This is a genomic window from Veillonella sp. CHU594 (assembly GCF_003992265.1).
Taxonomy (GTDB): Bacteria; Bacillota; Negativicutes; order Veillonellales; family Veillonellaceae; genus F0422.
Window position 1 is genome coordinate 57,672 of record NZ_RQVB01000003.1, and the last position, 57,671, is coordinate 115,342.

The 57,671-nt window shown below is 37.2% G+C and carries 58 protein-coding genes and 1 riboswitch (2 of these 59 cut by a window edge); of the genes, 53 read left to right on the forward strand and 5 right to left on the reverse strand.

Going from position 1 to position 57,671, the window contains the following annotated elements:
* The 3 genes in view from dprA to trmFO are tightly spaced (at most 13 nt apart) and all read left to right on the forward strand, a layout consistent with a single transcriptional unit that may run on beyond the window.
* Nucleotides 1-80: the end of a DNA-processing protein DprA gene (gene dprA / locus EO111_RS01990; protein WP_127010390.1), read on the forward strand. Its footprint begins 1,024 nt before the window's first position; the window shows 80 of its 1,104 coding nt (coding positions 1,025-1,104); the start codon falls outside the window, past its left edge; its stop codon occupies nucleotides 78-80.
* 13 nt (nucleotides 81-93) lie between these two features.
* Complete coding sequence (gene topA / locus EO111_RS01995; RefSeq protein WP_371413117.1) at nucleotides 94-2,343, forward strand: type I DNA topoisomerase; 2,250 nt, start codon at nucleotides 94-96, stop codon at nucleotides 2,341-2,343.
* Nucleotides 2,340-3,659 carry a methylenetetrahydrofolate--tRNA-(uracil(54)-C(5))-methyltransferase (FADH(2)-oxidizing) TrmFO gene (gene trmFO, locus EO111_RS02000; protein ID WP_127010392.1) on the forward strand — a complete coding sequence of 440 codons (1,320 nt, stop codon included), beginning with the start codon at nucleotides 2,340-2,342 and terminating at the stop codon, nucleotides 3,657-3,659. The genes topA and trmFO overlap by 4 nt, the downstream gene beginning before the upstream one ends.
* 184 nt (nucleotides 3,660-3,843) lie before the next feature.
* Here the strand turns inward: trmFO and lgt are convergent, their stop codons facing one another.
* Nucleotides 3,844-4,656, reverse strand: a complete 813-nt coding sequence (gene lgt, locus EO111_RS02005; RefSeq protein ID WP_127010394.1) for a prolipoprotein diacylglyceryl transferase — start codon at nucleotides 4,654-4,656, stop codon at nucleotides 3,844-3,846.
* 138 nt (nucleotides 4,657-4,794) lie between these two features.
* On the opposite strand from lgt, the gene EO111_RS02010 reads away from it, so the two are divergent.
* The 3 genes from EO111_RS02010 to EO111_RS02020 are packed head-to-tail and all read left to right on the forward strand — an operon-like array spanning nucleotide 4,795 to nucleotide 9,234.
* Nucleotides 4,795-6,222, forward strand: coding sequence for a glycosyl hydrolase family 18 protein (locus EO111_RS02010; RefSeq protein WP_127010396.1), 1,428 nt, complete (start codon nucleotides 4,795-4,797; stop codon nucleotides 6,220-6,222).
* Nucleotides 6,223-6,273: 51 nt separating this feature from the next.
* Entirely contained in the window at nucleotides 6,274-8,742 is a 2,469-nt protein-coding gene (gene leuS / locus EO111_RS02015; RefSeq protein ID WP_126940267.1) for a leucine--tRNA ligase, read from the forward strand.
* A gap of 12 nt (nucleotides 8,743-8,754) precedes the next feature.
* Nucleotides 8,755-9,234 carry a dCMP deaminase family protein gene (locus tag EO111_RS02020; RefSeq protein WP_009354146.1) on the forward strand — a complete coding sequence of 160 codons (480 nt, stop codon included), beginning with the start codon at nucleotides 8,755-8,757 and terminating at the stop codon, nucleotides 9,232-9,234.
* 141 nt (nucleotides 9,235-9,375) lie between these two features.
* Here EO111_RS02020 and EO111_RS02025 read toward each other — a convergent pair whose 3' ends face one another.
* Nucleotides 9,376-9,870: an S-adenosylmethionine decarboxylase family protein gene (locus EO111_RS02025; protein WP_062402869.1), complete on the reverse strand. Its 495-nt coding sequence runs from the start codon at nucleotides 9,868-9,870 to the stop codon at nucleotides 9,376-9,378.
* Nucleotides 9,871-10,095: 225 nt separating this feature from the next.
* Between EO111_RS02025 and EO111_RS02030 the strand changes: the two genes are divergently transcribed.
* From EO111_RS02030 to EO111_RS02090, 13 genes are all read left to right on the forward strand, one after another.
* Nucleotides 10,096-12,912, forward strand: coding sequence for an FAD-binding and (Fe-S)-binding domain-containing protein (locus EO111_RS02030; RefSeq protein ID WP_127010398.1), 2,817 nt, complete (start codon nucleotides 10,096-10,098; stop codon nucleotides 12,910-12,912).
* Between the two features lie 133 nt (nucleotides 12,913-13,045).
* Nucleotides 13,046-13,176: riboswitch (FMN riboswitch) on the forward strand.
* Nucleotides 13,177-13,271: 95 nt separating this feature from the next.
* Nucleotides 13,272-14,402 (forward strand): bifunctional diaminohydroxyphosphoribosylaminopyrimidine deaminase/5-amino-6-(5-phosphoribosylamino)uracil reductase RibD, encoded by a 1,131-nt coding sequence (ribD, locus tag EO111_RS02035; protein ID WP_164727602.1) that lies wholly within the window; start codon nucleotides 13,272-13,274, stop codon nucleotides 14,400-14,402.
* Complete coding sequence (locus tag EO111_RS02040; RefSeq protein WP_009353516.1) at nucleotides 14,383-15,036, forward strand: riboflavin synthase; 654 nt, start codon at nucleotides 14,383-14,385, stop codon at nucleotides 15,034-15,036. Before ribD ends, EO111_RS02040 begins: the two co-directional genes overlap by 20 nt.
* A gap of 14 nt (nucleotides 15,037-15,050) precedes the next feature.
* Nucleotides 15,051-16,247: a bifunctional 3,4-dihydroxy-2-butanone-4-phosphate synthase/GTP cyclohydrolase II gene (locus EO111_RS02045; RefSeq protein ID WP_127010402.1), complete on the forward strand. Its 1,197-nt coding sequence runs from the start codon at nucleotides 15,051-15,053 to the stop codon at nucleotides 16,245-16,247.
* A gap of 70 nt (nucleotides 16,248-16,317) precedes the next feature.
* Entirely contained in the window at nucleotides 16,318-16,782 is a 465-nt protein-coding gene (gene ribE, locus EO111_RS02050) for a 6,7-dimethyl-8-ribityllumazine synthase (protein WP_127010404.1), read from the forward strand.
* Nucleotides 16,783-16,796: 14 nt separating this feature from the next.
* Nucleotides 16,797-17,669, forward strand: coding sequence for an Hsp33 family molecular chaperone HslO (gene hslO / locus EO111_RS02055; RefSeq protein ID WP_127010405.1), 873 nt, complete (start codon nucleotides 16,797-16,799; stop codon nucleotides 17,667-17,669).
* Nucleotides 17,670-17,697: 28 nt separating this feature from the next.
* Nucleotides 17,698-18,750, forward strand: coding sequence for an S-methyl-5-thioribose-1-phosphate isomerase (mtnA, locus tag EO111_RS02060; protein ID WP_062402860.1), 1,053 nt, complete (start codon nucleotides 17,698-17,700; stop codon nucleotides 18,748-18,750).
* Between the two features lie 9 nt (nucleotides 18,751-18,759).
* Nucleotides 18,760-20,037, forward strand: a complete 1,278-nt coding sequence (locus tag EO111_RS02065; protein ID WP_127010407.1) for an amidohydrolase — start codon at nucleotides 18,760-18,762, stop codon at nucleotides 20,035-20,037.
* Between the two features lie 291 nt (nucleotides 20,038-20,328).
* Nucleotides 20,329-21,279: an ABC transporter substrate-binding protein gene (locus tag EO111_RS02070; protein WP_127010409.1), complete on the forward strand. Its 951-nt coding sequence runs from the start codon at nucleotides 20,329-20,331 to the stop codon at nucleotides 21,277-21,279.
* Nucleotides 21,280-21,299: 20 nt separating this feature from the next.
* Complete coding sequence (locus EO111_RS02075; protein WP_127010411.1) at nucleotides 21,300-23,447, forward strand: TonB-dependent siderophore receptor; 2,148 nt, start codon at nucleotides 21,300-21,302, stop codon at nucleotides 23,445-23,447.
* 124 nt (nucleotides 23,448-23,571) lie between these two features.
* Nucleotides 23,572-23,751 carry a 30S ribosomal protein S21 gene (gene rpsU, locus EO111_RS02080; protein ID WP_009353131.1) on the forward strand — a complete coding sequence of 60 codons (180 nt, stop codon included), beginning with the start codon at nucleotides 23,572-23,574 and terminating at the stop codon, nucleotides 23,749-23,751.
* A gap of 20 nt (nucleotides 23,752-23,771) precedes the next feature.
* Nucleotides 23,772-24,224: a GatB/YqeY domain-containing protein gene (locus EO111_RS02085; protein ID WP_062402848.1), complete on the forward strand. Its 453-nt coding sequence runs from the start codon at nucleotides 23,772-23,774 to the stop codon at nucleotides 24,222-24,224.
* Between the two features lie 119 nt (nucleotides 24,225-24,343).
* Nucleotides 24,344-26,239 (forward strand): glutamine synthetase, encoded by a 1,896-nt coding sequence (locus tag EO111_RS02090; RefSeq protein WP_127010413.1) that lies wholly within the window; start codon nucleotides 24,344-24,346, stop codon nucleotides 26,237-26,239.
* 63 nt (nucleotides 26,240-26,302) lie between these two features.
* On the opposite strand, the gene EO111_RS02095 is transcribed toward EO111_RS02090, so the two are convergent.
* Both EO111_RS02095 and tpx read right to left on the reverse strand, forming a co-directional pair.
* Complete coding sequence (locus tag EO111_RS02095) at nucleotides 26,303-26,722, reverse strand: phosphate-starvation-inducible protein PsiE (protein WP_240642212.1); 420 nt, start codon at nucleotides 26,720-26,722, stop codon at nucleotides 26,303-26,305.
* A 69-nt stretch (nucleotides 26,723-26,791) separates the two neighbouring features.
* On the reverse strand, nucleotides 26,792-27,307 hold the full coding sequence (gene tpx / locus EO111_RS02100; RefSeq protein WP_126940278.1) for a thiol peroxidase: 516 nt from the start codon (nucleotides 27,305-27,307) through the stop codon (nucleotides 26,792-26,794).
* A 124-nt stretch (nucleotides 27,308-27,431) separates the two neighbouring features.
* Between tpx and EO111_RS02105 the strand changes: the two genes are divergently transcribed.
* The 10 genes from EO111_RS02105 to EO111_RS02150 all read left to right on the forward strand — a co-directional run bounded on the left by EO111_RS02105 (nucleotide 27,432) and on the right by EO111_RS02150 (nucleotide 37,847).
* Nucleotides 27,432-29,168 (forward strand): ABC transporter ATP-binding protein, encoded by a 1,737-nt coding sequence (locus EO111_RS02105; protein ID WP_127010415.1) that lies wholly within the window; start codon nucleotides 27,432-27,434, stop codon nucleotides 29,166-29,168.
* A complete protein-coding gene (locus tag EO111_RS02110) occupies nucleotides 29,158-30,891 on the forward strand; it encodes an ABC transporter ATP-binding protein (RefSeq protein ID WP_127010417.1) in 1,734 nt (577 codons plus the stop codon). The genes EO111_RS02105 and EO111_RS02110 overlap by 11 nt, the downstream gene beginning before the upstream one ends.
* Nucleotides 30,892-30,903: 12 nt before the next feature.
* The gene (locus EO111_RS02115; RefSeq protein ID WP_127010419.1) at nucleotides 30,904-31,710 is read left to right on the forward strand and encodes an RNA methyltransferase; all 807 of its coding nucleotides are present in this window, start codon (nucleotides 30,904-30,906) and stop codon (nucleotides 31,708-31,710) included.
* 59 nt (nucleotides 31,711-31,769) lie between these two features.
* Entirely contained in the window at nucleotides 31,770-32,636 is an 867-nt protein-coding gene (locus EO111_RS02120) for a ChbG/HpnK family deacetylase (protein ID WP_127010420.1), read from the forward strand.
* Nucleotides 32,633-33,631: a lysylphosphatidylglycerol synthase transmembrane domain-containing protein gene (locus tag EO111_RS02125; RefSeq protein WP_009353790.1), complete on the forward strand. Its 999-nt coding sequence runs from the start codon at nucleotides 32,633-32,635 to the stop codon at nucleotides 33,629-33,631. Before EO111_RS02120 ends, EO111_RS02125 begins: the two co-directional genes overlap by 4 nt.
* A gap of 2 nt (nucleotides 33,632-33,633) precedes the next feature.
* Nucleotides 33,634-34,086 carry an ACT domain-containing protein gene (locus EO111_RS02130; protein WP_062402832.1) on the forward strand — a complete coding sequence of 151 codons (453 nt, stop codon included), beginning with the start codon at nucleotides 33,634-33,636 and terminating at the stop codon, nucleotides 34,084-34,086.
* Nucleotides 34,087-34,104: 18 nt separating this feature from the next.
* Nucleotides 34,105-35,397 carry a homoserine dehydrogenase gene (locus EO111_RS02135; protein ID WP_127010422.1) on the forward strand — a complete coding sequence of 431 codons (1,293 nt, stop codon included), beginning with the start codon at nucleotides 34,105-34,107 and terminating at the stop codon, nucleotides 35,395-35,397.
* Nucleotides 35,398-35,407: 10 nt separating this feature from the next.
* Entirely contained in the window at nucleotides 35,408-36,337 is a 930-nt protein-coding gene (gene thrB, locus EO111_RS02140) for a homoserine kinase (RefSeq protein ID WP_127010424.1), read from the forward strand.
* Nucleotides 36,338-36,415: 78 nt separating this feature from the next.
* On the forward strand, nucleotides 36,416-37,279 hold the full coding sequence (htpX, locus tag EO111_RS02145; RefSeq protein WP_062402826.1) for a zinc metalloprotease HtpX: 864 nt from the start codon (nucleotides 36,416-36,418) through the stop codon (nucleotides 37,277-37,279).
* A gap of 64 nt (nucleotides 37,280-37,343) precedes the next feature.
* Nucleotides 37,344-37,847 (forward strand): cob(I)yrinic acid a,c-diamide adenosyltransferase, encoded by a 504-nt coding sequence (locus EO111_RS02150; protein ID WP_009353784.1) that lies wholly within the window; start codon nucleotides 37,344-37,346, stop codon nucleotides 37,845-37,847.
* Nucleotides 37,848-37,959: 112 nt separating this feature from the next.
* Here the strand turns inward: EO111_RS02150 and EO111_RS02155 are convergent, their stop codons facing one another.
* On the reverse strand, nucleotides 37,960-38,310 hold the full coding sequence (locus EO111_RS02155; protein WP_009353780.1) for a hypothetical protein: 351 nt from the start codon (nucleotides 38,308-38,310) through the stop codon (nucleotides 37,960-37,962).
* 71 nt (nucleotides 38,311-38,381) lie between these two features.
* Here EO111_RS02155 and cobU point away from each other — a divergent pair, with 71 nt between their 5' ends.
* From cobU to EO111_RS02275, 24 genes are all read left to right on the forward strand, one after another.
* The gene (gene cobU / locus EO111_RS02160; protein ID WP_062402824.1) at nucleotides 38,382-38,969 is read left to right on the forward strand and encodes a bifunctional adenosylcobinamide kinase/adenosylcobinamide-phosphate guanylyltransferase; all 588 of its coding nucleotides are present in this window, start codon (nucleotides 38,382-38,384) and stop codon (nucleotides 38,967-38,969) included.
* Nucleotides 38,962-40,482: a cobyric acid synthase gene (locus tag EO111_RS02165; protein WP_127010426.1), complete on the forward strand. Its 1,521-nt coding sequence runs from the start codon at nucleotides 38,962-38,964 to the stop codon at nucleotides 40,480-40,482. Before cobU ends, EO111_RS02165 begins: the two co-directional genes overlap by 8 nt.
* Nucleotides 40,482-41,459, forward strand: a complete 978-nt coding sequence (cbiB, locus tag EO111_RS02170; RefSeq protein WP_127010428.1) for an adenosylcobinamide-phosphate synthase CbiB — start codon at nucleotides 40,482-40,484, stop codon at nucleotides 41,457-41,459. The genes EO111_RS02165 and cbiB overlap by 1 nt, the downstream gene beginning before the upstream one ends.
* Nucleotides 41,460-41,468: 9 nt before the next feature.
* The gene (gene cobS / locus EO111_RS02175) at nucleotides 41,469-42,206 is read left to right on the forward strand and encodes an adenosylcobinamide-GDP ribazoletransferase (RefSeq protein WP_127010430.1); all 738 of its coding nucleotides are present in this window, start codon (nucleotides 41,469-41,471) and stop codon (nucleotides 42,204-42,206) included.
* 19 nt (nucleotides 42,207-42,225) lie between these two features.
* Nucleotides 42,226-43,104 carry a GHMP kinase gene (locus tag EO111_RS02180; protein ID WP_127010432.1) on the forward strand — a complete coding sequence of 293 codons (879 nt, stop codon included), beginning with the start codon at nucleotides 42,226-42,228 and terminating at the stop codon, nucleotides 43,102-43,104.
* Nucleotides 43,105-43,112: 8 nt separating this feature from the next.
* Nucleotides 43,113-44,210 carry a threonine-phosphate decarboxylase CobD gene (gene cobD, locus EO111_RS02185; RefSeq protein ID WP_127010434.1) on the forward strand — a complete coding sequence of 366 codons (1,098 nt, stop codon included), beginning with the start codon at nucleotides 43,113-43,115 and terminating at the stop codon, nucleotides 44,208-44,210.
* An 11-nt stretch (nucleotides 44,211-44,221) separates the two neighbouring features.
* A complete protein-coding gene (locus EO111_RS02190) occupies nucleotides 44,222-44,866 on the forward strand; it encodes a histidine phosphatase family protein (RefSeq protein WP_126940291.1) in 645 nt (214 codons plus the stop codon).
* Nucleotides 44,856-45,581 carry a pseudouridine synthase gene (locus EO111_RS02195; RefSeq protein WP_127010436.1) on the forward strand — a complete coding sequence of 242 codons (726 nt, stop codon included), beginning with the start codon at nucleotides 44,856-44,858 and terminating at the stop codon, nucleotides 45,579-45,581. Before EO111_RS02190 ends, EO111_RS02195 begins: the two co-directional genes overlap by 11 nt.
* 74 nt (nucleotides 45,582-45,655) lie before the next feature.
* Complete coding sequence (locus EO111_RS02200) at nucleotides 45,656-46,726, forward strand: Xaa-Pro peptidase family protein (RefSeq protein ID WP_126940312.1); 1,071 nt, start codon at nucleotides 45,656-45,658, stop codon at nucleotides 46,724-46,726.
* Between the two features lie 14 nt (nucleotides 46,727-46,740).
* Nucleotides 46,741-47,298, forward strand: a complete 558-nt coding sequence (gene efp, locus EO111_RS02205; RefSeq protein WP_126940293.1) for an elongation factor P — start codon at nucleotides 46,741-46,743, stop codon at nucleotides 47,296-47,298.
* Between the two features lie 95 nt (nucleotides 47,299-47,393).
* Nucleotides 47,394-47,756: an Asp23/Gls24 family envelope stress response protein gene (locus tag EO111_RS02210; protein ID WP_126940294.1), complete on the forward strand. Its 363-nt coding sequence runs from the start codon at nucleotides 47,394-47,396 to the stop codon at nucleotides 47,754-47,756.
* 9 nt (nucleotides 47,757-47,765) lie between these two features.
* Nucleotides 47,766-48,146 (forward strand): Asp23/Gls24 family envelope stress response protein, encoded by a 381-nt coding sequence (locus EO111_RS02215; RefSeq protein WP_126940295.1) that lies wholly within the window; start codon nucleotides 47,766-47,768, stop codon nucleotides 48,144-48,146.
* A complete protein-coding gene (gene nusB / locus EO111_RS02220; RefSeq protein ID WP_126940296.1) occupies nucleotides 48,133-48,531 on the forward strand; it encodes a transcription antitermination factor NusB in 399 nt (132 codons plus the stop codon). Before EO111_RS02215 ends, nusB begins: the two co-directional genes overlap by 14 nt.
* 1 nt (nucleotide 48,532) lies before the next feature.
* The gene (locus tag EO111_RS02225) at nucleotides 48,533-49,525 is read left to right on the forward strand and encodes a metallohydrolase (protein WP_126940297.1); all 993 of its coding nucleotides are present in this window, start codon (nucleotides 48,533-48,535) and stop codon (nucleotides 49,523-49,525) included.
* A 1-nt stretch (nucleotide 49,526) separates the two neighbouring features.
* Complete coding sequence (gene xseA / locus EO111_RS02230) at nucleotides 49,527-50,732, forward strand: exodeoxyribonuclease VII large subunit (protein ID WP_127010438.1); 1,206 nt, start codon at nucleotides 49,527-49,529, stop codon at nucleotides 50,730-50,732.
* Nucleotides 50,725-50,934, forward strand: a complete 210-nt coding sequence (gene xseB, locus EO111_RS02235) for an exodeoxyribonuclease VII small subunit (protein ID WP_126940299.1) — start codon at nucleotides 50,725-50,727, stop codon at nucleotides 50,932-50,934. The genes xseA and xseB overlap by 8 nt, the downstream gene beginning before the upstream one ends.
* Before the next feature lie 82 nt (nucleotides 50,935-51,016).
* Nucleotides 51,017-51,895, forward strand: a complete 879-nt coding sequence (locus EO111_RS02240; RefSeq protein WP_127010439.1) for a polyprenyl synthetase family protein — start codon at nucleotides 51,017-51,019, stop codon at nucleotides 51,893-51,895.
* Nucleotides 51,896-51,904: 9 nt separating this feature from the next.
* Nucleotides 51,905-52,708, forward strand: a complete 804-nt coding sequence (locus tag EO111_RS02245; RefSeq protein ID WP_126940301.1) for a TlyA family RNA methyltransferase — start codon at nucleotides 51,905-51,907, stop codon at nucleotides 52,706-52,708.
* An 8-nt stretch (nucleotides 52,709-52,716) separates the two neighbouring features.
* Nucleotides 52,717-53,595 carry an NAD(+)/NADH kinase gene (locus EO111_RS02250; protein ID WP_126940302.1) on the forward strand — a complete coding sequence of 293 codons (879 nt, stop codon included), beginning with the start codon at nucleotides 52,717-52,719 and terminating at the stop codon, nucleotides 53,593-53,595.
* Nucleotides 53,592-54,167, forward strand: a complete 576-nt coding sequence (locus tag EO111_RS02255; RefSeq protein ID WP_126940303.1) for a class I SAM-dependent methyltransferase — start codon at nucleotides 53,592-53,594, stop codon at nucleotides 54,165-54,167. Before EO111_RS02250 ends, EO111_RS02255 begins: the two co-directional genes overlap by 4 nt.
* Nucleotides 54,167-54,622 (forward strand): arginine repressor, encoded by a 456-nt coding sequence (argR, locus tag EO111_RS02260; RefSeq protein ID WP_009353250.1) that lies wholly within the window; start codon nucleotides 54,167-54,169, stop codon nucleotides 54,620-54,622. The genes EO111_RS02255 and argR overlap by 1 nt, the downstream gene beginning before the upstream one ends.
* Nucleotide 54,623: 1 nt before the next feature.
* On the forward strand, nucleotides 54,624-56,300 hold the full coding sequence (gene recN, locus EO111_RS02265; protein WP_126940304.1) for a DNA repair protein RecN: 1,677 nt from the start codon (nucleotides 54,624-54,626) through the stop codon (nucleotides 56,298-56,300).
* Between the two features lie 8 nt (nucleotides 56,301-56,308).
* The gene (dapB, locus tag EO111_RS02270) at nucleotides 56,309-57,103 is read left to right on the forward strand and encodes a 4-hydroxy-tetrahydrodipicolinate reductase (protein WP_126940305.1); all 795 of its coding nucleotides are present in this window, start codon (nucleotides 56,309-56,311) and stop codon (nucleotides 57,101-57,103) included.
* Nucleotides 57,104-57,194: 91 nt separating this feature from the next.
* Nucleotides 57,195-57,671, forward strand: the 5' portion of a protein-coding gene (locus tag EO111_RS02275; RefSeq protein ID WP_127010441.1) for an aspartate-semialdehyde dehydrogenase. 555 nt of this gene lie beyond the right edge of the window; only the first 477 of its 1,032 coding nucleotides appear in the window; the start codon lies at nucleotides 57,195-57,197; its stop codon lies beyond the right edge, outside the window.

The window sequence follows — 57,671 nt, forward strand, 5'->3', positions numbered from 1 at the left end:
ATCTTCATACATTGCTGTTACAATTAGAGCTAAAACAAATGATTACACATACCCCGCAGGGGTACGTGCTACATACTTAGAGGAGGAAGATTTTTGGCCATTACTAGATCCTTCGTTACAGGGGAGAAGAAAAAAGACAAAGATACAAAAGAAGCTGTCAAATCAAGCGCCAAAGCACCAGAGTCTAGACCTTTGGTCATGCGTCCGGAACCGATTGAAATAGAGCATAAACGGACTTTCAAAAAAGATGGAAAAACTTTAATCATCGTGGAATCACCAGCAAAGTCAAAGACCATTGAAAAATTTTTAGGTGATGATTATGTGGTAAAAGCTAGCATGGGCCATTTAAGGGATTTACCTAAAATGCAAATGGGTGTATCTATAACTAATGGTTTTTTACCTAGATATTTGAATGTACCAGGTAGAAAGGCTGTTATTGAAGATTTGCGCAAAGAAGCAGATAAGGCGAAGGCTGTGTATCTGGCAACTGACCCTGACCGTGAAGGAGAAGCCATCTCTTGGCATTTAGCACATATTTTAAATATAGATGGTACTACACCATGTCGAGTGACTTTCAATGAGATTACCAAGCATGCTATTCAAGAGGCGATGGCAACACCTAGACCGATTGATATGCATATGGTGGATGCTCAACAGGCTCGTCGTGTATTGGACCGTATTGTAGGTTATAAATTAAGCCCTTTGCTGTGGAAAAAGATTTGCAAAGGACTTAGTGCTGGACGTGTTCAATCTGTAGCGGTACGCATTATCTGCGATCGGGAACGAGAAATTCAAGCATTTATTCCAGAAGAATATTGGACTATTGAAGGCGTGTATCAAACAGCTAAGAATGAACAATTTGATGTGGTAGTGACACACAAAGGTGATGAAAAGCTAACGATTTCTAATGAGATAGAAAGTAATGAAGTGTTACGTGTTATTCGTGACCGTGAAAGTGTAGTTAGTTCTGTACAATCAAAACAACGTAGTCGCAAAGCACCAGCTCCATTTACGACGTCAACGATGCAACAAGAAGGTGTACGCAAACTGAATATGAATGCAAAACGCATTATGTCTGCAGCACAACATTTATATGAAGGTAAAGAAATTGGGGGCTATGGTCATGTAGGTTTAATTACCTATATGCGTACAGATTCCACTCGGGTATCAAAGGAAATGCAAGAAGCGGCTAAAGCCTATATTCTCAAGACCTTTGGGAAGGAGTTTTATCCGAGTAAACCAAATGTATTTGGAGCGAAGGCGAATGCTCAAGATGCGCATGAAGCGATTCGTCCTACCATGTTGGAATTACCACCTAAAGCGGTAGCGTCCTATCTATCTAGTGATGAGTTAAAATTATATACCTTGATTTGGAATCGATTTTTAGCGAGTCAAATGGCTCCACAGAAAAGTGAAACTATAACTATGCAATTTCATGTAGATGAGTATACATTGAAGTCTTCAGGGAATCGTGTATTATTTAAAGGTTTTACAGAAGTCTATGAAGACGCTAAAAAAGAGGATGACCATATACTGCCAGCCCTAGAGGAAGGGCAAGCTATTATGCCTATCTCTATGGATGGTATACAGCATTTTACGCAACCTCCAAGCCGTTATTCTGAGGCAGGTCTTATCAAAGTATTAGAAGAACAGGGAATTGGTCGGCCAAGTACGTATGCAGCTACTATTGATACGATCTTAAAACGGAATTATGTGGAGCGTAAGGATAAACAATTTATTCCTACTGATTTAGGATTTGCCGTGGTGGAATTTTTAACAACTCATTTTGAAAAGTTCATTAATACGAAATTTACTGCCTCTATGGAGGAAGATTTAGACCATATTGCACAAGGGACTAACTTCTACGAAGCTGTTATCCATTCATTTTATGATAGTTTTGAGAAGGAATTATACACAGCTGAATCGGCTGAGAAGATAGAACTGGAGGCAGAAAAGAGTGGTATCCTTTGTGAAAAATGTGGACATGATATGGTCTATAAACTAGGACCTTATGGTAAATATTTAGCATGTTCTAACTTTCCAGATTGTCGAAATATTAAGTCCATTACAGTTAGCACGGGAGTGACATGTCCTAAATGTAAATCTCATGAGATTTTAGAACGTAAATCCAAGAGAGGTCGTGTCTTTTATGGTTGTGAAGGGTATCCATCTTGTGATTTTACAATGTGGGATAAACCTATTGATAAAACTTGTCCCGTTTGTGGTAGCTTAATGGTTGAAAAAGTATATAAAAATGGCAATAAGAAAGAGTTTTGTTCCAATCCTGACTGTGAAACAAGGCCAAAACGTAAACCTAGAACAAAGAAAGAAGATAAAGAATGAAAGATTTTGTAACTATTATTGGAGCTGGTCTTGCTGGCTCTGAGGCAGCCTATCAACTGGCTAAGCGTGGTATCCCTGTGCACTTATATGAAATGCGTCCCAAAGTGTCTTCACCGGCTCACCATACAGATCAATTTGCAGAGTTAGTATGTTCTAACTCTTTGCGTGCGAATACGATAGAAAATGCAGTGGGGCTTTTGAAAGAAGAAATGCGTCGTTTAGACTCTTTAATCATGGAATCTGCCGATGCTACTCAAGTTCCAGCAGGTGGTGCCTTGGCCGTAGATCGTCATGCTTTTAGCAAAAGGGTCACAGAACGTATTAAAGAACACCCTTTAATCACCGTGATTCATGAAGAAGTGACAGAGATTCCAACAGAAGGTATTGTTATTTTTGCAAGTGGTCCACTCACATCAGAAGCATTAGGGACTAAGATTAAAGAGTTGACTGGTTCTAAAGATTTTTATTTCTATGATGCGGCAGCGCCGATTGTAACAGCAGAGTCTTTGAATTACGATAAAGTATTTGCAGCCTCACGGTATGATAAAGGGGATGCAGATTATTTAAACTGCCCTATGACGAAAGAAGAATATGATGCTTTCTATGAAGCGTTAACTACAGCCGATGTAGTACAACCAAAAGATTTTGAAAAAGAAATTTATTTTGAAGGATGTATGCCTGTAGAAATTATGGCATCTCGAGGGGTAGATACATTGCGCTATGGGCCTTTGAAACCGGTTGGTCTTGTAGATCCACGGAACAATATTGAGTGGCATGCAGTAGTGCAGTTGCGTAAGGAAAATAAAGAAGCCACTATGTACAACTTAGTAGGCTTTCAAACGCATTTAAAATGGGGCGAACAAAAACGAGTATTCCAAATGATTCCAGGGTTAGAGAATGCTGAATTTATTCGCTATGGCGTCATGCATCGTAACACGTATATTAACTCTCCAGAACTGTTGAACCAAGCATTCCAACTACAATCTAATACACGATTGTTTTTTGCTGGTCAAATGACAGGTGTGGAAGGGTATCTAGAATCAGCAGCTGCAGGTATGATGGTAGCTATTCAAGTGGCGCGTATGTTGCATGGTAAAGAATTTGTTACATTCCCTAAAACAACGGCTCTTGGTGGGTTAAGTCATTATATTAGTGCCTATGAAGGTTCTAATTTCCAACCAATGAATGTCAATTTCGGTATCATGGAACCTTGGGGCGCTAAAGTGCGTAAGAAAAAAGAAAAAAATGCATTAATTGCGCAACGTGCTTTAGAAGAATTAGAGGCATTAATTGTAGCAGAAGAGTTACTGTCTTAATGAATAGTTTTGTACTTGACAGATATAGTGCTTTACATATACAAAGGCAAGAGAATTTTATAATATTTGAAATTTTATAGATAAGAAAAAGAGGAAAGGATTTGCTATGTGCAATCCTTTCCTCTTTATATTTGTTATTAGTTTGATTTTATAGGCATCATTTTGTGTTGAAACTAATGAATTATTATTTTCCTTTTTTGCCTTTCTCTGTAGAGAATATATGTGTATCTGCTGTTCCTTTATAATGAAGGTATAGCCAGATGCCAAAGGATACAGCCATGACAATTAAGCTTGTAACTTGCGCAGATTTAAAGCCTAATGTTAAGTTTACATAATCTCCACGTAGGAATTCTAAGAAGAATCGTAAGCCGGAATACAAGAATGCATATAAACAGAAAATTTGCCCTTTTTTATGAGGGAACACGTTAGCCAATAGTAAGATAACAAACAAAATAATATCTACTTGACCTTCCCATATTTCAGCAGGCCATAATGGTTGATTACCATAAGTGCGGTATGCCAAGGTAGTTTCTGGATAGAGAATACCAAAGTTTCCCCCAGTAGGGTGACCAAAGGCATCACCATTCATGACATTCGCCATACGTCCCACAGATTGACCTACCATAAGGGCTGGTGCAAATAAATCAGCAAATGCCCAAGGGTCAACATGTTGTTTTTTTAAATAATAAATTCCAGCAATAGCACCTAACAATACGCCGCCTTGGATAGCCATACCACCTTGCCATACGTATGGAATTTCCAATAAATGATTGTGATAGTATCCCCAGTCAAAGAAAAACACATCCCATAGTCGAGCACCGATGATACCAGCTATAGCAACAGTAATGGTGAAATCTACTATATATTTTTCCCATCCCCGGCCATCTTTTTTCATAATGAAGTAGCCTACAATGGCAGCACTAATAATACCTAAAGCGAGAAGTAAACCGTAGGCTCTTATAGGAAAGCCTCCGATAAAAAATAAATATTGATACATAGTACCTCCTAATATTTCTATTACATATATTTTTAATATTCCTACTTTTGTAGTGTACCATAAATTTTAGAGAAATAGTATAGTGTTCCCAATATATAGGATGAATGTGATATAATATAAAGGTTAAAAGGAGCGCTTATGAAACACTTACAATTTATGAAACATATGGTGCTAGGAATATCGGCATTTAGTTTGTTTGCTTCTTATCCAGTGGCAGAGGCAACAATCCATATTCCTTTTCCAGCACTTTCCAATACAACAACAGCAGTAGCACCTACACAATACGTAGGTCCTATGTTACATGTCCCAGAGAAACAAGAAGTTACATTGCCTATTACCATGGTATTTGATCCCATAGTATCAGAAACGGCCTATGATACAAAGTATGTACAGAATGGCACGTCAATCATGTCTCCAAGTTGGTTTGAATTGACAACGTCCGGTCTAAAAGTTAGTCCTAAGCTATCTCATGACTACGTGAATAGTTATAAAGAAAAAGGATATCGTGTATGGCCTTTAATCACAAACCAATTCGATCCAGACATGACTAGTAAAATCCTTGCGAATGAATCGATGTGGGAACGATATAAACAAGGGCTTATTAATTATGCTACAGAGTATGGTTATGATGGATATAATTTTGATTTTGAAAATGTCCACTATAAAGATAAAGCACAGCTAACTAAGTTTGTAGATTTTTTAGCGAAAGGATTACGAACGTATAATATCCATAGCTCTATTGATGTAACGGGATATTCCAATAGTGAAAACTGGTCCTTAGTGTATGACCGTAAGGCCTATGCTGATGCAGTGGATTATGTGGTGCTTATGGCATACGATGAAACGTGGGCATCCAGTGTTACAGCGGGACCAGTCGCCTCTTATCCATGGGTGAGAAAGCATACAGAGCAAATGCTTTCAGAAGTGCCAGCATCAAAACTCGTACTGGGTATTCCATTTTATATGCGTGAATGGTCTGTACCAGTGAAAGGTTCTTGGGAAGGAAAAGCAAAAAGTAAAACCCTTGCTATGACCAAGGCTCTAGATTTAGAACGTGAATACAGAGATGCGTTGCGTTGGGATGATCGTTTAAAAGGTAATTATTTAACATTAACGAATAAAAATGGCGTCTATGGTATCTATGATGAAAAGAAACCATATGAGGGAACACTCACAAAAATCTGGTTTGAAGATCCGCAGTCTTTAAGCTATAAAGTGGGCCTTGTAAAAGAATTCCAACTTGCAGGAGTAGCGGCTTGGCGTAAAGGTTTTGAAGCTTCCGATGTATGGCCAGTGTTGAGTTTTGCTCTAGATAGTGCTACTACAAATAGCACTGAAAAAGGGAAAGCGGATTCAGATAAAAAAGATCATAAAAAAGAAGTAAAAAAACAAGAGAAAAAGAAAGATAAGAAGAAAAAATCTAAACATACAGATACTTCAGAAGTGACAAAGATTTCTAAAGACGGTAAAGAAATTGTGTTAAAGTTTAAGAAACCTCATAAACACTCTGATGAAACAGGTGTTGTAAAGGTTACAAAAGAAAAAAAGTCTTTGCCTAAAGACTAAGATTTGGAGTATACTTAGGAGTATTAATACATACAATTGAGGAGGCATAGCATGTACGAAAAATACGTGGCACAAGACATTGAAAAAAAATGGCAAACATATTGGGAAGAGTCTGGGGTATTTAAAACAGAGTATGACCCAAGTAAAGAAAAATATTATGTGTTAGAAATGTTCCCATACCCATCTGGTAACTTACATATGGGACATGTGCGTAACTATTCGATTGGTGATGTAGTGGCACGTTTCAAAAAAATGCGTGGATTTAATGTATTACATCCAATGGGGTGGGATGCATTTGGTATGCCTGCGGAAAATGCAGCTATTAAAAATGGTGTATCTCCTAAAGATTGGACATTAGATAATATTGCCAACATGACACGTCAGCAAAAAGAGTTGGGTTTATCCTATGATTGGGGCCGTGAAGTTGCGACTTGTAAAGAAGATTACTATCGTTGGACACAATGGATATTCCAACAATTTTATAAAAAAGGCTTGGCCTATAAAAAAGAAGCAAAAGTAAACTGGTGTGAACATGACCATACAGTATTAGCTAACGAACAAGTTATTGATGGCAAATGCTGGCGCTGTGATAATGATGTAGTGAAAAAAGACTTAAAACAATGGTTCTTTAAAATTACAGACTATGCAGATCGTTTGCTAGACGATTTAGATACATTGGACCAATGGCCTGACCGTGTAAAAGCGATGCAACGTAACTGGATCGGTCGCAGTGAAGGTACACAATTTGCTTTTTATGTTCCTAAAATTGATAAATCCTTTGAAGTCTATACTACTCGTGTAGATACTTTATTTGGCGTATCTTATGTAGTATTAGCTCCAGAACATCCATATGTAAAAGAATTGATTCAGGATGCTTCTAATAAAGTAGAGCTAGAGGCGTTCATTGAAACATTGCGTAACCAAAGTGATATTGAGCGTACTTCTACAGAGGCAGAAAAAGTAGGTATGTTCACAGGTTCTTATGCGACACATCCTATAACAGGTAAAGAAGTGCCTATTTGGATTGCTAACTATGTACTAGCAGACTATGGTACAGGCGCTGTTATGGGTGTTCCAGCTCATGATGAAAGAGACTATGCGTTTGCAAAAAAATATAATTTACCTGTGAATTGGGTCATCCAAAATACAGCACAAGATTTGGATTTTGCTTCCTTAGATACAGCATTCACTGAAGATGGTATATTGGTGAACTCCGGCGACTTTAATGGCAAAACTTCTGAAGAAGCGCGTCAAGCATTAGGTGATTACTTCACTGAACAAGGTACAGGTCGTAAAACTGTAAACTTCCGTCTTCGTGACTGGTTGATTTCTCGTCAACGCTATTGGGGTTGCCCTATTCCAGTTGTATACTGTGAAAAATGTGGAGAGCAATTAGTTCCAGAAGATCAATTGCCGGTAAAACTTCCAGAAGATGTATCCTTTGACGGCGGTGCTATCTCTCCATTAGCCACATCTGAAAACTTCCTAAACACAACATGCCCTTGCTGCGGTGGTCCTGCTCGACGTGAAATTGATACCATGGATACATTTATCGATTCTTCTTGGTATTTCTTGCGCTATACAGATGCTCGTAATGACAAAGAAGTGTTTAATAAAGAAATTGCGAAATACTGGATGAATGTAGACCAATACATTGGCGGTATTGAACATGCGATCTTGCACTTATTATATGCACGTTTCTTTGTGAAAGTACTACATGATATCGGTTTAGTAGAAGTGGATGAGCCTTTCAAAGCCTTATTAACACAAGGCATGGTATTAAAAGAAGGTTCTAAAATGTCTAAATCTAAAGGCAATGTAGTATCTCCAGAAGAAATCATTGCCAAATACGGTGCAGATACAGCTCGTTTATTCATCTTATTCGCAGCACCAGTAGATCGTGATTTGGACTGGAGCGACCAAGGGGTAGAAGGTTCCTATCGTTTCTTAGGTCGTGTATGGCGCATTATCGATACATACCAACAATTAGGTACATCAGGACATCATGATAGCTTGTCCAAAGATGAAACAGCATTACGCCGTGAATTACATCGTGCTATCAAAAAAGTAACAGAAGACTTAGATGGTAAATTCAATTTTAACACTGCCATCAGTACTGTTATGGAGTTGGTAAATGCTATGTACCAATTTAAAGATAGCCATGAATCTGTGCAAAGTGATTTAGCAAAAGAACTAGTTGAAAAGTTAACGTTATTGCTAGCACCATTTGTACCGCATATTACTGAAGAAATCTGGCATGAATGTGGATTTGAAGGCTCCGTGCATGCTGCATCTTGGCCTACTTATGAAGAATCTGCTCTAGTGGTAGATGAGGTAGAAGTGGCAGTTCAAGTGAATGGTAAAGTGCGTGATAAATTGACAGTATCTGTTTCATTATCTAAAGAAGAATTAGAAGCAGCTGCGAAAGCATTACCACGTGTACAAGAGTTTACAGAGGGTAAAACTGTTGTGAAAGTGATTGTAGTGCCTAAAAAATTAATTAATATTGTAGTCAAATAAAACGAGGTTCCTATGGAAAAACGTAAGGACTATATTAGCTGGGATGAATATTTTATGGGTGTTGCTATGTTAGCAGGGCAACGCTCCAAAGATCCCAATACACAAGTAGGGGCTTGTATTGTGAGCGATGATAATAAAATTTTATCTATCGGTTATAATGGTATGCCCTTAGGTTGTGATGATGATGATTTCTCTTGGAATCGTAATCGAGAAGAAGATAATAAATATTTTTATATCGTTCATAGTGAACTGAATGCGATTTTAAATTATCGTGGTGGTTCACTAGAAGGAAGTAAAATATATGTCACTTTATTTCCTTGTAATGAATGTGCAAAAGCCATCATTCAAAGTGGTATTAAAGAAGTTATCTATTGGCGCGATGATTACAAAGATACACGAGAAGTGCAAGCATCAAAACGATTGTTTCAAACTGCCGGAGTAACTATTACGGCTTATGAACCAAGTGGTAGACAATTATCTTTACAACTATAATTGTAAAGGCTACATCTGTATATAATAAGGCTGAACTTGAGGATATATTCCTAAGTTCAGCCTTTTATGTTGGAATAGTATAATATCGAACAAAAGAACGGCTAGTTTCCATTAAGGGCTAGCCGTTTGTATGTTCGATATTTATTTGTTGTTACCCATTACTTTTTTGATGGCTTTTACACTTTTAGAAGTAATATTTTTGCCAGTTTTTGTCAACCGTGTACGAGTTCGTGTAACTCTACCCATAGCAGTTAGAGAAGACTGTTTACGAGGCTTCATGTCTCTTTCATTACCGAAGTCACCACGACGGATGCTAGTAGCCTTTACTTTTTCAGAACCCACAGATCGTTGTAATTCTTTCATAATTACTTTTGGTTCTACAGATTTTTCAAATGTATATACATCTGCTGCTACATAGCCTAATTGTGGATATGCATGAAGAATTACATGGCAGTGATGGGATACGGCTACCAAGAAGATTTCATCTTCTAAAATTTGGCAATCGATTTCCTCAACACATTGATTTGTAATTGCTAAGGCATTTACAATAGCATCTTGTAAGACAGCAGGAGATTCTATTTTTTCATCAATACATGAATATAAATCAATTAAAACGTGTTCACCTAAAACGTGCATGTTTTCACCTACTTTCATTCATAGTCTATTATATAAAATATTTTTGATTTTGTAAATTTGTTATACTTTTTTGTAATAGTTATGATTATAAAAGTTAATTATAGAATTTACGAAACTCTACTCCTATGGTAAGCTATAGGTAAGACATAGAGAGCTATGCCCCTTTGAACGAGTCGTTCAAATTTGTAAATCATACTACATATAGTAATGCTAGGAGGTCCTATTATGAAAGCACCGTTACGTTACGATTTTGCTTCTTTTTCTACGGAAGCACAGGCCGTATGCCCTGATCGAGTATTTACAGATTTTTTACACCGCTATGCTTATGGTGTAGATGCTTCTTGTTATTCGTATGTACCACAAGTAGTGGTGAAAGTTAATAATGAATCAGAAGTGATTCGTATTTTAGCTTTAGCAAATCAATATGGTACACCAGTGACTTTTAGAGCAGCAGGTACATCTTTATCTGGACAATGCTCTAGTGAACATGTATTAGTGGTGGCGAATGATGGCTTTAAACGAATGGAAGTATTAGACGGAGGCAAAGCATTACGTTGCGATTGTGGCGTTATTGGGGCCGATGCGAATGAAAAGTTAGCTCCTTATGGACGCAAAATTGGCCCAGATCCAGCTACTATTGCAAGTGCTTTAGTAGGGGGGATTTTCAATAATAACTCTTCAGGTATGTGCTGCGGTACTGTAGAAAACTCTTATCAAACGGTGAAATCTGTACGGGTCGTATTAGTGGATGGTACAATTTTAGATACTAGCGATCCAGCTAGTGTACAAGCTTTCATGACCTCTCGTGCTGACCTTGTGAAAGGCTTATTAGACCTTCGTCAATGGATTTTTGATGATCCTGAATTAGTAGAATTAATCCAACGTAAATTTAAAATTAAAAATACTACAGGTTATTCGATTAATACGTTAGTAGATTTTGAAGATATTGTAGATATTTTAAATCATATTTTTATTGGTTCTGAAGGTACATTAGGGTTCGTATCAGAAGTGGTATATAATACAGTAGAAGATAAGAAATTCAAGGCTTGTGGTCTTGTGTTCTATAAAGAGCTATCCGATGCGTCTCGCGCAGTTGTAACCTTAGCGAATATGGGACGTCAATATGTAGTATCTGCGGAAATGATGGACTACCTCAGTCTTAAGAGTGTACAAAAATTAGAACAAGTACCGGACTTCGTACGTGGAGTGCCAGAGGGTACTAGCTGTATTCTATTCCAATCTGAAAGTAATAATGAGCAAGAATTAGAAGAACAAGTGGAATATATTAAAGAACAATTAAAAGATATTCCAACTATTATTCCTAGCTTATACTCTACGAATCCGGAAGAATATAATTCTTGGTGGTATATTCGTAAAGGGTTGTTGCCAATTGCAGCAGGACAACGTAAATCTGGTTCTACGGTAATTACAGAAGATGTATGTTTTAAAATTGAAGATTTTGTTAAAGGCATCGGTATCATTACAGAGTTATTCCGTAAATATGATTTTATGGATAATGGTATTATCTTTGGACATGCTTTAAGTGGCAATGTTCATTTTATCATTACTCCAGACTTGAATGATCCAAGAGAACGTGATAATTTTAGTGGACTTGTGAAAGAAATGGCAGAACAAGTAGCAGCTGTAGAAGGTAGTATTAAAGCAGAGCATGGTACAGGTCGTATGGTAGCTCCATTCGTTGAGTTAGAGTGGGGTGTGAAAGCTTACCAAGTTAACCGCCGTATCAAAGAATTATTTGATCCTAATTACTTAATCAATCCAGATGTTATCATTACAGATGATCCAGATGTATATAAAAAGAACTTGAAAGCGATGGCGGCTATTGATCCATTGTTCAATATGTGTATTGAATGTGGTTTCTGTGAAAAGAACTGTCCATCTAAAAACTTAACATTAACACCACGTCAACGTATTTCCTTGGTACGTGAAGAAACACGTCTTCGTCAAGAAGGTAAACATGCAGAAGCAGATGCATTATCTGAAGGTTATCAATACTATGGTGTTGATACATGCGCAGCATGTTCTATGTGTTCCATGTTATGTCCATTAGGCATTGATACAGCGCAAATTGCATTATCTGTTCGTAAAGTAACAGCAAAAGGTCATGGTATTGCAGAAGCGATTTATGACAATTTCCCAGCTACCTTGGCAGCAGCTCGCATGGGGGTTACCTTAGGTGGTGCAGCAGGTAAAGTGATTACCAATAAGTTAATCTCTAAAATCACAAAAGGGGCTCACGAACTAACAGGTGTGACACCATATGCACCAACTACATTGCCAAAAGCTAACCGCCATACCTTGAAAAATCAACGTAACACAGTAGGCAATGATAATGTTGTGTATTTCAGTACTTGTGCAAATCGTGCTTTCAAACCAAATCAAGGTCAAAAAGATACTCGTAGCTTGCAACAAGTGATGGAAAACTTATGTAAAAAAGCAGGTTATAATGTCATTTATCCACGTCATATTGAAAACTTATGTTGTGGTTTGAGCTTTGAAAACTATGAAGACATTGATAAACGTGCATTACGCGATTTAGAAAATGCTTTATTAGAAGCAAGCTGTGGTGGTGTATATCCAGTTGTGATTGACCATTCTGCATGTTTCTCCCATGCTTTCAAACATATTAAATCTGTAACAATCCTTGATGTATCTGAGTTCTTATACACACATATTGTTCCTAAATTAGATATTGTGAAGTGTAAAGAGCGTGTTATTGTTCACAAACAATGTAAAATCAAAAAAGCTGGCAAAGAAAAATACATTGAACTGCTTGCACGTGCATGTACTGATGAAGTATTCAATATTAAATCCTTTACATGTTGTGGTTTCGCAGGGCAAAAAGGTTTCTTTACACCAGAATTGAACCATTCCGCTACACGGGATTTAGGAGATGAAGTGAAAGAGTACGGGGCTACATTAGGAGTAAGCTCTAGCTCCACATGTGAAATCGGCTTAGGCGAACGTGCAGGTATTCCATTCATCGGTATTGCTTACCTATTAGATGCATGTTCTAAATAACTGTGTAATATATTCATACAACATGAAAAGAAAAGCAGCCCCTTTAGGGCTGTTTTTCTTATTACATTGCTATAGTAAGCAATTTATGATACAATAAAGTCATCTTATAAAGATAAGAACTAAAATCAAATAAAGAAGTCTTTGAGGCAAGGTGCGAGGGGAACCTCAATTCCTGACCGGCGGTATAATAGTCCGCAAGCTCTTGAGAGCAGATCCGGTGATATTCCGGAACCGACAGTAAAGTCTGGATGGGAAAAGACAGTATATTGATAGCTATTGTGTATGTTATCAAATATTTGGAATGCTAAAGGGACTATGTATATAGTCCCTTTTTTGTGTAGAGGTGAGCCATGACACATATGACAACTGATGAAAAATATATGGCAAAAGCGATTGAATTAGCGGAAAAAGCAAGAGGATGTACATCTCCAAATCCAATGGTAGGAGCTATCATTGTAAAAGATGGGCGCATCATTGGTGAAGGATATCATCAAAAAGCCGGCGAGCCTCATGCAGAGGTGTATGCATTACATCAAGCTGGTATGGATGCTAGAGGAGCTACCTTATATGTGACACTAGAACCGTGCTCACATTATGGAAAAACACCGCCATGTGCTAAGCGCGTAATAGCTGCAGGTATCTCTAGGGTTGTCATTGGTATGATTGACCCTAATCCATTAGTAGCGGGTAAAGGCCTAGCTATGCTACAAGAAGCGGGCATAGAAGTGGAGATTGGCGTTTTGGAACGACAATGTGTGGAAATGAATGAAGCATTTATTACATACATTAAAACGGGTAAGCCTTTCGTGATTTTAAAATCTGCTATGTCCATAGATGGAAAGATTGCTACTGCCAGTGGTGAATCAAAATGGATTACCAACGAAGAAGCAAGGCTAGATGGTCATCGTATTCGTAAAGAAGTAGATGCTATGTTAGTAGGGGTAGGTACGATTATAGCGGATGACCCATTACTAAGTTGTCGTCTTCCACAAGAAACCGTAGAAAATCAACCGCATTTATACATTCTAGATTCTCAAGGTAGAACTCCACTAGATGCAACCATTTGGACAGTGCCTAATCGGAATATAACAATTTTTGTTGGAGAAGACTGTGGACTAGAACAAATAGGAGCTTTCAGTGATAAGGGTGCAGAAGTTATTGTGACGCCGTCCAATGAAAGAGGTTTAGATATTTCTTTTATTTTGGAAGAACTAGGCGCTCGTCAATGTATGAGCCTGCTTATTGAAGGTGGAAGCCAAGTGGTGGCTAGTTTTGTAGAAACTAAATCTTTTGATAAATTGGTAACCTACATTGGAAATCGTATTATTGGAGGTATTGGAGCTACACCAGCTGTGGGTGGTTTAGGCTTTTCTAGTTTAGACGAAGCAGTACAGCTAGATATTGATGAAGTGATGGCTGTTGGTGATAATATGAAAATAATTAGTTATCGAAGAGGAAGAGAAGGCGATTATGTTTACGGGGATCATTGAAGAAATAGGGACCATACAGAGTGTAAAACGTTCCCAAAGCTCGCTTACCCTTGAAATTGCAGGAACTATCATTTTCGATGATTTAAGAATTGGTGATTCTGTAGCGGTCAATGGTGTATGCTTAACAGCCACGAACATAGGAGCCCAAAGATTTACAGCAGATGTGATGCCAGAGTCAGTTAAAATGACATCATTAATAAATCTTTCAGCAGGAAGTAAGGTAAATTTAGAACGAGCTATGGCTGCCAACGGTCGTTTCGGTGGCCACGTAGTGGCAGGGCATGTGGACGGTCAAGGCAAGATTATCGGTAAGGATCATGTGGGTAATTCCATTGTGTTCCGTATTGCTGCCGATGATGCCATTCTACACTATGTTATATACAAAGGGTCTATCACTGTGGATGGAGCTAGTTTGACTGTTTCCAAGGTGGGAACTGGTTGGTTTGAAATTTCTATTATACCTCATACGATTGGAAACACTATTTTGCAATATGCTACTATTGGTACTACAGTGAACTTAGAAACAGATATTTTTGGCCGTTATATTGAGCATTTTATGAAAGAAACTCATCTGGAGTCTACTAATACTAGTACAGTGACGATGGATACTTTAGTGCGTAACGGCTTTTTATAGAAAGGATGATATTTATGTCCTATACATTAAACTCTATTGAAGAAGTAATTGAAGACTTAAAAGCAGGAAAGCCTGTGATTATTGTAGATGATGAAAGTCGTGAAAACGAAGGTGATTTAGTTTTGGCTGCTGAATTTGCTACTCGTGAAACTATAAATTTTATCATCAAAGAGGCTAGAGGTTTGCTATGCACGCCTATGTTGGAAAAAGACTTGATTCGTCTTGGTATCCATCAAATGGTAGAAAAAAATACGGATAATCATGAAACAGCGTTCACTGTATCAGTAGACTATGTGGATACGACCACAGGTATTTCTCCAGAAGAACGTGCTATAACGATGCAAAAACTTATTGATCCAAATGCAAAACCAGAAGATTTTAGACGTCCTGGACACGTTTTTCCATTGCGTTACAAAGAAGGTGGAGTATTAGTACGCCAGGGCCATACAGAAGCGTCTATTGACCTTTGTAAATTAGCTGGATTATATCCTGCGGCAGCAATTTGTGAAATTACCAATGATGAAGGCTATATGTCACGTATGGATGATTTATTGGCTTTCAGTAAAAAACATAATTTAAAGATTGCTTCTGTAGAAGCTTTAGTGGAATACAGAAAGCGACACGATAGATTAGTAAGCATTGCAGCAGAAACAAAACTGCCTACAAAGTTCGGTGATTTCCGCATCATTGTGTTTAAAAATGAAGTAGATCACAAAGAACATCTTATGATTGTAAAAGGTGATGTACGTGGAAAATCTGATGTGTTGATGCGTATTCATTCTGAGTGCTTAACAGGAGATGTATTTGGTTCTCATCGCTGTGACTGTGGGGAACAATTGGAAAATGCATTGCGCTCTATTGAAGAGCAAGGAGAAGGCATCGTTATCTACATGCGTCAAGAAGGGCGTGGCATTGGATTAACGAATAAAATTAAAGCCTATACACTACAAGATCAAGGGTACGATACAGTGGAAGCCAATGTGAAACTAGGATTCCCACCAGATATGCGTGAATATTCCTTAGCGGCACAAATGTTGCGCGAATTAGACGTGAAGAGTGTTAAGCTGTTGACGAATAATCCAGAAAAGAAAGAAGATTTAGAACGTTGGGGCATTACAGTATCTAAACGTGTTCCTATTGTGATTAAAGCCAATAGCATTAATGCAAAATATTTGAATACAAAAAAAGAAAAAATGCGCCATATGTTGTAAAAAAGTATGAAACTAGCAACTAGCAATTAGCTCGCTCAGGTCTGAATATGTCTGATAAAAATAGAGGAGAATGACAATGATTCAAGAAGGTAAATTAATAGGTACAGGTAAGAAATTTGCTATTATCGGCTCTCGTTTTAATGAGTTCATCACATCTAAATTGATCAGCGGGGCGAAAGATGCCTTGTTGCGTCATGACGTGCAAGATAGTGACATTACTACTATTTGGGTACCAGGTGCTTTTGAAATTCCATTGATTGCACAAAAAGCGGCAAAATCTGGTAAGTATGATGCTGTTATCTGCTTAGGCGCTGTCATCCGTGGTGCTACAACGCATTACGATTATGTATGTAACGAAGTGGCAAAAGGGATTGCTCATGTATCCTTAGAATCCGGTGTCCCTGTTATGTTCGGTGTAGTCACAACGGAAAACATTGAACAAGCTATCGAACGTGCCGGTACAAAAGCCGGTAATAAAGGATTTGATTGCGCTATGGGTGCTATCGAAATGATCAATCTATTGGAATCTATGTAGAAAGAAGGATATCCGTGGATTTTATTAAACGTTATACAACAGCAGAAGGGTTGCGGCTATCCATTGCCGTAACTACTGATACTGTAGAAGAGGCGAGAGTTCGCCATGATTTGTGGCCGGTAGCAACAGCTGCGTTAGGTCGTACTATGACTGGGGCTATGCTAATGGCTAGTGATTTTAAAAATGATGAAAATGTAAGTATCCGATTGCGTGGTGATGGACCTTTGGGCATTGTTCATGTGGATGCATTCAGTAATAACACTGTACGAGGATATGTGGACCATCCGCATGTAGATGTACCACTATTGCGAGAAGGAAAGCTTGATGTAGGGGCTGCTGTAGGGCGTAATGGAGAGGTTCAAGTGACTCGCTTTACTAAACTTCGTCAAAACTATACTTCCCAAAGCCCTATTCAAACAGGTGAAGTGGCGGAAGATTTAGCTTATTATCTAGCTATGTCTGAACAAGTGGGATCTGTATTAAGTCTTGGTGTATTAGTAGATCCAGATTATCATACTATTGTGGCAGGTGGCTTTTTAGTACAAGCTTTACCAGATGTAACAAATGATGCATTTGATACAATTGAAGCAAATTTGAAAACTATTGGACCTGTGACTAATTATTTGAAAGCAAATCCTAATGCGGAACACTTGATGGAACGCATTTTGGATGGATTTACTGTACAAGAAGTCTATAGTGAGCGTATTCATTTCGCATGTCCTTGTAGTCGGGAACGATTTTTTGACCGATTAGCAAGTTTGCCAATGCATGATAAACAAGAATTAGCTCAAGATGAAGTGACAGAATTAACTTGTCACTACTGTAATGAAAAATATCGCTTTTCTAAGGAAGACATGCAAACCTTATTAATCGAAGAAACACATTAATGCTACTTGTTTCTATGGAGGGACCAGTATGAAAAGTATTGAATGGAATGGATCAGAAGTTATTATCTTAGATCAAACGAAATTACCTGCATCTGTGGAATATGTACGTTGTACTGACTGGCGTCAAGTGGCTGAAGCCATTAAAATGCTTCGTGTGCGCGGGGCCCCTGCTATTGGTGTATCAGCTGCCTATGGATTAATTCTTGCCTTCCGTGAGAGCTATCATCGTGGTGGGGCTAGTGCAGAGATTTTGTCTGAATTTAGAGCTTTTGCGGAAACCTTACGCCAAACTAGACCGACAGCTGTTAATTTAATGTGGGCTATTGATCGAGTATTGCGTATTGTAGATACTTTCACAGGCGATATTGGCGAGTTAGATGCGGTTCTTGTAAAAGAAGCTATCGCTATTGATACTGAAGATGTTGCCTTAAATGAAAGTATGGCAAAACATGGAGCTACATTATTCCAAGATAAAGAAACATATCGTATTTTGACACATTGTAATGCAGGAGCTTTGGCTACAGCAGGGATAGGCACCGCATTAGGAGTGATTCGAGAAGTCCATGCACAAGGTAAATTGGATCGTGTGTATGCAGATGAAACAAGACCGTTATTGCAGGGGTCTCGACTAACTGCTTTTGAACTTCATGAAGATGGTATTCCTGTGACATTACAAACAGATAATATGGCTGGTTATGCTATGCAACAGGGTCTTATTGATGCAGTGATTGTGGGGGCTGACCGCATTACTTTAGAAGGTGATGTGGCCAATAAGATTGGCACATATAGTGTTGCCGTATTAGCCAAACATCATAATATTCCATTTTATGTAGCTGCTCCGTATAGTACATTTGATTTCTCTATGGCAAGTGGTAATGATATTCCTATTGAAATGCGTAATCCTCAAGAGGTACTGCAATTCCAAGGCGTTCCTTCGGCACCGCAAGGCATTGAAGTATTGAATCCGGCTTTTGATGTAACACCTCATGATTTAGTGACCGCTATTATCACAGAAGAAGGCGTATTACGACCTCCGTTTAACGAAAGTATTCGCAATTTACAAGAAAAGAAAAGGAAATAGGAGTTGAACATGGTTGATGTTGTTATCACACATGTAGATGTGTTACAAGAAAATTCAATTGTAAGAGATATAGCCATTGTCATTGAAAATGGATATATTAAAGAATTTGTTTCTAATGATGCTGTACCTCAAGCTAAAGAAGTGATTGATGGTAAAGGTATGCTAGCAGCCCCAGGAATGGTAAATACGCATACTCATATTGCTATGGGCTTATTGCGTAATTACGCAGATGATTTGGAGTTAATGGATTGGTTACAAACTGCCATCTGGCCAGCGGAAGCTAAATTGAATAATCACTTAGTCTATTGGGGTACACAGTTAGGTATTGCAGAAATGTTCCGTTCTGGTACTACTTGTTTTAGTGATATGTATTTCTTTATGGATCAGACGGCTGAGGCTGTGAAAGAAACAGGTATTCGTGCCGTTTTATCTCGTGGTATGGCTGGTGTGGCACCTACGGCAGAACAAGCTTTAGTAGAAAGTAGAGAATTATTCCTTAACTATCATGGATATAATCAGCAGCAAATTAAAGTTATGCTAGGTCCTCATGCACCATATACTTGTCCCGATACTTATTTAGAACGAGTGGTTCAATTAGGTCATGATTTAGGGGCACAAGTTCATATGCATTTAAGTGAAACAAAAGGAGAAGTGGAAAATGTTATAAAAGCTACTGGTAAAACTCCTATTGCACATATGAATGACTTAGGCTTGTTTGATTTAGGTTGTTTAGCAGCCCATTGTGTGCATGTAACAGATGAAGATATGGATATTATGAAAGAAAAATCTGTTCGTGTAGCTCATAATCCACAATCGAATTTAAAATTAGCCAGTGGTATTGCACCAGTGCCAGAAATGCTTGCTAAAGGAATTGTGGTAGGCTTAGGTACAGATGGTTCTGCTAGTAACAATAATGCAGATATGCTAGAAGAAGTGCGTTTAGCAGCTATGCTACATAAAGCTCGTTTATACGATCCATTGGCAATACCTGCTCAAACGGCTTGGGAGCTTGGTACAGTCATGGGTGCCAAAGCATTAGATTATGATGATCTTGGTGTATTAGATGCAGGATACCGGGCAGATATTGTTCTCTACGATACATCTGGATTGCACTGGCAACCACGGTATAATGATGTAGCCTCTTTAGTCTATGCCGCTAACTCTTCCGATGCTAATACTGTATTAGTAGGTGGTAAAGTAGTGATGAAAGATAAAGAACTTCTCACCATTGATGAAGAAAAGTTGCGTTATGAAATACAACAAGCGCAGGCGATCTTTCAAGGGTAATGCTATCCATCAGTGTATCCCGGCATAGTAGTTATATATAATTCCTATGCTGTGATCATGGGTCATAGTAGGGTTCTAATAATATGAAAGTTTAATAGGTATAACCTATATAAGCGAGGTCTTTATGGCCTCGCTTTTAATTGACAAAAATTATCAACTATTATATTATAAAAATAATTGATTTAACAATTTGTAAATTTAAGTAACAAGTGAGCAAGTGCTCAATATATAGTATTCGGATAAGTTCCATTTTCCTTAGGGAAAGTGGATTTTTTTATTAGGAGGAAACTAATGCGATTGTGGAATGCAGTAGCTTGTGCCTCTGTTCTATGTGGTTTGATGGTGCTATCAGGGTGCTCTTGGACTGCTGATACGCCAACAGCAGTGACTCAAGAGACATCAACAAGAACGGAAATTGACAAGACGGGAACTTCTGTGACTATGCCAAGTCATCCCAAACGGGTTGTCATCTTAAATACAGCCAATATTGATATGTATTTGGCCGTTGAAGGAACTATTGTGGGGCGTATGGATGCTGCCTCTTTGACAGGAGAGTTACAAGAAAAGGTAAAAAACATTCCCTCTGTAGGGAATACATATAATCCAGATGTAGAAAAGATTATTAGTCTACATCCAGATTTGGTGATTGGTATGAATATAGCAAATCATATAAAACTTCGGGAGGCTTTAACATCGGCGAACATTCCTTTGTATATTAATGATTTAGATTCCTTTGAAGATGTCAATCGGTCCTTGCAACTATTCGGCGAGCTAACGAACCATCCAGATATAAGCAAGGTGCAAATAGAGAAAATTAATACTGTATTTTCAGACTATCAAGGGAAAATAAAGGATAAGCCACATCCTAAAACATTGTTGTTACTGGGTACACCAGGTAATCTAAACGTCAGCACAGATCATTCTTTCAGCGGTAAATTGTTAGATACATTAGGTGCCGATAATATTGGTAAATATATGAAGAGTGAAGCCCCTTATGTGCCATTGAGTTTAGAATTTATACAGGAACAAAATCCTGAGCGAATTATTTTTGTTGTTATGTACCCAGACCCATCGATTAAGGAATCCTTTTTGAAAGAGATGCAGTCGAATCCAGCATGGCAACATGTAAAAGCTGTAGAAACGGGGCAGATTCACTATGTGCCGGGTGGTTTATTTGCCTTGAATCCTGGTACACGGATTACGCAAACACTGGAATTAATGTACAAAGCATTATATGAATAAATGTATTAGGAGGTTTTATCATGAATAAACTTTTAAAAGCATCCTTATGTGGAGCTATTTTCAGTACTTTATTAGCACCTGTATATGTAACACATGCAATGGATACAAGTGATAATAATATAGTAGTTATTACGGCATCAAAACGAGAAGAAACTATTAAAAATAGTCCTGCTGCGGTACAAGTTATTACTCAATCAGATATGAAACGATTAGGGGCAGATACAGTAGAAAGTGCTTTACAATTAGCTGATAATATTAATTTATCAGAAGCAGGCATGACTGGTAATCAGGTAATGATTCGTGGTATGGAATCACGCCATTCCCTTGTGCTCGTAAACGGCCGCCGCTTAGCCGGTGAAGATGCATCCAATACGACGAATGTGTACACTTTGCGCCGCATTAATTTAGACCAAGTGGATCGCATTGAAATTGTCCGTGGATCATCCTCTGCTTTATATGGCTCAGATGCTATGGGCGGTATCATTAATATTATTACGAAGCAGCCTACCGATATGTCACAATCTTTTGGTGTATCTAGCGGTACTAAACATGAGCAAGCACATTATACGTTTAATAGTGGGACTCAAGGTCGTTGGAATGCAAGTATCAATGTGAATGTGACGAAAGAAAGACCTATTAATCGACATATGGCAGATCAGACTTTCAATGCGAGAACAAAACAATTAACAGGCTATACAGAAGGATATCGTCGTATCATGTATGGACATAAACAATCCTATAATAGTAGTGTTATTTATGATTTAAAAAATGCTAACCAAAATAAAATTAAAGTAGATTTCAGTTATTTTAAAGAAAAACTACAAACTGATAATGCTGATAAATATGCAACTGTATTCCATAAAAGTGGAATGGTATTTATGGCAGGGGCCAAAATAGTTCCTGTGAATTTAAATAAGCAAGAGCAGTTTAATAATAAAAGTATTCAAACTGGAATTACCTATACAGGTAAGACTGCAAAAAACACCTATGAAATTTCTACCTACTATAGTCAATTAGATAAAAATTATCTAATGACAGATGACCGTACTTTACCTGAAGGTATTATTAATGTGATGATGCCAAGTAAACCATCAACACCACCAACATCATTGAAGTTTGATTATCAGTCCTTATATCCAGCTAATGATTACGATACGGCTAAATACAAAAATATTGTCCTCGAAGGAAAGGACACTATGTATGTAGGGGATCATCATAATGTAACATTTGGTGGTGAGTATCGACGTGTTATCTATGAAGGTACACGCCTAGGTGGATTAGATGCACATAAAATGAAACAAACTAAAAAGTTTCATTATGATTCTTGGGCAACCTATGTAGAAGATTTATGGCAAGTAAATCCAAAACTATCTTTCACACCAGCTATTCGGTATGAACATAATAGTCAATTTGGGCATAATGTAACACCAAAAGTGGGTGTAGTCTATGGAATCGATACACATACGCGGGTGAAATTTAACTTTGGTAAAGGATACAAAGCACCAAGTATTTCAGAATTATACTTAAATATGTTCCACACAACACCAATGGGAGTGTTGAATATTGTAGGAAATCCAAATTTAAAACCTGAAACTTCTACATCTTTGGATGTTGCCTTAGAAGCTGAACGTGGTAAAACATTTGGTAAAGCCTCCTATTATCATACAAGAGTAAGGAATCTAATTGATAGTCATCGGATCCAATCAGATGTGGTAGGAGTATCACAACGCCATGAATACTACAATGTTGGTAAAGCAAAAATACAAGGTTTTGAAGTCACTTTAGGTCATAAATTAACCGATAAATTTATAGTAAAAGGTACTTATAATTTGGTGGATGCCAAAGATATGAGTACTCATGAACGTTTAAGTAATCGTCCGCGTTCTATTAGCACGTTACAGCTGATTTATGATGACCATAAATCCAATGGATATAGTGCTGTATTATGGAATAGCTTTACACATAAATATGGTTTTGAAGAAGCGCGAAATCGCGGTACTAATAGTTATAATGAATACTCTTTTAATACATTAAATTTCAGTGTCAATAAAAAATGGAATAATGGATTATCTGCCTACATAGGAATTGATAATCTATTAAATCGTGAAGTTCATGATTTGTATATTGATGGTCGTATGTATCGCATGGGTATGGAAATGACCTGGTAAGATAAAATCCTAGAGAGTATAGGGGACTAGGCTTGACAAATATATGTCAACTGCTTATAATATCTGTATGTGCGTATATAAATTACCTGCACTTCCATTATACGTTTTGGAGGGGGGGATATAGATGTCAGAAATTAAAGTCGGTAAAAATGAATCGCTTGAAAGTGCACTTCGTCGTTTTAAACGCTCCTGCCAAAAAGCAGGTGTTTTATCTGAAGTACGCAAACGCGAACATTACGAAAAACCAAGCGTAAAAAGAAAGAAAAAATCTGAAGCAGCAAGAAAACGCAAATTCAAAGCGTAAGTCAATCTTGGAGGTACAACATGTCCTTAAAAGATCAGCTTAAAACAGATATGAAAGAAGCTATGAAAGCTCGCGAAGCGGGTAAGGTTGCTCTTTCAGTCATTCGCATGGTAAATAGCGCCATAAAAAATACAGAAATCGATAAGAAAATTGAATTAGAAGATTCAGATATTATCGCTATATTAGCGAAGGAAATGAAAATTCGTCAAGATTCTTTAGCAGAGTTTGAGAAGGGTCATCGTGATGACTTGATTGCTCAAGTAAAAGCTGAGATGGAAGTATTAGCAAAATATTTGCCTGCCCAATTAAGTGAGGAAGAAATTCGTCACATTGTGGTAGAAGCGATTTCCACCCTGACTGCACCGATTAAGATGGGTGACCTTATGCCATTGGTAATGCCAAAGACTAAGGGCTGTGCAGATGGCAAGTTAGTCAATGCAATTGTCAAAGAAGAACTTGCAAAAGTCAACTAATGAGTTGACAGACTTATTTGATTATGTTACTATAATCGCATAATATAATACTAAGTCAATGAGGACTCTAAGAAACATAGTTTCTTAGAGTCTTTTTGTTTATTATGAGGAGGTTTATCATGAGCAAAGAATTATTATACTACATTCCAGCGGGCCAATATGGTAAAGAAGGTGTTCTTGCCTTACTAGAACAACATCCAGAAATTCGTTTTGTATCTTTAGTAGGGGTTGATCTTGCAGGTAATGATACAGATGAAAAAATTCCAATGGAGCAATTCTTTGATGATTATGAATCTTTTTTTGAAGGTCGTGCGGTACAAACAGATGGTTCCTCTGTTGTATTAACTAATATTGCAACATTGAACAATGCCCGTGTAGATATGTGGGGCGATCCAAGTGTGAATTGGTTTGTAGACTATAACTATGAACATATTGATGAAAAAACAGGTAAACCAACTGGTACACTTCGTATTCCAGCATTCTTAAAACACTGTGATCGTTATGTAGACTCTCGTTCTATCTTAAAACGTAGCTGTGAATATGTAAAAGAAAAATTGATGAAATTATTACAAGCGAACCAAGTAAAAGGTATGGAATTTATTGATGCTAATGAAATTGCAGATGTTATTTTCACTTCTGCTACAGAATTGGAATTTTGGGTGAAAACACCGTCCAGAAATGTAGATGCAAAAGCGTTATCCGTATCTCAAAAACTACAAGAGCAATACTGGCAACGTACCCATGGTTCCGTACGCACAGCTTTAGAAAAAGCAGTATCCTTATTGGATAAATATGGTTTACATGCAGAAATGGGCCATAAAGAAGTAGGCGGGGTAAAAGCCAAACTTGACGATGAAGGTAATGTGGACTGGGTATTAGAACAATTAGAAATTGACTGGAAATATACAAATAATCCATTGCAAACAGCAGATAATGAATTACAAGCCCGTATCATTGTTCGTGAAGTGTTCCGTGAAAATGGTTTAGATGTTACTTTTAATGCGAAACCAATCATCGGTGTAGCAGGTTCTGGGGAGCATACACATTTTGGTGTAATGGTGAAAATGAAAAATGGCAAAGTCCACAATTTGTTCTCCCCAGCGGATTTACGAAAAGAACATGCTAGCCCATTGGCATATGGTGCTATTATGGGTTTATTAAAACACTACGAAGCTATCAATCCATTTATTTCCTCCACAACAGACTCCTTGAACCGCTTAAAACCAGGCTTTGAAGCACCTGTATGTATCGTAACATCCTTGGGTACAGATCCTGCCTTGCCAAGCCGTAATCGTACTATCCTTTGCGGATTAATTCGCGATGTAGATACACCGATGGCAACACGTTTTGAATTGCGTTCTCCAAACCCATATACGAATACATATACTGCATTAGCATTGATTTATTTGTCTGCATTTGATGGTATGAAGTATGTCATTACATCTGGTAAAGTACCGGAAGCAATTTTGGCAGAATTGTCCAAAAAAGAAGGGGAAGCTGCAGACTATTTAGAAGCATCTCGTGAATATCGTTCTGAAGTGGACGTATTTGATGATTTAACACAAGAAGAGCGTGATCGTAAATTCGGTAAAGCGCCAGCTACTGTATGGGAAAATATCCAAGGTTATACAAACAACCCAGAAAAAGTAGCATCCTTAACACTAGGTGGTGCTTTTGAACAAGATTTGATGGATTCTTTCATGGCTGGTATTTTAAAACGTTGGACATTAGAATTAGCGAATCGTATTGTACCTGCTAACATTCAATTAGTGCGTTCTTTACAAGCAGTTCATGACTCTGCAGATGCATTTGATAGTGCGAACTGGAATAAAGTCAATACATTGCGTTTATACTTGGCAAAAGATAGTGTAGATAGCAAATCTTTATTTACGCGCATCACTGATGCATTAGCAAAAGGTGATTATGATATAGCGTCTACATTACAAGTTGAAATGAATGAAAAAGTGCTTGAATTAGAAGCGTTGTATACAGAGTATACTCGTAATATTCTATAATAGGTACTTAGTATAAAAAAGGACTGACCACAACATTGTGTTCAGTCCTTTTACTATGATAATCTATAATCTTTCGCCAGTATTAGGCTCTTTACCATATCGAACGACTAATACTAAACTGATGACTAAGGCCAAGATAGCAGAAGACCAAAGAAATAAATCTATAGCAGATTCATGAGATACGATGATCAGTCGAATGATAGCTGTGATACCAATGTAGATAAAGTACCGAAGAGGAAAGTGGAAGTTATTTTTAAAATATTTCACCACTAATGATAGAAACTCAAAGAATAGAAAGAAATTAATAATTTCTTCTAAAAATGTAATATATGCTACTTCGGTTGTGAATAAACCTGGTATGAGCGTTACAATATGAAATGCTGTATTCAAAACAGCTACGGTTAATACAATGCCGATAGAGAATAGAGTGAAGTTTAGAACCCACTGAAAAAATGTAGATACTTGTTGCAAAAAATAATTCATTTGGACCTTTCCAATAAAAAAGGGTGGAGTGACGAATCACTGCACCCTTATGTATTTACTCAGTAACAATTAAACTAACGCTTTAGTTGCCGCTTCAGCTGCATCGAAGTTAACAGCAGATGTTACTTCTGGCACGTATTCTACATAACGAACTACGTCGTCTTTGTCGATGACAACGATACCACGAGATAATAAGCGTAAGCCTTCAAGAATGAAACCATAATTTTCGCCGAAAGAAAGATCGCGGTGGTCAGATAAAGTTTCAACTTGGTCGATACCAGCAGCACCACACCAACGTTTTTGAGCGAATGGTAAGTCTACAGATACTGTCAATACAACAACGTTTTCACCTAATTTAGAAACGTTTTGATTAAACCAACGAGTTTGCGCATCACATACGCCAGTATCCAAAGATGGTACTACAGAAATAACTTTAACTTTACCAGCATAATCAGCTAATGTTTTTTCACCTAAGCCATTGTCTAATAGTGTGAATGCAGGAGCTTTATCACCTACTTTTACTTCTTTACCTAATAAAGCGATTGGGTTACCTGCAAATGTTACTACACCTGTACGTTTTTCCATTGTATGTTCCTCCTTAAAATACGGAATATTATCTTTTGTATAATGACATTATAACATGGTACAATAAAATTAGTAAATAAACTTTATCGAAAAAAATCGAAATTATCATAGAATGGGGGTACTTATGAAAGGTTTTCATTTATTCCGTTACTTTTTCAAAGATCATTCGTATAAATATATTATTGGAATCATATTACTACTTACTATAAATGGGTTATTCTTACTGGTTCCTTCTTGGATGGGGGAAGCTATCAATACATTATATGTTGGCAAAGATGGAATCTGGCAGTATGTATGGTGGTTTATCGTATTAGGCATTGTTATTACTGTGTTAAAATTTATCTCTCGTCATATGCTTCTAGGTTCTATCCGTAATTTTGAGTTTTATTTACGTCGAGAGTTATTTCGACATGCCTTACGCATTCCTACATCTTATTATGATGAACATGGTCCAGGAAAAGTTATGGCTTTGATGACAAATGATGTAACCTCTCTACGTGTGTCTCTGGGATTAGGGGTTATGTTATTTGTAGATGCCTTATTCTTTGGGGTCATTGCGTTTTGTATCCTTGTTCAAAAGATGTCCCTCTGGTTAGCAGTGGTGACTATATTGCCGATGCCATTTATTGTGTATGGCATGTTGAAGCTTTCAAAACATTTACGAAGTCGTCAAAAGAAAGCACAAAGTTCCTACAGTGATGTGACAGAATATGCTCAAGAGTTATTTTTAGGTATGGCAGTCATTCGTGCATTCAACAAGGAGTATACAAGCTGGAAACGGTTTATAAAAGTGAATGAAAAGAACTATGAAAATAATCTAGATGTGGTGCGTATTGATTCCTTACTGACTCCATTAACGTATATGGCACCCTTTGTTTGCTATGCACTTAATATGTATGTGTGTGGTCACGCTATCATCAATGGAGAACTAACAGTAGGCGAATTTGTGGCACTTAATGGGTATGTCATGCTTGTTATAGGACCAATCATGGCGATTGGCTCTTTAACAACTGTATTGCAAAAAGGCTTGGCCTCCTTGGAACGAATGGAAGAGTTTTTTGAACTTCCTCAGGAAGAAATTCAAGAACAAGTAGGGCACTTACCACTAGAAGATATACATATAGAGGGGTTAAACTTCGCCTATGCTACTAGCAAGGAACCAATTTTAAAAGATGTATCTATGCATATTCCCAAAGGAGCTTTTATTGGTATCGTTGGTGGACCTGGATCGGGGAAGTCTACTTTATTTAAATTATTATTGGATATTCAGCATGCCCCTAAACATAGTATCTATTTTGGTTCTACCGATATTCAAGATATTCCGCTTAGTACATTACGTCATAGTATCGCCTATGCATCATCCACGCCTTCTTTACTAAGTGTATCCATTAGAGAGAATATTCAATTTGGTTATACAAAGGGAAAAGATTTGTCAATGACTATTGAAGAAGCTGCTCAACGGGCGGGTTTGTTTAGAGATTTAGAGGAACGTATTGAAGGAAATCGTAAGTATGATCACTTAGAAGAAGGTGGTACCGATGTATCTGGAGGACAACGACAACGAATTTCTTTGGCTCGTGCATTCTTTAAAGATGCTCCTTACTTGCTTTTAGATGATGCTTTCTCTGCTTTAGATGCTCATAGTTTATGTCATATCTTAGACACATTGCGATCTAATACAGAACAAACTATTATATGCATTTCACAGCGCTTAGAGGCCTTAGAAGGTGCAGATTGTATTTATGTGTTCCACGAAGGTCATATCGTTGAATCTGGTACGCATTCAGAATTATTACAACAAAAAGGTATGTATCATCAGTTGGTGATGTTGCAAAAGCGAGGAGATAGCCATGAGAACTAAACAAAAAACAGATTATCATGTGCTATTACATTTGTGCACATTTATAAAACCGTATATGGCCTATATGTGTCTTGGTGTTTCTATGTTACTTCTAGTGCTAGGAGTGCAATTAGTACGACCAGTTATTATGAAAGAATTTATCGATGTAGGCGTGGCAACTAAAGATATGGGGCTCATAACGAATTATGCAGTCGCCTATATTGGATTAATTTTGTTTGGAATGATTGCATTAGGTGTTGAAAACTATGCTTTGCAAAGTTTTGGACAACGTATCATCTATGATATTAGAAATAAAATTTTTGAAAATATATTAACCATGAGTCCTAGAGAGTTTACGGCGTATCCTGTAGGAAATTTAGTGACAAGAGTTACCAATGATACAGAGTCGATTCGCACCTTATATACAGAGGTACTCGTAAAAATAAGTAGTAGTATCTTTCAGATTATTGGCATTTTAGCGTTTATGTTCCTTATAGACACTACATTGGCTACCATAGTATTACTATTAGTGCCTGTATTTGCTGGGGTTATTTTTATCTATCGTAAGTATGCCAGAAAAGCTTTCAGAGGCGTTCGTAGTAAAGTGGCTGCATCCAATGCATCCGTACAAGAAATGTTAAATGCTATTTTGATGATTAAGACCTATGTAGGTGAAATTATCATGGAAAAAAGCTATGATAAGGTAAGTCGAGAGTTTCTAGAGGCAGGTCTATTTGAGGTAAAAACATTTGCTATTTTTAGGCCAATTGTAGATGGATTATTCTTTGTAGCTCTTATTGCTATTTTTACTGTGACTGGATATTTTGATTCTATTACGGAGGCAGGCACTGTTTTTGCATTTTTACAATATATTAATCGGATTTTTGAACCTATCAAAGAAATTGCTGAAAAATATGGTAACTTACAGTCTGCCTTAGCAGGAGCAGAACGTATTTTACCTATGTTGGAAAGTGAAACTAAGCAGGTACAAAAGAATATTGTGATACCAGAAGAATTTTCTTCTATTCATTCTATCGAGTTTGATCATGTCTATTTTTCTTATGATGGAACAGAAAATTACGTATTGAAAGATATTAATTGGTCCTTACAGGAGGGGGAATTCTTAGGAATAGCAGGTCCATCCGGTGGGGGTAAGTCCACGATGATGCAATTATTACTTGGTTTTGAACAGCCTACGAAAGGATGTATTCGTATAAATGGACATGATTTGAGTTCATTAGACGCAAGGATCATACGCCAATCAATGGGCTATGTATTCCAAGACTCCCATTTGTTTAAAGGTTCTATTGAAGAGAATATTTCTTTGTTTGATAGTTCTATTACAGAAGAAATGATAAAAGAAGCTGCTAAACGGGCTCATTTAGATAGCTCTGTACAGCGTTTGGAAGAGGGATATCAAACACCTGTAGGATATTTAGGATCTTTACTTTCACAGGGACAACGCCAATTATTGTCTTTGGCTAGAACCTTGGTACAGAATAAATCATTATTAGTATTTGATGAGGCTACTTCCAATATAGATAGTCACACAGAAGAATTATTGCAACAATCGATTGCAGATATGAAAGGTGATAAAACGATGATTGCCATAGCACATCGTTTGTCAACGTTACGTGATGCTACAAAAATTATTGTCATATCCGATGGTGAAATTGTAGAACAAGGTACCTTAGAGGAAGTGCTAGGCCAAAAAGGTTTGTTCTATCAATTATGGAATGCATAAAGAAAGGGTATTATGGAAGATATTATTTCACGAGATAATAAAAAAATTAAGCACATTGTACAATTATATAAACGAAAATATCGTACTACGCATCAGGAATTTGTAGCTGAAGGATATCGTACTGTACTGGATATGCTGCCTACTGGTACAGTACGGTATGTCATTGTCAACATAGAATCCATAAAACAGGAACAGTTAGAGCCATTGCTATCCTTATGTGACATCTATGACGTCCAGGTATTTTCCATTTCAGATAACCTATGGAAAGGGATTGAAACAACAGTTCATGGACAAGGGATAATTGCTGTAGTATGTCAAAAAGTACATCGACTAGAAGATTTTCGTGTAAAAGAGAATGGTCTATATGTACTCATTGATGGAGTACAAGATCCAGGCAATTTAGGAACTTTAATACGAACTGCTGTTGGTGCTGGTGTAAGAGCTATGTTTTTAACATCTAATACGGTAGATATATACAATGAAAAAACAGTGCGTAGTACTATGAGCGGATTGTGTAAATTACCGATTTATACAAATGTCACACAAGATAGTGTAGTAAAGCTTATAGAAGAGCAAGGAATCAAATTGTATGGAACTGTTTTAGAAGATAGTGTTAACTATGGAGAACTAAGCTATGAAGGGGCCACTATGATTGCTCTAGGAAATGAAGCAAATGGTATTTCAGAGGATATATTACAGTTGGTTACACAGCGAATTTCTATCCCCATGTATGGTCCTATGGAATCTCTGAATGTTGCCATAGCTGGAGCTTTGTGCATGTATAAAGTACAAGAAAGAAAACTTTGTCTATCCAAATAGCAATAATTTTGGTAGAATAAGAATACAATTATCCATTTAGTGCGTACAGGAAGGTAACTATGAAACGTCTAATTGTGAATGCAGATGACTTTGGTTTACATCCTCTTATTAATGAAGGAATCCTAGAAAGTCATCAACAAGGAATAGTAACAAGTACGTCTTTATTGGCATCTGGAAACTATTTTGAGGATGCCTTATCATTAGCTAAGACAATGCCCACACTAGGTGTGGGATTACATGTTTGCTTGGTCGGAGGGCTTTCACCAGTCTGTGATCCTAAAGAAGTTCCAAGTCTACTGATAGATGGTAAATTTCCTATGACACACACAGAATTTATAAAACGGCTGTATACCGGACGTATAAAAGGTTCTGAATTACGAAAAGAAATTGAAGCACAATTTCAAAAAGTAATGTCTACAGGATTACCTATAACACATGTAGATGGACATCAACATATGCATGTACTACCACAAGTGTTGCCTATAGTGGCAGAACAAATGAAGCGCTATGGTTTAACTAAGATTCGTATGCCCGATGAAACTCCATTTTTAATGAATGGTGTGTCTTCACTAGGTCGTTGGATTGGTAAAGTAGGGCTAACGGTTATCACACAACAAGCCTACACTACATCTCGTGATTTTGGATTTTCATCGCCCCTATATTTTTGGGGTATGATGAATGGTGGTCAATTGAGGGAAGAATCTTTGTTAGCAATTTTAAAAAAGGTTGCTAAGAAACAAGGGGTCCATGAAATTATGACACATCCTGGTAAAGATAATCATACACTCCGATCCTTGTATGATTGGGGCTATCATTGGGATGAGGAACGAGCGGCTATGACATCTGCTAGAGTAAAAGAATATATTGGTACTTATGATATTAGTCTCATCCATTATGGACAATGGACTGAAGGAGAACGCTCATGAGCACCATGGCAAAGCGAGGAATCTTCATTGGATTTTTACTCCTTATTGTGTCAGGTATAACAATTTATTTTACAATTGATTTAGATTCATTAGCTACATTAGGTACATTTAACTTTACATCTTTATTGTTGGCAATGGTAGCACTTGCTTTAGGTATGTACTTTGATGGTTTGCGGCTACAACGGTTGGTACGTATGGGTGGATATAGTTTATCCCTAATTGCTATTCTACGAGTTATATTTGGTAATTATTTTATGGCTATGCTAACACCTGGTGCTAGTGGTGGTGCGGTAGCACAGGCTTTGATTTTACGGTCTTATCATGTACCTATCGGAAAAGCAGCACCTATTGTGTTAGTGCGAACTGTATTTTCTATTTTATTTTTAATCATCATGTTACCGTTTATTCTGGTAACAGAGCCTATCGATGTACCATATATTACTAATTCCCAATTGATAGGTATATCAATCTTTGTTGTGATTTCAACATTTATGGGAATGTATCTATTACAAACGCGACTTATGAAATGCTTAGTAACTTGGATATGTAAGATAACAAAAAAAGGAAACCCAAAAGGTTGGCTCATTAAGCTGGATGAATTTAATGGGGGGCTTAGTTTATTATATGCAAACCCTATGCAATCCTTTATCGTATTTATTGAGTCTGCATTGAGCTTATTATTTTTATATGCTATTGCGCCAGCATTGATGTATGCGTTTACTTCAGATATTAGTATTGTTGAAATCTTAAATCGTATGATTTTATTAAATTTAATTTTATATTTTGCTCCTACACCAGGTGGAACAGGCGTTGCAGAAGGATTATTTGTGTATTTATTTGCTTCTTTTGTGCCAATTGGAACGGTGGGGCTAGTTGCAGTGGCGTGGCGGATTGTAGCAGAATATGTTCCATTTTTTATCGGTATGTATTCCGTATTTACTCTATATGGACAACACATCGCAAGTTCCGTTTCCACTAGTAGTGAAGAGGTGTAGTTATGGCTGTGAAAGGCAAAAAAGACAAATTTTATTTAGTGAATGAAGTAATCTTACCAGAAGCGATTAAAAAAACGATCAAAGTAAAATCTATTTTACAACTAGGAGAGGCTAAAACGATTAATGAAGCTGTTGAAAAAATGGACTTAAGTCGTTCTGCTTATTATAAATACAAAGATTATGTATTTCCATTTTATGAACTTTCACAAGGTAAAATTGTGTCAATTAATGCACTGATTTCTAACGAGTCTGGTATGCTATCTAATATTTTACGGATTATTGCAGATTATAATGGCAGTGTATTAACTATTAATCAGAATTTGCCGCTACAAGGTGTAGCACATGTAAATATTTCTTTTGAAACAAAGGAATTAACATTACCAGTAGAAGATGTATTGCACGAAGTACGACAATTAGAGGGAGTTATTAAGGTGGAACTAATTGGTCAAGCCTAGTGCTTAAGGAGATAAAGAATGAAGCAAGGCGTTAAGATTGCCCTCTTGGGTTTTGGTACAGTTGGACAAGGTACAGTAGAATTATTGACTAAAAATTTAGATGTCATACAAAATCGTATTAGTGTACCTGTGACTGTAGATAAAATTTATGTGAGAAATCCAGATAAATATAGTCATGTTGCACTACCTGCAACCGTTACATTTGTAACAGATTATAAAGAAATATTACAGGATTCATCTGTAGATATTGTAGTGGAAGTGATGGGAGGGACTACCTTTGCCCGTACTTGCATTGAAGAAGCTATTATTGCTGGAAAACATGTGGTGACTGCTAATAAAGATTTATTAGCGGAAGCTGGTCCCTATTTAATGGAGCTAGCTACGAAGCATCATGTGGACTTACGCTTTGAAGCGAGTGTGGCAGGGGCGATTCCAATTATCCGCGCCTTATATGATTCCTTCGGCAGTAATCAAATTACAGAAATTATGGGCATTTTAAATGGAACCACTAACTTTATTTTGTCTAAGATGAGTGAAGATGGATTAGGCTATGAAGAAGTCCTAAAAGAAGCACAAGACCTTGGCTATGCAGAAGCAGATCCTACATCTGATGTGGAAGGCTATGATGCAGCACGTAAATTAGCTATTTTAGGTTCTATTGCCTTTAATAAACGTATCTTCTTTGAAGATGTAAGTTGTGAAGGGATTACGCAAATTGATGCTAGTGATATCCAATTTGGCAAAGAGTTTGGCTATACTATTAAGTTGTTAGGTATTGCGAGAGAAACGAAAAAAGGTCTGTCCTTAAATGTACATCCTGCCTTCATTGCAAACACCCATCCATTAGCCTCTGTACGGGGTTCTTTTAATGCTGTATTTTTACGTGGTAATGGTTTTGATGAGGCTATGTTCTACGGTCGTGGAGCTGGTAGCTTACCAACAGGTAGTTCTATCGTGAGTGACGTGATGGAAGTAGCTCGTAATGTAGTACAAGGAAAAACAGGGGAAATGAAGCAGTTCTATTATCCGCAAAAAACAATGTATAGTTCTAGTAAAATTGAATCTGCTTACTACATTCGTATGACTGTGGATAACTCAACAGGTGTATTAGCAAAAGTAGCTACCAAATTAGCAGAACAACGCATCTCTGCTCATTCTGTTATCCAACGTAAAGCAGATAATGATACTGCTACATTAGCGATAATTACTTCTAAATGTCCTCATGCGTATATTCAAAATCTAATTGATTCTTTCAACCATTTACGTGTAGTTAGAGAAGTGGGGAGTGTCATCCGCATCATGGTTGAATAAAGGAGTGTTCATGAAATCTATTACGGTGCAAGTGCCGGCTACGAGTGCTAATTGCGGGCCTGGGTTTGATTGTCTTGGAGTAGCATTAAATTTATATAATGTATTTACCTTTGAACCTGACAAAGAGGCCACATCTAATACATATACCTTTGAAGGGTTTGGGGCGGACTTATTGGAGAAAGAAGACCATAGCCAAAATCTAGTGGGTATTGCCATGGAAAGGGTATTTAAAGAAGTGAATGCTGCACCTGTTTATGGTCGTATTCATTCTAATACACAAATTCCACCATCAAGAGGTCTTGGCAGTAGTTCTACTGCCATTGTGGGTGGGTTGCTATTAGCCAATGCCTATTTACAAGAACCTTTAAATAAAGATCAATTATTGCTCATTGCCAATGATATGGAAGGGCATCCTGATAATGTAGCGCCAGCTATTATGGGGAATTTAGTCTGTGCTGTTGGTGGGAATGATACAGTATTCCATTCCCATATCGATGTACCAAGTAATTTAACCTTTGCTGTGGTAGTACCAGAAGTAATTGTAGAAACATCGTATGCACGAAGTGTATTGCCAACGGAGTTAAGCTATAAAGAAGCTGTTGCCAATGTAGGATTTGCTACATTATTTGTAGGATCCATGATACAAAATAGGATGGATAATTTGTCTGTAGCATTACAGGATTATCTACATGTACCGTATCGTAAAACCTTGATTCCTTATTGTGATGATGTATTTAAGGCAGCTAAGGATCATGGTGCGTATGGCTCTACTATTAGTGGTTCAGGCTCAACCTTAATTGCCTATTGTTCTCCGGAACATGCAGTGACAGTGGCAGATGCTATGAGTTCGGTCTTTATGAACAACGATATTGACTGTCGCCGTTTCGTACTGCATGCAGACCGTGAGGGCGCTAAAGTTGTAAAAATTAAATATGAATAAAAAACTTCATGATTCTTTTACATTTTGTATGCTATACTAAGTATATACATTCTATAAAAAACTAAGTAGGAGGAATACATGAATCATATAAAAACAGCAGCCTTATTGGCATTATTATCAGGAATACTGATGGTTATAGGTCAAATGGTAGGTGGGCATTCAGGGATGATGCTAATGTTTGTTATTTCTTTAGGAATAAACTTCTATACCTATTGGAATAGTGCATCTATGGTATTGCGGGCTTATAATGCAAAAGAAATTACAGAGCAAAACAACCCTACTATTTTTCAAATAGTAAAAAAATTAGTTCATAATGCTGGATTACCGATGCCAAAGGTGTATATTATTGAATCAGAAGTACCTAATGCATTTGCTACAGGCCGCGACCCTGAGCACGCAGCAGTGGCTGTGACAACGGGTATTATGAAACTATTAACAGATGATGAAATTGAAGGTGTACTAGCTCATGAACTCTCTCATGTGAAACATAGAGATACATTAATTAGTACTATTGCAGCTAGTATGGCAGGATTTATTGCTATGGTGGCGAATATGTTACAATGGGCAGCTATTTTTGGGGGCCGTGATGATGAGGAGAATTCTAATCCTTTAGCATTAATTGGCACTATCATTTTAGCACCTTTGGCAGCTAGCTTAATTCAAATGGCTATTTCACGATCTCGTGAGTATTTAGCAGATGAAGAAGGGGCGATGATGAGTCGAAAGCCATTATCTTTAGCATCCGCATTAGCCAAAATTGAGCATTATGCTAAATTTGGTGTGCTTCCTGGTCAAAGCGAAAGCCGCGTATCATCTACAGCACACATGTTTATTATTAATCCTTTAAGTGGAATTTCTTCCACTATGACTCAATTATTTAGTACGCATCCATCTACAGAAAGTCGTATTCAACGTTTGCGTGAGATAGCGAGTCACATATAAAGGGAGCAATGCACATCTTATGTTACAGAGATCGTAAGGTTTCTAGTTGTTAAGGAGGTATACCATGGCAAAAGTGTACACGAAAACAGGCGATGCAGGTTCTACGGGTTTATATACTGGTGAACGTGTAAGTAAAGCATCTCAACGTGTTTGTACGTATGGAACAATTGACGAGGCACAAGCTTTTCTTGGAGTAGCTCGTGCGTACTCTGACAAAAAGGTAGTACAAGACACATTATTGCAACTTGAGAAAGAACTATGGATGATTATGGCTGATATCTCTAGTTTAGGACAAGAAGCTACTATTACAGATGAGCATGTGACTAATTTAGAACAGATCATCGACAAATTTGATGAACAATTAGAGCCATTATCTAAATTTATTTTACCTGGTGATAGTAAAACATCCAGTTTCTTGCACTTAGGTCGTACCATCGTTCGCCGTGCAGAACGAGACCTATGGAAGTTAGGAGAAACAGAAGAGATTCATATGTCGAATCTTCGCTATTTGAATCGTTTATCCGACTTGCTATTTATCTTAGCGCGCGTAGAAGATGAAGTGAAATAGTATACGATATAAAAGGAGGTACTCCATGTTGGGTACCTCCTTTTAGTATCTCTTAGATTATTTCTATCAAATCTTCTTGGATGTGCTATAATACTGTATGTAGTTACTGTGATTAATGTTGTACTTCTTGTACATCTACAGTTTTGTTTAGCACATCTTCAGGGCTTGGATAGAAGAAATAGATCTGATCGATTTCATTTTTAAATTTTTCTCGGATGTGTACGGATAATAAAGTTTCAAACTGAATGATATCTTCGGATTCCATCACAGCGTCTTCTACCAATACAAATAATTGTGGATCTGCTTTTGGTGCATTGGGTGGTAAACGGTCTGGTGAAAGTGGAACATTTACGATAATGCGTACAGAGGCTACATAATTTCCATTTTGATCTTTAATGGCTGCACGATAGGTATTTTCCCATAGAGTAGCCATTAATTGGATGTCTAAATTTAATAATTCCATAGTTGTCTCCTTTATAATGAACGTATAGTACATATGATAACTGATAAAGGGCAACTTTGTATAGGTATACTATGAAAAATCGTATAATATTTTGTACAGGTGGTGCCCGTAGTGGCAAAAGTGAGTTTGCAGAAACACTAGCTTTATCTAAAGAAGGACAAAAAGGATATATTGCTACAGGGCAAGCTTATGACGAAGAGATGAAGCATCGTATTCATTTACATCAAGAACGACGGAAAATGATTTGGAACAATTATGAAATCCCTTGTGCCATTAGTAAAGAGATTCAACAAATTTTAGGTGAATGTTCTGTGGTATTAGTAGATTGCTTAACGATGTGGACTACTAATCTATTATTAGAAGATGGTGAATTTACATCTCAGGAAGATATAAATTGCCGTGAAAGAGCTATACTTTCAGAAGTACAAGCTGTACTTGATGTGATTCGATCCTACAAGGGAAACAATGAAAAGACGGTTATTTTTGTGACCAATGAAATTGGCTTAGGTATTGTTCCAGAGAATAAATTAGCTCGTATTTTTAGAGATATTATGGGACGTGTCAATCGAATGGTAGCAGCAGAGGCTGATGAATCATATATGACAATCAGTGGTATGACAATAGATATAAAAGCATTGGAGGTAAGCAACCATGGCTAAAAAAATTATGTTTCAAGGTACCAGTTCTAATGTAGGTAAAAGTATTTTAGCTACAGCAATGTGTCGCATTTTACATAATAAGGGATATAAAACAGTACCTTTTAAAGCACAAAATATGGCGTTAAATTCCTATGTTACCAAAGCAGGGGATGAAATTGGGCGAGCCCAAGTAGCACAAGCGGAAGCAGCAGGTTTAGAGCCTATTGTACAAATGAATCCCGTCCTATTAAAACCTACAGGCAATCAGTCCTCTCAAGTTGTGTTAATGGGCAAACCGGTAGGTGTGTATAGCGCTAGAGAATACCATACAAAATACTCCTTAACAGCCTTAGATAAAGTAAAAGAAAGTTTACAATATCTTGATGAAAATTTTGATATGATTGTCATTGAAGGTGCCGGTAGCCCTGCGGAAGTCAATTTAAAAGCTAATGATATTGTAAACATGCGTGTTGCTAAGTTAGCAAAGGCTCCTGTCATGCTTATTGCAGATATTGATCGTGGTGGTGCTATCGCATCTGTGGTGGGTACTTTAGAATTATTAGAACCAGATGAAAGAGATCTAGTAAAAGGTATTATCATTAATAAATTCAGAGGTGATGTCACATTATTACAACCTGCATTGGATTTTATTGAAGAAAAAACAGGTAAAAAAGTAGTAGGTGTAGTACCGGCGATAGAAAACCTTGATATTGATGAAGAAGATTCTGTAGCATTAGAAAGTAAATATAGAGGAGTATCTAAGGAGATTACGATTGCGGTCATGCAAACTCCTAAAATTTCTAACTTTACAGACTTTGATGCTCTTGCCTATGAACCAGATGTATCTGTTCGTTTTGTGAAACAAGGGGAGCCAATTGGTCATCCAGATATGGTAATTTTACCAGGCTCTAAAAACACATTAGCTGACTTATCGTACTTACAGGAGCATGGCTATGATAAAGATATCCACGACTTAGCAAATACTGGGGTACCTGTATTGGGTATTTGCGGTGGTAATCAAATGCTGGGAGAAATGCTTTATGATCCAGAAGGGATTGAAGGGGATATTCCTGAATTAAAAGGCTTAGGTTTGCTTCCAACAGCTACTACTATGAAAACTGAAAAATTAACACATCAAGTTTGTTTTGATGTAAAGGATTTATCTTTCTTAGGTACTAACTATAGTGGTGAAAATCTTGTAGGCTATGAAATCCATATGGGAGATACACAGCCAGTAGGAGCAGGAGAACGTTGTTTCCATATTCAAAAGCGTAGTGATGCTAAGGTAGATGTGATCGATGGTTTTGTCACTAGTAATGGTCAAGTGATGGGCACATATATTCACGGCATTTTAGATAATGATGGATTACGTCGCTCAATCCTGAATGCATTGCGTACAAAAAAAGGATTAGAGCCATTAGATATTGTATTCCGCTACTTTGAACATAAAGAAGCTGCCTATAATCGATTAGCTAAGATTGTAGAAGAACATTTAGATATGGAATATATTCAATCATTATGGGAGCAAGACTAATGGAATGGTTTATACACCATCTTCTTTATTTTATTCCTTTAGGGGCACTTTTGTTAGATACTTTAGTGGGTGACCCTAGAAGTAAATACCATCCTGTTGTTTTAATTGGTAATTGTATTTTTTTCTATGAACATCTATTGTATAAAAAGAATACAATTCCAAGGAATCAAATACTATTAGGGATATCTACTGTACTACTAGTCTTAATGACTGTGATGGTCATTGTTACAGGGCTCCTATTTATAGGAGGGACCATACATCCAATCGGCTATTTCATAGTATCCTTATTGTGCCTATACATTGCTATTAGCCCTCGTTGTTTAGCAGAGGCAGGCATAGAAATTGCTAATTTGTTGAGAAAACAAGATATATCTGAAGCACGCCGTAAAGTGGGATGGATTGTAGGTCGTAAGACTAGTGAACTTGATGAAAGCGAAATTACTCGTGCTACCATTGAAACAGTAGCGGAAAATACAGTAGATGGCATTATTTCCCCTCTATTTTGGTTTGTCCTATTAGGTCCATGGGGCGCCATTGGATACCGAGCTATTAATACGATGGACTCCATGTTAGGCTATAAAAATGAGCGTTATTTATACTTTGGTCGTTTTGCAGCCCGCTTAGATGATGTAGTTAATTATATTCCTGCACGTATTACTTGTGTTTTATTTGTGACAGCTTCTTTTCTCTGTGGCAAAGATTGGAAACATGCCATCCGTATAGCCATTCGTGATGCGCATAAACATCCTAGTCCTAATGGGGGCTATGTAGAGGCTCCCGTAGCAGGGGCTTTACATATTCGGTTAGGTGGACAAAATGTGTATCATGACAAAGTCACCTTTCGGGCCTATATGGGAGACCCTATAACATCTATGGTAGGGAAACACATTTATCAAACTATATATTTGATGTATACTGTTTCTATCTTGGGTGTTGCGTTAACAATGGTCAGTACGTATGTAATTAATCAATGGTAGAGGTGGCAAATGAAAGGATTTTTTGTAGGACTTCAGTTTTTAACACGCTTAAAAATTGTAAACCAAACAGAGTGGAAAGTAGAAGACTTTGGCGCATCCGTTACCTATTTTCCCTTAGTAGGTCTTGTCATTGGTGTCTTTATGTGGGCTTTTTATGCCTTAGCAAATTCGTATATTCCGATATCCTTACTGATGCTTATGTTAGTTATCTTTGAATTTCTATTTACTGGTGGACTTCATGCAGATGGATTTATGGATACCTGTGATGGCTTATTTTCAGGACGAGATCGGGAACGTAAATTAGAGATTATGAAAGATAGCCGAGTAGGGAGTAATGGAGTAGTAGGCTTTGTATTTTTAACCCTTTTAAAATGGCAACTATTAGTTAATTTACCAATCTATGTAGTCCCTTTAGTCTTGGTCAGTATGCCTCTGTTAAGTCGATATACTATGGTGATTAGTATTCAAAAATTTCCTTATGCAAGACCAGAAGGAATCGGTAAATTTTTTGCAGACAATGCTCCTAAGTATGCTTTACCAGTAGCGACCCTATTAGCATTATTACCTATATTGTATTATGAGTGGTTATATGTATACTTATTTGTTATTGCCCTCTTAGTTAACCTTATTATTAACTCCTATGTGACAAAACATTTAGGAGGGACTACAGGGGACACGTATGGATTTGTATGTGAATTATCAGAAATTTTTATCATTTTAGGCGCAATTATTGTAAGTGTTATATAAATGAAAGGAGGAAGTAGAGTTGGCATTTTATGTAAGAACGCCAGGCACTTGTGGAGAATTTATTCAAGGCTCCATAAAAGGACAACGATTTCTAGTAACCTGTCCTATTAATCGCTATTCTTATGCCATTGGTGATGTACAATATCCACTTCCTCTTTCATCGATTTCTTTACAGTCAAAGGCCTATCAAGCTTACATCACGGTATTGGATACTTTGGGAATCGATCGATCTACGGCGAAGCCTGTATATTTACATTCCGATATTTTACAAGGAAAAGGATTGGCTTCTAGTAGTGCAGATATTAGTGTAGTAGCTATGGCTACAGCAAAAAGTCATGGCTACGATCTTTCTATGGAGCAATTGGCCTCAATCTGCTTATCAATCGAACCTACAGATGCTCCTTTTTACCCTGGTATTGTTCAGTTCGATTATCTAAATGGTACATGTTGTGAATTATTAGGCACATGTCCACCCATCCGAATCGTCATGTTTGATGAAGGCGGTACGATTGATACGGTACAATTTAATCATCAGCAAAATTTAGATGTTTTAATTGATGAAAAAGAAGAGTTGATGGTAGAAGCTTTAGCAAAATTTAAAGAAGGTATACATAAGCATAATGTGAAACTTATTGGTGAGGCCTCTACCATTAGTTCTTTTGGCAATCAACGTATTTTGCATAAGGTAAACTTATATGCATTACATCAAATTGGGGTAGAGTGTAATGCAATAGGAACGATTATTGCTCATAGTGGAACTGTACTGGGATTGCTATTTCCCCCAGACTCACCAAGTATTGTACACTGCTTGCAACGAGTAAAGCAGGAATTACCAAATCTTACCTTCATAGATATAGTAGAAACTACGAATGAAGGAATTACTTTCATGGAACGATAAAGGAGGTTATGATGGTGAAAAAAACGAATGTGCATGGTGGTAATGTGCATAAAGCGAGTCGACTATTAGATACTTCCTTAGATCAGATTTTAGATTTTAGTGCCAATATTAACCCTTTGGGTATGAGCGCCAAGGGGATGGATGCTATGAATGAGGCATTTCAACATGTGATACATTATCCAGATCCAGACATGACGAACCTTTTTGCTATCACGTCCGAATTGTGGGATATGCCAAAAGAATACATTGCTTTCGGTAATGGTGCAGCTGAATTAATCTATGCCATATGCCGATTGCCAGAAATAGAAGCTGTGTATGTGCCAGCTCCTGGATTTTCAGAGTATAGCCATGGTGCTCATTCGTGTGGCCTACCATTCATAGAATATGAATTACAATTTGATGCGGATTCATTTTGCTTTTCCTATCCTTTAACAACGATATTACATGATTTAAATCAGTCTAAGCATCGCTTAGTATTTATTGGGAATCCCAATAATCCATGTGGCACCTTGTGGAAACATGAAAGTCGTGAATTAATTGAAGTTTGCAAGAAAAATGGTCACTATCTAGTGTTTGATGAGTCATTTGTTGATTTTTTAGGGGATGACTATTCTATGCGAAACTATGTGAAAGAGTATGACAATGTGATAGTTGTACATTCTTTAACTAAGTTTTACGCAGTTCCCGGTCTACGTATTGGGGCGATGATGGCAAATCCTATGATTATTAACTTCATTAAATCTCATATTCCATCTTGGACTGTAAATCATTTAGCGCAAATATATAGTGAAAAAGCCTTACAAGATACAGACTATATACAAGAGACTCGGACAGTACTAAAACAAGAAAAAGAATGGCTATATAAGAAGATTGTACAGATGGATGTATTACAGTGCATTGAACCATCTGTGAATTATACTCTCTGTCATCTAGATGATCAGTATTCTTTAGAAGATATGATTCAGCACTTGTATCATCAATCTATATTAATTAGAGACTGCTCTCACTATACTGGGCTAGGCCCCAATTGGTTTCGTATCGCTGTCAAAACAAGAGAGCAAAATGAACAATTATTGCAAGCTTTACGAGCATATTTTACATTATAACAGGAGATACTATGATACAAATTTACTTTGTCCGCCATGGTGAAACGGATTGGAATCATCTAGGAAAGCACCAAGGATTTAGTGATATACCTTTAAATGAAAAAGGTATGGCCCAAGCTGTAGATGTGGGTGATGCCTTACGAGATGTTCATTTTGATAGAGCAATCGTTTCAGACCTAGTAAGAGCTAGGGTTACATCTGAAGAAATTCTAAAAGGTCGTTATATTCCTACCACTTTTACAGAAGGATTACGGGAAATTAACTTTGGCGACTGGGAAAGCTTAACATATTCTGAAATTAATGAACGCTGGCCTGGCCAAATCGAAGCTATTTATGAAGATCCATCAGAGAAACCAATTCCTAATGGGGAGACAGTAGAAATGGTGCAAGAACGTGCCTATACTCGTTTATTAGAAGAGTTAGCGCGTATGGAGGATGGTGAGAGGTTATTGGTAGTTTGTCACGGAGGAACCATACGTACATTATTATGTGCATTAACGGGTATTCCACTGAATTGTTTATGGCGGCTAGCACAGGGGAATACAGCCGTTAGTGTGGTGGATTTCTGGGGTGACCAATCTCCTTATAATCGTATTTGTATATTAAATGATACATCTCATACTCATGTGAGAGAAGGTGGTTACGGTGAGGATTGATAAGTTTTTAGCCCATAAGGCTTTTGGTACAAGAAAAGAAGTGCATGATTTAATCAAACAGGGTCTTGTAAAGGTAAATGATAGTATTGTTAAGAAAAAAGACATGCATATCAATCCTGATGTAGATGTGGTTACGGTTCAAGATCAAGTTGTACAAGCACAATTAGAATATTATATTAAATTTCACAAACCAGCTGGATATGTAACAGCTGTAGAAGATTCTACAGATCCTACTATCATGGAGTTACTTCCTGAAGAGTTTCAAACTTTGAAGGTATTCCCTGTGGGACGACTTGATAAAGATACAGAAGGGTTGTTATTATTAACCAATGATGGTCCTTGGGCTCATAAAATTATTCATGGCAAAAAAAATATTGGTAAAACTTACTATGTAGAATATAGTGGGGCTTTATCAGATGAAGGCATACAACGTATACAAGCTGGTATAGTTTTAGGGGATGGTACAGAGTGTAAGCCGGCAGAACTATCGCTTCACAATGATGAAGGAGTGATGAATGAGTTTGGTGAAATCATTCACTCCTGTGAATTGACTATTTACGAAGGGAAATATCATCAAGTGAAACGTATGATCGGTGCCTGTGGTGGGACGGTAACGTACTTACAACGCATTGCTATCGATAGAATTACCCTTGATTCTATTGAAGAAGTGGGCACATTCATAGATTTAACAGAAGAAGAAAAAGAAATTGTTTAATCGAATCTATTCAATTTGTCATATCTATGCATTATATGGTATCATTAGTTGATGCTTTTTAAGGAGGCGAGATGATGAATGGATTAGCAACTTTACAAGGATTCCTACAAGAAGAATCATACGGGGGCGCTATTCTTATTAGTCCTATTAATCTGCATTATTTTGCTGGCTTTACAGGAACTACAGGGGTTGCCCTTGTAACGCCTAACAAAGCGTATATGATAACGGATAGTCGTTATACAGAACAGGCAAAAGAACAATGTGAAGGATACGAAGTAGTAGAATATACAGGTGATGTATATGAAACAATTAGGGACTTACTAAAACGTTCAAGTATTGGTTTAACTACATGTTGCTTTGAAGGAAACTATATGAGTGTCGATGTATTTCAGCAAGTTTGTGATACATTGAATGAAACAGAATTTTTATCCTTCGATTTTGCTAGCCTTCGTATAGTGAAACGAGAAGATGAACTGAAATATTTACGGCAAGCGTTTAATATTGCAGATGAATCATTTGCAGCTATGTTACCACAGCTAAAAGTGGGGATGACTGAAAACGAGGCACGTATTATTCTAGAAACAGAAATGTTACGACGTGGATCTAAAGAGCCATCGTTTGCAACTATTGTTGCTTCTGGTTATCGTTCTAGTATGCCTCATGGGGTCGCTAGTGATAAAGTGATGGAGCTAGGCGATTTTATTACCTTTGACTTTGGTGCTATGTATAAAGGATATCATTCAGATATGACACGCACTATCGTATTAGGTAAGGCTAGTGATGAACAAAAAGAGTTGTACTCTATTGTGTTAGAAGCACAACAACGTGGTGTTGCATCTATAAAAGAAGGTGTAACTGCTTTAGAGATAGATTCAATTTGTAGAGACTATATCAAAGAACAAGGATATGGGTCAAACTTTCGTCATGGCACAGGTCATGGGGTAGGTTTAGATATTCATGAATTACCAGTGGTATCACCAAAATCAAAAGATATATTAAGATCCAATATGGTAGTCACAGTAGAGCCAGGTATATATCTATCAGGGCATATGGGATTACGTATTGAAGATACAGTTATAGTTACTAAGGAGGGTTGTGAAGTTCTCACAAAAACTCCTAAAGATTTAATAGAACTAGATGTGTAATGGAGGGATTTATAATGATTTCCAGTAATGATTTTCGTCCAGGCGTAACTGTCGAATTAGATGGTAATGTATGGCAAGTAGTTGACTTTCAACATGTTAAACCAGGTAAAGGAGCAGCTTTCGTACGTGCTAAATTGAAAAACCTACAAACAGGTGCTGTGGTAGAGCGTACTTTCAATGCTGGTGAAAAAGTGCCAAAAGCTCATGTTGACCGTCGTCGCATGCAATACCTATATGAATCTGATGGAGCATATACTTTCATGGATAATGAAACATATGACCAAACTGAATTAACAGTAGATCAATTAGGGGATGCTAAAAACTTCTTGTTAGAAAATATGGAAGTATCCATTATGTTCTTCCAAGGTATCGTAATCGGTATCGATTTACCAGTAGCTGTTGAGTTACGTGTAGTTGAAACTGATCCTGGTATCCGTGGTGATACTGCAACTGGTGGTAATAAACCTGCTACATTAGAAACAGGTTATGTTGTAAAAGTACCTTTATTCATCGAAGTAGACGATGTATTGCGTGTAGATACACGTACTGGACAATATATTGAACGTGCTTAAACCACAGATTTGATCTTTTAACAACTAGTATAGTATTGTAATTAAAAGCATTTGTTGGCCTGTGGTAGGACGACAAATGCTTTTTTGGTAAATATATGGAAGATAATCGCTTTTTTGAAGGACTGATACAGTTCGACCATTCTGTTTATGAAATGATTGCTACCATGACAGCATTGGAAACTAAAGGTGTTGCGGGTATGAGTACAACATTTGGAGATACGGTCAGTAGCATATTTGGCAGAAAAAATGCCATGGAAGGTGTAAAAGTACAAGTTTTAGAAGATGGATCATTGCAAGTATCTCTACATATTGCAGTGTATTATGGATATCGCGTCCCAGATATAGCCTTGCGTTTACAAGAGCGAGTAAAAAGTGCTCTTGTTTCTATGGCAGATGCTACTGTGAATAGTGTGGATATTTATGTGCAAGATATAATTTTTGAAAGTACCATATTATAGAGGATTTGTATGTCAGATCATTTAGAAATTGAAATTACAGATGCCGTTATTTTAGATGTCACTGCAAGAGTATTGTCATCTTTCGATGAAATACACTCCATGAGCAAACGATTTTTTGATGGTGTTGTAGATGGTATCTCACAAAAACTAGGGCAAAAAAGTTGGCCTGGAATGAATGTTAAACATAAACGAGATAGCTTTGGAGAGGCTTTTATAGAAATTAATTTATATCTTCGTTTATATTGTGGATCTCATCCATTAGAAGTGGCACGACAAATACAACAACAAGTGCGGCAAGATTTACGAAATATGTTAGACTTATATCGTGTTCGTGTAGATGTACACATTGACGGTCTAGAAAGAAGGGAACCTAATCATGAATCATCGTAGGTTAGCAAGAGTGTTTGCATTTGAAACTATTTATGCAGATACATTTTCAGAAGAAATAGTTGAGGAGGCAGTTTTAGATACCACTAAAATGCAAGGAAAAGCCAATCAATTTGCAAAACAATTAATTGCAGGTGTGCGTAGTGAAAAAGAACAATTAGATGCAGCTTTACAAGAATTTTCTCCTAAACGTAAAATGGAACGTTTTCCTAAAGTAGAACTTACTATTTTACGTATGGCAGCGTGGGAGCTATTACATCCACAAGAGGATACACCAGCAAAGATTGTTATTAATGAAGCTGTTTTATTAGCGAAAGAGTTTGGTGGAGAGACTTCCTATAAGTACATTAATGCTATCCTTCATAATTTAGCTAAATCGAGACAATAACATGACCTATTATTTAGGAATAGATACAAGTTGTTATACTACATCTTGTGCAATTGTTGATGAGGAAGGTAGATTAGTACAGGAAGTTAGAAAACTGTTAGAAGTACCGCAGGGGAAACGAGGATTACAACAGTCACAAATGGTGTTTCAACATACTCGTGCTTTAGGTGAACTGATTCAGTCTTTACATTTGGATCAACCCATTTCAGCTATCGGTGTCAGCGGTTTTCCAAGACGAGAAGAAGATTCCTATATGCCGGCATTCTTAGTAGGTCTTAATACAGCAAAATCACTGGGACATTGTTTACAAGTTCCTGTACATGTATTTTCTCATCAAGAGAATCATATATGGGCAGCCTTACGTGAAATTGGTGAAATTCCAGAAGGTCCCTTTTTAAGTTTACACCTTTCTGGAGGAACCACGGAATTTGTTCTTTGTGAACGCATTTATAAAAGTGGTTTTAAAGTGCAAATAGTAGGTGGCTCTGATGATATAGCAGGAGGCCAGTTAGTAGACCGATTAGGTGTTTTAATGGGCTTAAAGTTTCCAGCGGGCCCAAGCATGGAAACATTAGGAAGGCGTATTAAATACAATGTAGACTCGGTGCTCCCTGTATCAGTAAAAGAATCTACCATTAGCTTTGGTGGGCCATATAGCGCTGGACAACGCTGGTGGGAATCATTACAACATGGGCCTATAGATTGGACTGATAGGGAATCATTTAGTACAGAAAAAAATGCACAAATCTTGGCAGCCTCTGTGTTCCATTGTATTGGAAATTCCCTAGAGAAAGCCTTATCTCATATTTTAACAAAACATAATATTACAACCTTAATTACTGCCGGTGGTGTCATGGCTAATACCTACTTACAAGATCGTTTAGTTCATTGGGGACACCATCATGATTTAGATGTGTTATGTGTATCCTCTAAATATAGTGCAGATAATGCCTCAGGTAATGCCTATGGAGCAAAGGTTGTTGAAGGAGAATAGAATGGATGCTTACTCCGTTGGAGAATTAAATAAAATTATTAAGCAAACCGTAGAGGGAGAATTTCTCTTAAAGAACTGTATTGTTGAAGGTGTTATCTCTAATGTAAAACGTCATAGTACAGGACATTATTATTTTTCTCTCATCGATGATACAGGCTCCATTGATATGGCTATGTGGCGTTCTAAAGTGCAACAACGTGGCTTGGAAGGTGCCCTTGAAAACGGTTTGTTAGTACAAGTACGAGGAAACATTAGTTTTTACGAAAAAACTGGTCGTTTAAGTTTTATTTGCGAAGATATTCGTATTGGTGCCAAAAGTGACTATCAAATTGCTTATGAGAAATTAAAACAAGAGCTATATGCGTTAGGGTATTTTGACGAACGGCACAAACAACCTTTGCCACCTGTACCGAGTTGTATTGGTGTTGTTACTTCTGCATCAGGAGCAGTTATTCACGATATTTTACATGTAGCATCCCATCGCAATCCATTAGTAACATTTAAAGTATTTAATGTACCTGTACAAGGACCTACAGCGGGCCCTGTTATTGCTCGTGGTGTAGCTATGGCAGATGCTGACCCAGATGTAGATGTAATTATTGTTGGTCGTGGTGGTGGCTCTATGGAAGATTTATGGTGCTTCAATGATAGAGCTTTAATAGAAGCTATATTCCAATGTACAACACCGGTTGTGTCTGCAGTAGGTCACGAAGTAGATTATACACTATGTGATTTTGTCGCAGATGTAAGAGGGGCAACCCCAAGTCATGCTGCAGAATTATCTATCTATCCACTGTTGGACTTACAAGAAGAAGTACAGCAGAAATTAGACTTTATTCACAATACTGTGCAGTATCGTATTCAAAAAGAAAAGCAACAGTTATTTTCTATTGCCAACCGCAAGATTATTGTACCTGCCATGAACTTGGTGCATCAACAGAGAAATATATTACAACGTTTTGAACACCTATTACATAGTGCAATACAAAAGAAATCCCAAGATGAATCACGTAAATTAGCTATATTAGCGACTCAATTAGATAACAAAAATCCTTTAGCTAAGGTCATTAAGGGATTTGCAAAAGTTGATCTTAATGGTACTCCATTACAAACGATTCAAAGTGTACAAATTGGCGATACATTAGATATACATATTCAAGATGGATCTGTGAAAGCGACTGTACAGGAGGTAACACATCGTGGCTAAATCTATAAAAAATTATGAAAAGAAATATACAGCCTTAGAAGAAGTAGTAAAAAAATTAGATGACGAAAGCTTATCTATGCATGAATTGTTAAAAACCTATAAAGAAGGATTAACATTAGTCAAAGAATGTTCTGATTTATTGCAACTTGTAGAAGAAGAAATTGAACAAATAATTGAAACTGTACAAGTAGATACGAATTAGGAGACAAAGTACGTTTTTTTAGGTATAATAGAATTAGAATATTTATACAAAAATTATTATCTTTCAAAGAATTGAGGATATTATGTTAAAAGAGTACTTGCAACAAAGCAAAGCAGACATTGAAAGTTATTTATCCTCTGTATTAGAATCACCTAATACGGAATATGCTCGTTTATACGATAGCATGAATTATAGCTTATTGATGGGTGGTAAAAGAATTCGGCCTATTATTACAAAAGCTGTCATTGAATCTTTAGGTGGATCTTGGGATGCTTATAAAGATGTAGTGTGTGCTATAGAATTGATTCATACCTATTCTTTAATTCATGATGATTTACCAGCTATGGATAATGATGATTATCGTAGAGGAAAACTAACCAATCATCGTGTATATGGCGATGGTATGGCTATTTTAGCAGGAGATGGATTATTAACCTATGCCTTTGAATTAGTTAGCAAACACACAACATTATCTGCAGAACAAGTAGTGCAAATTATTCATGTCTTAGCCAAAGGTGCAGGGCCTAGCGGAATGGTAGGTGGACAAGCTTTTGACCTACAATCAGAAGGAAAATTCCTACCATTGGATGAATTAGTAGTTCTTCACAAAGGTAAAACAGGAGCATTATTTAGTGCAGCTGTTGAAATTGGTCTGATTATTATGGAGGCCACAACATCCGTAAGAGAGGTCTACCTACGATATGCTGATCATTTAGGTTTATTATTCCAAATTACCGATGATATTTTAGATGTAGTAGGCACACAAGAAGAATTAGGTAAAACTCCTGGCAGTGATGAACGTCAGCATAAAGCAACCTATGTATCTATTTTAGGATTAGATACTGCTAAAGAACGAGCTCAAGAGGTGGCTAATCTAGCATTAACAGCGTTACATGATTCCAACTGCACATCACCTGTTCTTGAAGGTCTAGTCCAATATTTAATGGATCGCACACAGTAGGAGACACGTATGAGTCAAAAAGAACGTCTTGATATACTACTGGTGCAACGTGGTGTATTTGAAAGTAGAGAAAAAGCCAAGGCTGCTATTATGGCGGGGCTTATCTTTTCTGGTACACAGAGATTGGATAAAGCTGGTACTAAAGTTTCAGTAGATACACATTTGGAGGTAAAAGGTAATACCTTACCATATGTAAGCCGTGGTGGCTTAAAGTTGGAAAAAGCCATCGAGTTATATCCTATCGATCTAACGAATGCCGTAATGGTAGATATTGGTGCTTCCACAGGAGGGTTTACAGACTGTGCCTTACAGCATGGAGCAGCCAAAGTGTTCGCCATTGATGTAGGGTATAATCAACTAGCCTGGAAGTTACGACAAGATCCTAGAGTCATTAATATGGAAAAACAAAATATTCGCACCGTTACTCCAGTACAATTAGGGGAACTTAGCGATTTTATTTCCATAGATGTAGCATTTATCTCTTTGGATAAAGTGTTACCTGTAGCGACTACTTTACTTAAAGATACTGGTTCTTTAGTAGCTTTAATCAAGCCTCAGTTTGAGGCTGGTAAAGAACTAGTCGGTAAAGGTGGAATAGTACGTGAGAAATCCACACATAGATTGGTGTTAGATCGTATCTTGCACATTGCTAAAGATTGTGGGTTATATTTACATGGACTAACCTATTCTCCCATTAAAGGAATGGAAGGAAATATTGAATTTTTAGGATATTTTACAAAACAAGCAGAGGGTTCCTTAGACATTACTGAAGGGCTTATTACAGCCACGGTAGAGGAGGCTCATCGATTATAGGAGGATCTATGAGAATCGGTTTCTTTCCTAATATGAAAAAAGAGAATATTCGAGATATATTATCACAAGCAATTACCTATTGCCATACATATGGTATAGAAGTCTATATGCCTAAAGAATTAGAACATCATGATGTATATGCGTTGGGGATAGAGAAATCTCACTTATTATCACGACCAGACATATTTGAACATTTGGATATGGCATTTAGCTTTGGTGGTGATGGTACAATTATTCAATTAGCCCGTCAAATTTACCCATATAATGTACCAATTTGTGGCATTAATTTAGGGGAATTAGGTTTCCTAAATCAAATAGAGCTTGAAAACTTAGAGATGGCCATTGAAAGAATTAGTAAAGGCGATTTTTATGTGGAAGATCGCATTCATTTAGTGGGAACTTTGCATACTCCAGAAGGAGAACGCGTGCTGCGTCCTGCTATTAATGATATTGTTGTATCCCGCTCAGAACCGGGTAAAATGGCTCGCATTAATTTGTCGATTAACGGTGGACATACTCAAATGTATCCTGCTGACGGTTTAATTGTAGCATGTTCCACTGGGTCTACAGGGTATAACTTATCTGCTGGAGGTCCTATTATGGCGCCAGATAATCGCTCTCTTATAGTAACACCGATTGCCCCTCATTTATTGCAGGGCGTATCTTTGGTGCTAAAAGAAAGTGCAAAGATTGATATTACTATGCCAGAGCGTCAGAAAAATCTACATATCTCTGTAGATGGCACTTTTGATTACGAATTTAGTAATACTGACTCTTTACATATTGAAGCACATCCACAATATTGTAAATATGTGCGATTTAAAGATCAAAAATTCTTTGCTACCTTGTTTAAAAAGTTGACCGCACGATCTAAGGAGGTTCTATGATTCCTCTACACCATAGTGTAGAATTTCAGCATCACTTATGGTTGGACGCCCTAGTTACAGCTAGAACTATTGTAGATATTACTTGTGGCAATGGACATGACACAGTATATCTATTGTCACATTGTCATGAAAATTCTCATGTATATGCTATTGATATACAAGAAGTAGCGCTAACAAGGACGAAAGAAAAGCTTTTGAAAGAGCTTCCACAGGCTATAAAACAAGTGGATTTCATATTGGGGTCACATGATAGTGCACTGGAAACACTTCCTGTATCTACTATCGATTTAATGGTAGCTAATTTGGGGTACTTACCGAATGCAGACCATCAAATTATGACACAATCTGTATCAACAATTAAAGCTTTATCAAAGGGATTAGAAAAACTTTCAGTACATGGATTATGTACCATTGTAGCGTATCCTGGAACAGAAACTGGTCGTAAAGAGGCAGAAGATTTAGAAAACTATATAGCTTCTATTAGTCAAAAAGATTTTCACTGCAGTACATGGCGACCATTAAATCAAGCGAATCAACCGCCTATTTTATATATTATTCGTCGGAGGAAATAATGAAACGTTTTCGTTATAATAAGATAAAAGAAATTATTCAAACTAAGGCTATTGAAACACAAGAAGAATTAGCGCAAGCCTTGGTAGAAGAAGGGATTACCGTTACACAAGCAACAGTATCACGTGATATTAAGGAATTGATGTTAATAAAAGTTCCTACAGGGGATGGACGATATCGATATGCCTTATCTCCAGAAGAAAATATTATGTTATCTAGAACACGCATCAATCGCTTGTTCCAAGATTCTATTTTGCGTATTGACCACGTGTTGAATCAAGTCGTATTACATACATTACCTGGTTCTGCGCAGTCAGTAGCCTTTGCTATTGACCATGCAAAATGGCATGAAGTTATAGGTACGATTGCTGGAGATGATACAATTTTATTGATATGTAATTCTGTAGAAAGTGTAGAAATGGTATTGGACCGTATTCAAGACTTAATGAGGGATTAATATGCTAGTACGCATGGGGATTAAAAATTTTGCCCTCATCGAACATATGCAGCTAGAGTTTGCCAAGGGCATCACAATTTTTACTGGAGAAACAGGTTCTGGTAAATCTATATTGATGGATGCGTTTTCTATTTTATTAGGAGAAAGAGCTAGTAGTGAATTTATTCGTCATGAGAAGGATTCTTTTCTGATTGAAGGCGCTTTTGATATTGCAGGAGATACAGCATTACAAGAGCTATTAGTAAATAAAAATATTTTAGTAGAAGAAGATACTTTAATTTTATCTAGAACTTTTAATCGAAACGGTAAATCACAAATTTTAGCTAATGACCAAGTGATTCCATTGAAGGCATTACGTGAAATCGGCACCTATTTAGCAGATATTCATGGTCAATATAGTAACCAACAGCTCTTATTACCGGATACACATCATATCTATTTAGATACGTATAATGATGATGCTACGAAGGCTTATGAAAATTACGTAGTAGCCTATACTGACTATGCCAGTGCAAAGCGACAATTAGAAACATTGCGTGAAGAGTCGGCACAAAGAATTCGTGAATTAGATATGTTGAGGTTTCAGATTGATGAAATTGAAGAAGCCCAATTACAAACTAATGAAGATACAGCTGTATCTGAAGAATTAGAGAGATTAGATAACTATGAGCATCTTCAATCTACAATTTCTAGTTGTTATGATGGTATCTATGGGGGCAGAACTCCTCTTATTGATGGCTTGAATAGTATAACCAATGAAGTGACTGATCTTGTAAAATATGATAAGGATATGGAAGAAATAGCTGAGTTATTGCGATCTGCGTATTATCAATTAGAAGAAGCTGGACAAGCTTTAGATAGATACCGTGATTCCATTAGCTATGACGAAGAACGCTATTTTTACTTACAAGAGAGAGACACGCTTATATACAATTTAAAACGTAAATATGGAGACACTATTGAAAAAATATTAGCCTTTGAAGAAATGGCACAAATGCGATTAGAATTACTAGAATCAGAGGAAAGTGAAGAATCGCAGTTAGTGGAACGCGTGGAAACCTTACAAACACAAGCGGTACAAGCTTTAGAAAGGCTTACAAAAATACGTTATGCTCATCATAAAGAGATTACTGATGCCTTACAGCAAAACTTAACTCAGTTAGGTATGCCAAAGGCAAAGTTAGAATTTGTCATAGAAGGTACTGAGATTTTATCTCCTTTGGGAGCGAGCCGGATAGAGCTATTGTTTTCTGCCAATGCAGGGGAAGCTTTATTACCACTACATAAAGTTGCCTCTGGCGGTGAATTAGCGCGTATCGCCTTAGCTTTTAAATCCGTATTTAATAAAGCAACTCGTAAGACATTAGTATTTGACGAAATTGATGTAGGTATTAGCGGTGATATAGCCTTACAAGTGGCTAAACAAATTCTACAGTTAAGTTCTGGTAATCAGGTATTCTGTATTACGCACTTACCACAAACAGCAAGCGTGGCAAAACAACATTATCATCTACGCAAGGTAGAAGAAGAAGGTCGAACTATTTCTAAAGTTACTATCCTTTCAGAAGAGGAACGTGTTGCACAAATTGCCCGTATGATGTCAGGCCAATCTTTCTCAGATACAGCCTTAGAAACAGCAAAAGAAATGATTCAATACTTTCAACAGGAATTACTCTAGGAGGAACAATGAAAGTTTTAGTAAATGGAGCAGCTGGCAAAATGGGCCGTGAGGTTCTAAAAGCTGTTCATAATGATACAGAGTTAACCTTAGTGGGGGGGGTAGATCCTAGCCATGGAGGTAAAGATGTTAGTGAATTTATGGGCACTAGTCCTTTAGACTGTAAAATCTACAGTCAATTAGAGGAAGCTATTGAAGCCGTACATCCAGATGTGATTGTGGACTTTACAACACCAGCCATTATTTTTGAAAATGCAAAACTTATGCTAACAAAAGGAATTCACGTTGTGATTGGTACAACTGGTCTTACAGAAGCACAGCGCCAAGAATTAGATTCCATTGGTAGAGCACATAATGCGAATTGTTTGGTAGCTCCTAATTTCTCGTTAGGTGCAGTGATGATGATGAAAACGGCAGCGGAACTAGCTCCGTATTTTCCAGATGTGGAGATTATTGAATTACATCATAATCATAAATATGATGCACCTTCTGGTACAGCTGTATTAACGGCTAAATTGATCAATGATGCAAAACAAAAAGCCAATGTGAAAGCTGCTGAAGATTTAACTCGTGAGAGTCTACCAGGTGCTCGAGGTGCTAAGGTGGATGATGTGACAATTCACAGTGTCCGTTTGCCAGGTTATGTGGCACATCAAGAAGTTATTTTTGGTGGATATGATGAAACATTGGTGATTCGTCATGATTCATTAAGTCGCTTATCCTTTATGCCTGGTGTGGTATTAGCTTGTAAAAAAATCAAAGATTTTGCAGGCTTAACTTATGGATTAGAACATTATTTATAATTCTATATTCTATATAATTCTTGCTAAAGAAAAACTTAAATAGTATAATACATATAACTATACATTAAGTTATTAATATTAAGGAGTCACTATGAGAAAACCTCATTTAGCCATATTAGGTGCTACTGGTGCAGTAGGACAAGAGTTTATTACATTAATTGAAGAACGTAAATTTCCTTATGAAAGCATTAAACTATTAGCATCTGCTCGTTCTGCGGGTAAAGTTTTAACAGTAGATGGAAAAGAGTATGTGGTGGAAGAGGCAAAACCAGAATCTTTTGAAGGTGTAGATATTGCTTTATTTGCAGGAGGTTCTATTTCTAAAACATTGGCTCCAGAAGCTGCTAAACGTGGTGCTATTGTTATCGATAACTCCAGCGCTTTCCGTATGGATCCAGACGTTCCATTAGTAGTACCTGAAGTAAACCCAGAGGATATTGATACACATAAAGGTATTATTGCTAATCCTAATTGTTCTACTATTATCATGGCTTTAGGATTAAAGCCATTGCATGACTTATCTCCTATTAAACGTGTTGTTGTCAGCACATACCAAGCTGTATCTGGC

Coding starts and splice junctions, on each gene's coding strand:
- trmFO (WP_127010392.1), top strand. CDS start 2,340: ATGAAAGATTTTGTAACTATTATTGGAGCTGGTCTTGCTGGCTCTGAG.
- lgt (WP_127010394.1), bottom strand. CDS start 4,656: ATGTATCAATATTTATTTTTTATCGGAGGCTTTCCTATAAGAGCCTAC.
- EO111_RS02010 (WP_127010396.1), top strand. CDS start 4,795: ATGAAACACTTACAATTTATGAAACATATGGTGCTAGGAATATCGGCA.
- leuS (WP_126940267.1), top strand. CDS start 6,274: ATGTACGAAAAATACGTGGCACAAGACATTGAAAAAAAATGGCAAACA.
- EO111_RS02020 (WP_009354146.1), top strand. CDS start 8,755: ATGGAAAAACGTAAGGACTATATTAGCTGGGATGAATATTTTATGGGT.
- EO111_RS02025 (WP_062402869.1), bottom strand. CDS start 9,870: ATGCACGTTTTAGGTGAACACGTTTTAATTGATTTATATTCATGTATT.
- EO111_RS02030 (WP_127010398.1), top strand. CDS start 10,096: ATGAAAGCACCGTTACGTTACGATTTTGCTTCTTTTTCTACGGAAGCA.
- ribD (WP_164727602.1), top strand. CDS start 13,272: ATGACAACTGATGAAAAATATATGGCAAAAGCGATTGAATTAGCGGAA.
- EO111_RS02040 (WP_009353516.1), top strand. CDS start 14,383: ATGTTTACGGGGATCATTGAAGAAATAGGGACCATACAGAGTGTAAAA.
- EO111_RS02045 (WP_127010402.1), top strand. CDS start 15,051: ATGTCCTATACATTAAACTCTATTGAAGAAGTAATTGAAGACTTAAAA.
- ribE (WP_127010404.1), top strand. CDS start 16,318: ATGACAATGATTCAAGAAGGTAAATTAATAGGTACAGGTAAGAAATTT.
- mtnA (WP_062402860.1), top strand. CDS start 17,698: ATGAAAAGTATTGAATGGAATGGATCAGAAGTTATTATCTTAGATCAA.
- EO111_RS02065 (WP_127010407.1), top strand. CDS start 18,760: ATGGTTGATGTTGTTATCACACATGTAGATGTGTTACAAGAAAATTCA.
- EO111_RS02070 (WP_127010409.1), top strand. CDS start 20,329: ATGCGATTGTGGAATGCAGTAGCTTGTGCCTCTGTTCTATGTGGTTTG.
- EO111_RS02075 (WP_127010411.1), top strand. CDS start 21,300: ATGAATAAACTTTTAAAAGCATCCTTATGTGGAGCTATTTTCAGTACT.
- rpsU (WP_009353131.1), top strand. CDS start 23,572: ATGTCAGAAATTAAAGTCGGTAAAAATGAATCGCTTGAAAGTGCACTT.
- EO111_RS02085 (WP_062402848.1), top strand. CDS start 23,772: ATGTCCTTAAAAGATCAGCTTAAAACAGATATGAAAGAAGCTATGAAA.
- EO111_RS02090 (WP_127010413.1), top strand. CDS start 24,344: ATGAGCAAAGAATTATTATACTACATTCCAGCGGGCCAATATGGTAAA.
- EO111_RS02095 (WP_240642212.1), bottom strand. CDS start 26,722: ATGAATTATTTTTTGCAACAAGTATCTACATTTTTTCAGTGGGTTCTA.
- tpx (WP_126940278.1), bottom strand. CDS start 27,307: ATGGAAAAACGTACAGGTGTAGTAACATTTGCAGGTAACCCAATCGCT.
- EO111_RS02105 (WP_127010415.1), top strand. CDS start 27,432: ATGAAAGGTTTTCATTTATTCCGTTACTTTTTCAAAGATCATTCGTAT.
- EO111_RS02110 (WP_127010417.1), top strand. CDS start 29,158: ATGAGAACTAAACAAAAAACAGATTATCATGTGCTATTACATTTGTGC.
- EO111_RS02115 (WP_127010419.1), top strand. CDS start 30,904: ATGGAAGATATTATTTCACGAGATAATAAAAAAATTAAGCACATTGTA.
- EO111_RS02120 (WP_127010420.1), top strand. CDS start 31,770: ATGAAACGTCTAATTGTGAATGCAGATGACTTTGGTTTACATCCTCTT.
- EO111_RS02125 (WP_009353790.1), top strand. CDS start 32,633: ATGAGCACCATGGCAAAGCGAGGAATCTTCATTGGATTTTTACTCCTT.
- EO111_RS02130 (WP_062402832.1), top strand. CDS start 33,634: ATGGCTGTGAAAGGCAAAAAAGACAAATTTTATTTAGTGAATGAAGTA.
- EO111_RS02135 (WP_127010422.1), top strand. CDS start 34,105: ATGAAGCAAGGCGTTAAGATTGCCCTCTTGGGTTTTGGTACAGTTGGA.
- thrB (WP_127010424.1), top strand. CDS start 35,408: ATGAAATCTATTACGGTGCAAGTGCCGGCTACGAGTGCTAATTGCGGG.
- htpX (WP_062402826.1), top strand. CDS start 36,416: ATGAATCATATAAAAACAGCAGCCTTATTGGCATTATTATCAGGAATA.
- EO111_RS02150 (WP_009353784.1), top strand. CDS start 37,344: ATGGCAAAAGTGTACACGAAAACAGGCGATGCAGGTTCTACGGGTTTA.
- EO111_RS02155 (WP_009353780.1), bottom strand. CDS start 38,310: ATGGAATTATTAAATTTAGACATCCAATTAATGGCTACTCTATGGGAA.
- cobU (WP_062402824.1), top strand. CDS start 38,382: ATGAAAAATCGTATAATATTTTGTACAGGTGGTGCCCGTAGTGGCAAA.
- EO111_RS02165 (WP_127010426.1), top strand. CDS start 38,962: ATGGCTAAAAAAATTATGTTTCAAGGTACCAGTTCTAATGTAGGTAAA.
- cbiB (WP_127010428.1), top strand. CDS start 40,482: ATGGAATGGTTTATACACCATCTTCTTTATTTTATTCCTTTAGGGGCA.
- cobS (WP_127010430.1), top strand. CDS start 41,469: ATGAAAGGATTTTTTGTAGGACTTCAGTTTTTAACACGCTTAAAAATT.
- cobD (WP_127010434.1), top strand. CDS start 43,113: ATGATGGTGAAAAAAACGAATGTGCATGGTGGTAATGTGCATAAAGCG.
- EO111_RS02190 (WP_126940291.1), top strand. CDS start 44,222: ATGATACAAATTTACTTTGTCCGCCATGGTGAAACGGATTGGAATCAT.
- EO111_RS02200 (WP_126940312.1), top strand. CDS start 45,656: ATGAATGGATTAGCAACTTTACAAGGATTCCTACAAGAAGAATCATAC.
- efp (WP_126940293.1), top strand. CDS start 46,741: ATGATTTCCAGTAATGATTTTCGTCCAGGCGTAACTGTCGAATTAGAT.
- EO111_RS02210 (WP_126940294.1), top strand. CDS start 47,394: ATGGAAGATAATCGCTTTTTTGAAGGACTGATACAGTTCGACCATTCT.
- EO111_RS02215 (WP_126940295.1), top strand. CDS start 47,766: ATGTCAGATCATTTAGAAATTGAAATTACAGATGCCGTTATTTTAGAT.
- nusB (WP_126940296.1), top strand. CDS start 48,133: ATGAATCATCGTAGGTTAGCAAGAGTGTTTGCATTTGAAACTATTTAT.
- EO111_RS02225 (WP_126940297.1), top strand. CDS start 48,533: ATGACCTATTATTTAGGAATAGATACAAGTTGTTATACTACATCTTGT.
- xseA (WP_127010438.1), top strand. CDS start 49,527: ATGGATGCTTACTCCGTTGGAGAATTAAATAAAATTATTAAGCAAACC.
- EO111_RS02240 (WP_127010439.1), top strand. CDS start 51,017: ATGTTAAAAGAGTACTTGCAACAAAGCAAAGCAGACATTGAAAGTTAT.
- EO111_RS02245 (WP_126940301.1), top strand. CDS start 51,905: ATGAGTCAAAAAGAACGTCTTGATATACTACTGGTGCAACGTGGTGTA.
- EO111_RS02250 (WP_126940302.1), top strand. CDS start 52,717: ATGAGAATCGGTTTCTTTCCTAATATGAAAAAAGAGAATATTCGAGAT.
- EO111_RS02255 (WP_126940303.1), top strand. CDS start 53,592: ATGATTCCTCTACACCATAGTGTAGAATTTCAGCATCACTTATGGTTG.
- argR (WP_009353250.1), top strand. CDS start 54,167: ATGAAACGTTTTCGTTATAATAAGATAAAAGAAATTATTCAAACTAAG.
- recN (WP_126940304.1), top strand. CDS start 54,624: ATGCTAGTACGCATGGGGATTAAAAATTTTGCCCTCATCGAACATATG.
- dapB (WP_126940305.1), top strand. CDS start 56,309: ATGAAAGTTTTAGTAAATGGAGCAGCTGGCAAAATGGGCCGTGAGGTT.